We start from the raw sequence: 57671 nt of genomic DNA on the forward strand, positions 1-57671 counted from the left end.
GATGGCGGAGGGGACCCACGCGTTCCCATCTCGAACACGACCGTTAAGCCCTCCAGCGTCGATGGTACTTGAACCGCAGGGTTCTGGGAGAGTAGAACGTTGCCAAGCACATATAAAGAGTATTTTTGGAAGAAATTCCAGAAATACTCTTTTTTTTACATCAGTACAAAACGACATATTAAACCATACTAGCCCTATGAGGAGGGATTGGTATGGGTGCATCGATATACAGGAGATGTTTGCGTGTTTTGTTTCTTGGTTTCTTTGTGATACAAATGGTAAGTGGCTGCTCCGTGAGGATGGACTCGATCAAGGATGGTACAGATCCGCTAGACGCTTTAAACAATTTAGGAAAGACATTGCCTATTTCAATCAAAGAAACGAAGCTAATGTCTTCTGATGAGGTCAAGCACACGCCTCAAAAACCCGCTAAGCAGATTGTAAAAGGTATTTATGTATCTGCTTGGTCAGCGGTAGGTAATAAATTTGAGCAGTTGATTGACCTAGTGGATCAAACTGATCTGAATGCGATGGTTATCGATGTTAAGAACGATTCAGGACAAGTTACATATCCGTCGCCGGTCCCTTTGGTGAATGAGATAGGGGCTAATAGCCATGTTATTATTCGTGATCTGAAAGCCATGCTTCTAAGGTTAAAGGAGAAGCACATATATTCGATTGCACGAGTCGTTGTTTTTAAAGATCCCTATTTAAGCATGAAAAAAAGTAATTATGCGATGATGACTCAAACGGGTAACGTGTGGAAGGATAGTAAAGGAACGGCTTGGGTGGACCCCTATAAGGAAAAAGTATGGGATTATAACATTCAAGTTGCTAAGGAAGCAGCTTTATTAGGTTTTGATGAAATCCAGTTTGATTATGTGAGATTTCCTGAGAATGGTAAGAAAGTGGATCAGGAGGTCAAATTCGATAACCCTAATAATTGGACGAAAGCGCAGGTAATCGAGAATTTCCTCAAAAAAGCCAAAGAACAAATTGGTGGACAAGCCTATTTATCTGCCGATGTCTTTGGATTAACAACTTCGTCTGATAATGATATGGGCATTGGACAAGATTGGTCGATGATCAGTAAGCAAGTTCATTATATTTCACCTATGCTGTATCCCTCTCATTATTCTAGTGGGGTATATGGGATTAAGAATCCCGATCTACAGCCCTATGCGGTTATTCGTAAAGCGATCAGCGATGCAAATGGGAAGAACCAGCTTTTAGCAAAGTCGGATAACCATATTGCAGAAATTAGACCGTGGTATCAAGATTTTACAGCTACTTGGGTGAAACCCCATAAGAAATATGGGACTATTGATGTTAAAGAGCAAATTAAAGCGGCTAAGGAGCAGGGTGTGGAACAATTTTTGTTGTGGAACTCGAGCAGCACGTATTCGTATCGTTAACGGAATTGACTTATTCAGGCCGAAGGTTATCCGGTAGACTTGTCCTTTTCCTTGACACGAAAAATAGGCTTTTGTTAAGATTGCAATCATATAACAAAACGAATGAGAAGATTCATTCGAACAAAGCTTTCTTTTATAGAGAACTCTAAGGAGGAATACGTGTTGTGAGGGAAGACAAGTTTGGTAAGGAAGGCTTAACGTTTGATGATGTATTGTTGGTGCCGAGAAAGTCTGAAGTGTTCGGTAAGGAGATCGACGTTTCAACCGTGCTCGCGCCTCATGTGAAATTAAATATCCCGTTTATTAGCTCTGCTATGGATACTGTTACGGAATCTGCGCTTGCGATTGCAATGGCACGAGAAGGCGGTATCGGGATTATCCATAAGAATATGACCATTGAGCTTCAAGCTGAGCATGTTGACCGTGTTAAGAGATCAGAGAGTGGTGTTATCACGAATCCTTTCTCACTAACTCCTGAGCATCATGTTTATGACGCGGAAGAATTAATGGCAAAATACCGCATATCTGGTGTACCGATTGTGAATGAAGCCAACAAGCTGGTGGGGATTTTAACGAACCGCGACTTGCGCTTTGTACATGATTATTCCATCAAAATCAAAGAAGTAATGACCCAAGAAGATCTGGTTACAGCTCCTGTGGGAACTACGCTTCAGCAAGCGGAAGGCATTCTTCAAAAGCATAAAATTGAGAAACTACCTTTGGTCGATGAAAATTTTGAGCTTAAAGGTTTAATCACTATTAAGGATATTGAGAAGGCCATTCAGTTCCCTAACTCCGCTAAGGATGCACAGGGGCGTTTACTCGTAGGCGCAGCTGTAGGTGTTGCTAAGGACGTTATGGAGAGAGCTGCAGCTCTTGTAAAAACCGGCATCGACGTGATTGTCGTAGATTCTGCGCATGGTCATCACATTAATATTGCAGAAACTGTGAAAAAACTTAGAGCACAATATCCAGAGCTGCCTATCATCGCAGGAAATGTAGCCACAGGTGATGGTACACGTGACCTCATTAAGGCTGGAGCATCCATGGTGAAGGTAGGAATTGGGCCTGGATCCATTTGTACAACAAGGGTTATTGCAGGGATTGGTGTTCCTCAAATTACAGCTATTTATGATTGTGCGCAAGCTGCAGCTGAGTTTGGAGTTCCTATTATCGCAGATGGCGGTATCAAGTACTCCGGTGATGTTGTCAAAGCGATCGCGGCCGGAGCTAGTGCGGTTATGATCGGTAGTCTTTTTGCTGGAACGGATGAGAGTCCTGGTGAATCGGAAATTTTCCAAGGGCGTAAATTCAAGGTGTATCGGGGTATGGGCTCTTTAGGGGCGATGAAGGAAGGCAGCAAAGACCGTTATTTCCAAGAGAACGAGAGCAAACTTGTTCCTGAGGGTATCGAGGGTCGTGTAGCTTATAAAGGGCCAATGGCGGATACGGTGTATCAACTCGTGGGTGGTCTTCGCTCAGGTATGGGGTACTGTGGTGCCCGCAATATTCAAGAACTTATTAATGATACCCAGTTTATTCGAATTACGGGTGCAGGTTTAAAAGAAAGTCATCCGCATGATATTCAAATTACCAAAGAAGCACCTAATTACTCGTTGTAATTGTCACAATATGGATGAATTTGGAGGCGTGGGAAATGAACCTACGTCTTCTTTTTTTTGTCTAATGGGGTGTGGTACAATATAACGTGTTATTACATCATTAGGGAGAGTGAAATTGTGAGATTTTTAAGTTTTACAAAGAAAAAGGTTGCTTTGGTGTTAGGTGTTAGTTTAATTGCTCAATCCTTACTTTTACATATACAGCCAACATATGCCGCGGATACCAAAGCACCAGCAGCCACGACTGCACCAGTAGCCCCAGCGGCCTCAACGGCACCTACACCAGCACTCAATGAACCTAAACCAGCAGCTAAATCTGCGATTATTATGGAAGCAAGCACAGGAGCTGTGCTCTATGAATTAAATGCGGATGAAGCTTTCCCGCCAGCCAGTATGGCCAAAATGATGACCGAGTATCTGGCTATGGAGAGTATTAAAGAAGGTAAATTCAAATGGGATTCGCCAGTGACTGCAAGCAAAAATGCTGCGGACGTGATCGGTTCTGGTCAACTGATTGCTGAAAATGAAACACTTACTTTCAAAGATATGTTTAATGCGATGTCCATCTACTCCGCGAATGATGCTTCCGTGGCTTTTGCTGAATTAATTGGTGGTACGGAAGAAAATTTTGCGAAAATGATGAATGAAAAAGCAAAGCAACTTGGTATGTCGGACAAAGCTCATTTCATTAGCGCTACTGGACTTTCACGTGCCGATCTCAAGAATCCGCCAGCATCTATTGACGGCGAGACCAAAATGACTGCGCGAGATGCCGGCATTCTTGCCTATAATATCCTTAAGGATCATAAAGAAATACTTGAATTCACGAAAATCCCATCTTTAAAATTAAGAGCTGCTGATAAAACGCCAATGATTAATTGGAACTGGATGCTAGAAGGAAATCAGAGCAACACCAATTTGAAAAAATATGCTTACACAGGACTGGACGGTTTGAAAACAGGTTCTACTGATGATGCAGGGTACTGTTTTACAGGTACTGCTGAACGAAACGGAATGCGTATTATCTCCGTTGTCATGGGTACTAAAACAGAACCGGAACGTTTCAACGAAACTAGAAAGCTGCTCGATTATGGATTCAATAATTTCGAAATTAAACCTTTCCTAAATGCAAAGCAAGAAATAGATTCTTTGAAAATCGTAAACATTAAGAAAGGCGTTCAAACACAAGTGCCTCTTGTGACAAAAACGGGTCTGACGTTCGTTACTCGAAAAGGTGCGAAAGATACGGACTTTAAAATTACGGCAGAGCCGCTTGAAGAGAGCAAGCTCGTAGCACCAATTACGAAGGGCGATACGCTCGGCAAAGTGAAAGTAAGCTACAATGGACAAGAAAAAACGGTTGATCTAATTGCCAATGATGATGTACAAAAAGGCAGCTGGATTCGTCTCTTGTTCCGCTCCTTCAAGAACTTCTTCAGCGACATGTTTAAAGGGATTAAAGGCGGCTCCTAGACCAGAAAATGGGTTGTATATTAACCCTCCTTCATGTAAAATAATTGTTTAGAAGATTTACTATCGAATCGTGTAGGAAACTGCATGAAATTGGCATAGAAGCTATAGGAGGAAATAAAGAATGGAAACAGGAACTTCCCGCGTTAAAACTGGTATGGCCGAAATGCAAAAAGGCGGCGTCATCATGGACGTTATGAACGCCGAGCAAGCTAAAATCGCTGAAGCAGCTGGCGCTTCTGCTATTATGGCGCTTGAGCGCGTCCCCGCTGACATTCGTGCAGCTGGCGGCGTATCCCGTATGGCTGACCCTTCAATTGTTGAAGATGTGATGAGAGTAGTATCCATTCCAGTCATGGCGAAAGCAAGAATTGGACACTTCGTTGAAGCGAAAATTCTTGAATCCCTAGGCGTTGACTATATCGATGAGAGTGAAGTACTTACCCCTGCGGATGAAGTATTCCACATCAACAAACGTGATTTCACGGTTCCTTTCGTATGTGGTTGCCGCGATCTTGGTGAAGCTTTGCGTCGAATCGGTGAAGGTGCTTCCATGCTTCGTACCAAAGGTGAGCCGGGAACTGGTAATATCGTAGAAGCTGTTCGTCATATGCGTACAATTCAAGGTCAAATTCGCAAAATCCAAGGGATGTCCAAAGATGAATTGATGTTTGAAGCGAAAACACTTGGCGCTCCTTATGAGTTGCTTCTACAAGTTCACGAAACAGGTAAATTGCCTGTTGTTAACTTCGCAGCTGGTGGTGTTTCCACACCTGCAGATGCAGCGCTTATGATGCACCTTGGTTCTGACGGTGTATTTGTTGGATCTGGTATTTTCAAATCCGACAACCCTGAGAAATTCGCGAAAGCGATTGTTGAAGCCGTAACTCACTACACAGACTATAAATTGATTGCAGAAATCTCCAAAAACCTGGGTGCCCCTATGAAGGGAATCGAAATTTCCAAGCTGCAAGCTTCCGAGCGTATGCAGGAGCGCGGCTGGTAATGACGAAGATCGGAGTTCTCGCGCTGCAAGGCGCGGTAGCAGAACATATTCGTGGAATCGAGAAGGCTGGCGCCGAAGGCGTCGTTGTCAAACGAACAGAGCAGCTAGCTGATCTTGATGGGATTATTTTACCTGGTGGAGAGAGTACGACAATCGGCAAGTTAATGCGCACCTATGGTTTCATTGATGCGCTTCAGGAATTTTCCGCCGCGGGCAAGCCGATTTTCGGCACCTGCGCGGGGTTGATTGTCATCGCGAAAGAGATCACCGGACAGCCAGAAGCTCACCTTGAGCTGATGGATATCACGGTGGCTCGCAACGCGTTCGGTCGTCAGCGCGAAAGCTTTGAGACGGACTTGCCGATCAAAGGCATCGACGAGAACGTTCGCGCGGTCTTTATACGGGCGCCACTCATCGAGAAGGTGGGACCGGGGGTAGATGTACTGGCTACGTATGACGGCCAGATCGTCGCAGCGCAGCAAGGGCATCTCCTTGCTGCGTCGTTCCACCCAGAGCTGACAGACGACTTCCGTCTGCACAGCTATTTCTTAGACATGGTAAAGCAAAGACAAGCATAATTGATGGTACAAGCACCTTGATATCACCGGATTATAGCCGGTAAAGGTGCTTGCTTCCATATTCTAACCATTTTGCGCTAACGGAGGAATCTCCTTGTTTGATGTAAAGTTACTTCGAAGTGATTTGGCAGCTGTGCAAGCTGCAATGCAAAACCGCGGGAAACAAATTGAAGAGTTGAACGGCTTTACGGAATTAGATTTGAAGCGTAGAGAGCTCTTACAAGAAACCGAGCAGCTCAAAAACCGCCGGAATACGGTATCCCAAGAGGTAGCTGGTCGCAAAAGATCCGGCGAAAATGCGGATGAGCTAATCCAAGAAATGAAAGTCGTCGGTGACCGCATTAAAGAGCTCGATGACGAGATCCGTGTACTGGATGAGTCCTTACAGCAGATCTTGCTCTCCATCCCGAATATGCCCCATCCAAGCGTTCCTGTGGGCCGCACAGAAGAAGAGAATGTGGAACTACGCCGGGTAGGCGAGATTCCACAATTCGATTACGAAGTGAAGCCGCATTGGGAAGTAGCGCAAGAGCTAGGCATTCTGGATTTTGAAGCTGCGGCGAAGGTGACGGGTTCGCGTTTCGTTTTCTACAAAGGGCTTGGCGCAAGGCTGGAGCGTGCATTGATTAACTTCATGATGGACCTGCACAGCGATGAGCATGGTTATGAAGAGATGCTGCCTCCATATATCGTTAACCGTGAGAGTTTGACGGGAACAGGTCAGCTTCCTAAGTTTGAGGAAGATGTGTTTAAACTGGAGAATTCGGATTATTTCCTTATTCCGACAGCTGAAGTACCGGTAACAAATTATCATCGGGAAGATATTCTCACGAACGATCAGCTTCCTGTTAATTTTGTTGCGTTCAGTGCATGTTTCCGTTCAGAGGCTGGATCTGCGGGTAGAGATACACGCGGCTTAATTAGACAGCACCAATTCAACAAAATTGAGCTCGTTAAGCTAGTTAAGCCCGAAGACTCCTATGATGAGCTGGAGAAGCTTACAGGGCATGCTGAGCGCGTTCTACAGCTATTGAAGCTGCCTTACCGAGTGTTGTCACTCTGTACAGGGGATATCGGCTTCACATCGGCTAAGACGTACGATCTGGAAGTATGGCTGCCTAATAGCGGCGCATATCGTGAGATTTCTAGCTGCAGTAACTTCGAAGACTTCCAAGCTCGCAGAGCGAACATTCGCTTCCGCAGAGATGCGAAGGCGAAGCCGGAATTTGTACATACGCTAAATGGATCAGGTCTTGCGCTTGGTCGTACAGTGGCTGCGATTCTCGAAAATTACCAGCAAGCTGACGGTTCGATTCAGGTTCCTGACGTTCTCATTCCTTACATGAACAATGTCAAAGTGATTACAAAAAAATAGCACTTGATTCTCCTATAAGATCTGTGCTACAATGCTTTTTGTCACTGCACAAGGTTGTCTCCCCACCAGGAGACACCTATCGTGGAGAGGTGGTCGAGTGGTTTAAGGCAGCGGTCTTGAAAACCGCCGAGGTGCAAGCCTCCGTGGGTTCGAATCCCACCCTCTCCGTAACCATGGTAATACCCCAACCAAGAAGTCATGCGATTCTTTCACGAATCGTGTGGCTTTTTTTGTTGTTTTTTTACATGGATAAAAGACGGGTAGCCTCCGCATTTTATACATGTGGAGGTGTTACCTATGAGCAAAGCTGATAAGCTATCGATTAATCAAGCTGAATTGGTAAATGAGTGGATGACGGTACTCCCGACAACGCTGCAGCCAACCGATCAGGCGCGTGTATGGGCCGATGAGGCCGATCCTCAGGCACTGAGGGTTCATATAATGGCGGCGGGGCATACGGGCTATACAATCGATTTTAAAGTCACCTACGTGGACGACAGAGAGGTAAAGGTTGAACTGACTGATGTGCAGCAGGGCACTACACACATTGATGAGACCAGCGAAATTGTGCAGACTCTGGTGGATGATTACGTTCGCCATATCCATGAATGCGCACAAGCCTTGCAGAGAGTAACACACGCCTAAAGGGCGAAGGAGGAGTTCACAGTGACAAGACAAAGAGCGGTTGATAAAAATTTACAGAATGTAGCTAAAGATTTTGAAGCTAGCCCTGTTAACAGCCATCAGGCTCAGCAAGTGCAGCAGCAAGTCAATGATAATAGACATCAAGATGCATTAAACCATGACAAGAATAGGGGTAACCACTAAATGGCTAAACAGAAATCTTATTCCGCAGGGGATAGTCTGGTAGAAAACGGTTCGGTAAAGAATAGTGATCGTAATAATAGTCCAAATCCACTATCAGGATCTAAGAAAGTAAAGAATCAGAATCACTCTAGAGGTACTCATGGGGAAGGTCAGGGACACGGGCATTAAATAAACCTTTAGAAAAAAATCTTTACAAAATGTTTAAAAACCGAAGAGCCGGACATACTATATCTTGTCGGTGAGCAGAGAGGTGTGGTTCCGTTGGAGCGTTTAGCGAAAGGGAAACAACCGTTGCATAGAGGACTTTTCTACCTGTTATAATCAGGCTGGAGGGGATGTGCCAAAGACACTTACCGTGTTTTATAAGCAGATTTTCCTAAGGTTTACGTGTAACACGTTTTAAAGAAATCAATCAACACCGACAAAAAAGAACCCTTAGGGGTTCTTTTTTTCGTCGATTTCTAGATAGTGTTGATGCATTGGATTCGATTGGTGCGACCCCGAATGAGTTTGAGCTTCATCAGTAAACGTTGAAAACGTTGAAACGTGTTGTTTACGGTTCATTAACAAACGTATGCCGCCACCGATTAGCAGCAGGGCTACGATGAGGGTTTGGCTGAAATTCGTAATTAAATACATGTAATTTCTTGCGCTAGGTAGAATTTGATACATAAATTGGACAACAACATCTTTTAAGACATAGTAGCTGCCAAGTAAGATCAAAACCATACCAATGGGTCGTTGATAAGCCGTCCAATTCTCGATGATTGGTTTATCAATTAGGGTACCATTCTCGTACTTCGTAATGCTCTGCAAAGCATCAAAAAAGCTAAAAAACCAGAGAATCGGGATCAAAAATAAAAACAGAGACAATCGGAGTACATCCAATATATAAATGGAGAAAAGGAAGATCGCCATTAGCTGGACGCCGCGTTTCGTCATAGAGAGGTACAAGTGAGCTGCACCTGGAAAAATGGCGATAATTGTTGCTAATGTCCGGTTTTTGCGCCCGTAGTCATCCCCAAAGTGGAAGTCTTCGAAAATACTGCGATCTACGAGCTCTAACCCTGCTTGTTTATTCCCCTGTTGTTTCAGTGCATCAAACATCGTGTAAAACCACAGAACTGGCAGGGCCAACAAAAAGGCAACAAAGCCTTCATTATGCGTCATGATGGTGACGAAGAATACTAATATCGCAACCCCAAAGAAGGAGACCATCGCCGTAAGACCTCTATGCATTAACCCAAGCTGATAATGTCCGAGTCCAGGGATGAAGGAGAGCAGCATAATTTTCGTTTTTTCTTGTTGACCAGCCATTCGAGTGGAATAAGGATTCGCGTCCCATGAAGGTTGCTCATGCTGCCCATGCTGCTCTGACCCGTAAGAGCCGGGCAGGCGATAGGGCTGTGAGCGCAGCAGGAAGATAATCATATCCAGCATATTCACAACCCATGTCAAGGCGGCCAGCAAGGCAAGAGGAATCAGGATTTGTTCGGGTGCGCGATAGACGGCGACTCCAACGAAGATTAAGAATAGTGAGCCAAAGAACCCACCACCGTATAGGAGCCCTCGGAATAAGCGGTTCATATATAGATGGCCTACTCCAGGTATGAAGGACAGCAGGAAAGCGACTAGGCTGCTTTTATTAGGCATTAAGGGTGTAACCTCCTTGTTTTTATTTATTTTGTAACGTGTCTAGCCACGTCAGTGTTTTATTTAACAATTGGTCCGATATCGGTTTATCTGTTTGTAGGGAGGAAGATGTATTAATAGAGTTTGTAGGTTTAAATGAACCTACAGAGTCCAATTCCTGCGAAATTCCGTGAAAGAAGCCAGTAGCCACCAGGATAAGTGTAGCCGCTGCCGCAATACCGTAATGCAGCATGGTTGAGTGATACCAAGAGCGCTTAGTTCCTGTCGTACGGGCAATGATGGCATCCACATACCCTTGCGTATCCTTTTCCATGATCGGAAGTACAGTTTCCATTTGTTCCAAACATGTCATATACATCGTCAAGCATTCATCACATTGATACAGATGAAGCTCCATCTCACTTAATTGATCGGGTGACAGACGCTCTTCCACATATTGCTTCCACGCTTGTTCATTATAATGGTTCACAAGAATTCCTCCTCCTTCCAATTGTTACGAAGCCACTGCTTGGCTCTATATAGCTTGGATTCTACCGTTTTGACCGTTACCCCATGAGCATTGGCAATATCTTGATATGACTGATGATGAATATAGTAGGCCGTTAATACTTCATGATAGTTGGCAGGGATTTGATGGAGCTTCTTACGCACGAGCTCAGTCGTCTCATTTAACATCACTTCATGTTCCACACCATGCTCAGAATAAGGATGAGAGCCTGAGGATTGGATGGGTTCCTCCATCTCAGCCGTCATTTCTTCCCTACGCCTGCTGGCCGATCGTTTGAAATCGATAGCCCGGTTCACCGCGATGCGAGTCATCCAGGTTTTCAGACCCTTCATTTGATACTGAGGGAGGGAGAAATATATCCGGGTCCAAACATCCTGTGATAAATCTTCGGCATCCTTAGTGTGGCGTACAATGGCATAGATCGTTTGGAACAAGTAGTGACGATATGTTGTTACAAGCTCACGGAATGCTGCCTCATCGCCATTCAATATGCGCTTTACGAGTGCTTGTTCCTGAATATGCTTCTCCTCCTCTCCGCATGAATAGACGAAGGCGACCACCGGTACCCCTGCACGATTTCTTCAAAAAGAAAAAGAACGAATCTTCAAGATCCGTTCCCCATGTTAAAGTGCTGCAGTAGAACTGCTAGGTTTGGCTTGATGCTTAGAAGAGGCACTTCGTACGAACCAATGAGACAGAAGTGCGCTCAAAACGCCAAGTACACCCAACACAATAAATCCCTGATTTAGAGAGAACCAATCGCCGATTATCCCCATAAGAACGGGTCCAATGAACATGCCCAGTCCATAAATAGCTTGGAAAAAACCCATTGCCGTCGCCCGCTTATCCGCAGGCATATGTTTAATACTCATCCCCATGAGTAAGGTAAAAGAAAGTCCTCGACCAAAGCCGGCAAAAGCCTGTGTAACCATCAGCACCCAAAGATGATGCGTAAATGGAATCGTGAATGTAAATATCCCCATAAGAATAAAGCCCCATACCACCATACGCTTCTCCCCGTACCGGACAGCCCATCGCCGCCCGCCAAATAAGGAAGCTAACGCTACCGGTACGTTGGCAAATAACGCAAGCATCGATAAGGAGAATTTATCAGCTCCAAGCTGGGTTGCATAAACGGGTGTAAATCCGAAAACAGTTGCGAATATGAGGACCTGCGACAAGATAGCGAGTAATGATACGAACAGCAGTGTACGGTCAGTTGCAACGTCACCGATACCGCGCATCGTGATTTTAGGCGCATCGAGCTCGACTTTTTCTACAAGGAAAAGGGATCCAATCATCCCCAGCAAGCCAAGCACAGCTCCCAAAATGAAGACGGCCTCCCAGCCGAAGGAATCTGCCGCCCATCCTGCACCGAGAATACCGAAAACCTGCCCAAGTGAATTGAAGAAGGAGATCGTTCCGATCGCTTTCGTTGAATCTTCATGCTTATAGTAACTCGTAAATAATACGGTAAAATCAACCCAGGTTGCCGCGGCTGCGCCTGCCAGTGCTCGGAGAATAAGGATCCATGTGAAATCATGAGTGATCCATAGTCCTAAGCCTGTTATAGCCGTGAATAGCAGGCCAAAGGTAATAAATAGCTTCCTCTTATGAAACCGGTCTGACATGATACCTACGGGAATTCGCAGCAGCATTTGGGAGATCCCGTACATGCCGACAATCCATCCGGCCAACTGGTGGTTCCCGCCAAGGAATTCCACGTAAGGCGCCATAATGGGAACGCTCGTATACATCGACATCCAGAACAGCAGTGTGACTATACAGAAGAGCGGAATGCGATAGGAGGATGAAGCTTTGATGCTTGTCATCGAAGAGGGAGCTCCTTTCGGATTAAGTTCTTGAATCGAAATGAGGACTAATAAATCTATCGTTTTATTATAGAACATCGATTGCAGCAAGGCTATGACTGGATGTTTGCAAAATAAGACAATGGGCGGAAATCGGCTGGCTATCCCTTTCCATGCCGCATGATTCCTATAACAAAAATGGATGATTGCCGGAAACGGGGGGGCCTTGTAAATTGAAAGCAGTTGTTAGCAGACCGCTAGCACCGTCTAGCATAAATCATCACTATAGAGGAGGGGGCATGGATTCAACATGGAAATCGATTACGAAACCAGTAACTTGAATAAAAAAACAGTGGGCGCGAGTCGATTGAAACAGGTCTGGTCAGGCATCGCTCGGGACAAGTTTTTATACGTTTTAGCACTTCCTGGGCTGCTCTACTTCCTTATTTTTAAATATGTGCCTATGTGGGGAATCATCATTTCATTCCAAAATTATTCACCTTACCAAGGCATGTCGGGAAGCCCGTGGGTGGGGCTGGAGCATTTCCAACGGTTTTTTTCAAATCCTGACTTTTTCATGCTCTTCCGTAATACGCTAGCGATCAACATCTTGTCCTTGGTTCTCTTCTTTCCTCTACCGATTATGTTGTCTTTAATGTTGAACGAAGTACGTAACATGGCTTATAAGAAAATCGTTCAATCGATCGTGTATTTACCTCACTTTTTATCATGGGTTATTATCGTGGGCATTACATTCCTGCTGTTTTCGACGGGGGATGGGGTGATCAACCAAATACTGGTCAGTCTTGGTTTTGAGAAAATCGATTTTTTAACAAATAAAAGCTTTTTTTGGGGTATGCTCACGGCCCAGTCCATTTGGAAGGATGCCGGTTGGGGAACGATCATTTTCCTAGCATCTATGGCGAGTATTGACCCTCAATTATACGAAGCAGCCAAAATGGATGGTGCCGGAAGGTTCCGTCAAATGTGGCACATTACATTGCCAGGCATTCGCTCCGTTATTATTATTTTATTAATTTTACGGATCGGTCATATTATGGACGTTGGCTTCGAACAAGTATTCTTGATGATGAACGGGGCTGTTTCCGAAGTGGCGGACGTTTTCGATACCTATGTGTATCGTTTAGGCGTGAAGCAGGGGCAATTCAGCTACAGTACGGCTGTTGGTTTGTTCAAATCGGTCGTTGGTTTATTGATGGTCATTGGAGCGAACAAGCTCGCCAAGAAATTTGGTGAAGACGGCGTTTATTAAGAGAAGGAAGGAGGAGTCCTCGATGTCTTCAAACATTTCAACCAAAAGTGATCGCGTGTTTAACGCAGTGAACGCCATTCTGCTTGGCATACTGGGTATCGTAACATTCTTTCCGCTTTACTATGTCTTTGTCGTTTCGTTCAGTGATCCGTCCAGCTATTTATCAAGTGAATTGACGCTGTTTCCATCCAAGTGGAGCTTGTCTTCCTACAAATACCTCATGTCTACGGATGCTTTCCTTCATGCGATAGGAAACAGTATATTTCTAGCCGTAGTCGGCACAGCAATTAGTTTATTGGTCACTTCCTGTCTATCCTATGCGATTTCCCGCAAAAGACTGCAGGGCCGCAAGCTAATCATGCTGCTAATCCTGCTTACGACCTTATTTAATCCAGGTATTATTCCTCCGTATTTGTTAGTGAGAGACCTTCACTTGATTAATAGCACGTGGTCGCTTATCTTGCCTGTCCTAACAAGTGGTTGGTATGTTTTGCTGATGAAGGGCTTTTTCGACAGTATTCCAGCCAGCCTGGAGGAGTCAGCTAGAATCGATGGTTGTAATGACATCAGTGTTTGGTATCGTATCATTTTACCGCTGTCGTTGCCTTCGCTTGCTGCATTCGGGTTGTTTTACGCGGTAGCTTACTGGAACACCTTCTTTACAGCACTCTTATACATCAATGATTTTACGAAACAGCCGCTCCAAGTGTTACTACAAAATATGTTGATTGATGCTTCAACGGCAGCAGGAGGCGGGGCCGCGGCTGAGATGATGTCGGAGCAGCGCATTCCGCCGGAAACATTGAAGATGGCTGCGGTGGTCATTGCGACCGTCCCGATTCTGCTGGTGTATCCTTTCCTGCAGAAGCATTTTGCTAAAGGAGCCATGGTTGGCTCTGTTAAAGAATAGTTCAATTGATGATAATTTGGGGAGGATATACAATAATGATTATGAAAAAGAAAACAATAGGCGCCGTCGCTTCTACCCTGCTGGTTTCCTCGATCCTTGCAGCTTGCGGAAGCAACGAGAATGCCCCTGCTAGCAGTACTGGAGCAGCAGCTTCAGCTAAGCCGACCGAGATCAGTATTATGACGATGTATTACACACCAGAACCTCCGGGACCGGACAACGTCATCGTGAAGGAAATCGAGAAGAAAACGAACACAAAGCTGAAAATTACATGGGTATCACCTAACAACTATGCGGATAAAATCAATGTAACATTGGCCTCAGGGGACATTCCTGATTTGATCTTGCTTGATGACCCGTTCAGTGCACAAGTACGCGGTATGGTAGCACAAGGTGCATTCTGGGAATTGACGCCGATGTTGAAGGATTACCCTAACTTGATGCAATATCCGAAAGCATCCTGGGAAAACACTAAACAGGCTGATGGCAAAACCTACGGTATTCCTCGTGCTCGTCCTACAGATGGCGGTGGCTTCCCTTACTTGCGTAAGGACTGGCTAGACACCTTGAAACTAGAAATTCCTAAGACAACGGATGAATTATATACGGTGTTGAAAGCATTCGTTGAGAAAGATCCTGATGGCAACGGGAAAAATGATACGATTGGCTATATAGGATTTGTCGATCAGAATGGTATGTCCTACATGGGCCAGCTTCAGAATAGCTTTACAAAAGTCAATGGCGATTGGAAATTGGTAGACGGCAAGCTGGTCAATGTGAATGTGCTGCCTGAAATAAAGGATGCACTTACATGGATGAACCGTGCCTACCAAGAGAAGTTGATTCCTGAGGATATCGCTGTACTTAAAAATACACAGGCTAAGGACTTACTGAAGGCGAACCGTGGCGGTGGCTTCCAGGATACAGCCGAGGCAGCTTGGGAACCTACAGAAGAATTACGTAAAACGAACCCGAAAGCGGACTTTATACCACTGGTATCGCTGAACGGATACTCGAATAAAGACAGCGGATTCTTCGGAATGTATGCCATACCGAAATCTGTGCCTGAGGCTAAAGTGAAACAACTGATGAAATTTATGGATTACGGTGCTACACAAGAAGGTTATGATTTGGCTAGCTTTGGCTTGAAGGATGTTCACTACACAGAGAAGGATGGTTTCAAGACACCAACCGAGCAAGCTAAGAAAGATATCGTAGCCCAACAGGCTTTGGGTCAGATTTTCTTGAAATACGATCAATATCTGCGTGCTTACCGTACAGGTATGCCGAATGACTACCTTGAGCGTAACAAGAAGATCATTGACGAGAAAGCCAAAATCAGCGTAGGCGATCCTTCTCTGGGTCTAAACTCCGATACGAACCAGAAGGTGGGTACGGAGCTTAGAAAGAAAATTCAAGACATGAAAACCAAGGTTATCATGGGTAAAGAACCGCTGAGCGCATGGGACGCTTATGTAACCAAATTGAAATCAGATCCAGACATGGTGAAGATCACGCAAGAATTGAATGACGCTTACCAGAAACGAAATAGTGCTAAATAAATAAATAAGTACCGTCCCCCCCGACGCCAAATTTTTTTGCGCAGTCGAGGGGGATTTCGGTATTTGATAGAGAGGGATTGGCTATGTGGTTTCGGTGGAGGCAACGTTGGTATTGGTGGATGCAGCGTTCGGGTAGGGGCAATTTTTATCGTAGAAGCTTGATCTTGGTGCTGTGTATTACCAGCTTGCCTACAGCGATCATCGGATACACCTCTTATATTACAGGACGTGCCCATATCGAGAAGGAAATTATGCGAAATCATGATGCCCTTCTAAAGAAAACGATGGACCGCATGAACGATAGTTTGGCCCAGTTAGAACTGGCTGCTACACAGTGGTCGCTGGATAGTAGAATGGATGCACGCCTTGGGAACATGAATTTAATCTATGATTACAACGCGACGCAAAATTTATACCGTTTTCTGGGTTTAATGAAGGGGGCCTACCCGTTAATTGATCAGGCACAGCTCTATTTGGATCGGCAAGAGCCAATTATTATTTCGGATAGCGAGGGTATTGTTCCCATTCAAAATGAGCAGGAGCGGACTACCTTTCACACATTAATGGATCAAAAGAGAGGCGTATTTTGGTGGGATTCACTGCCAAAAGTAAATGCGAAGCCGGATGCTAATTCGGTTGCCTTAATCCAAAAGCTTCCTATTGTCGGAGAGCCTTACGGTGCGCTAATTTTGTATTTAAATAAAGAACAACTGGTTCAGATGGTCGAGGAAATGACCACAGATAACAACGGCGCTTCCTTCCTGATGGCCAAGGATGGACATATTATAGTCTCCCAGAGGACCGTTAATGAGGAACACGCGCAACTAGAAGCAGCGATTCATGAAAGTGTCATGGGCAGGACGGAGGAATCCGGCTCATACATACTGGATCGCAAAGGACAGTCTTACTCTATCGCTTATGGTCAATTTTCCCGTTCAGGTACTCTGTGGAAGTATGTAACAGCGACCTCGTTATCGCAGCTGACGGCGCCTGTGGAGTTTATGTCGAGGAGCATGCTCAGTATTGGAGGACTAGGGCTTCTTATGGCCGTGCTGCTGTCTTGGGTGGCCTCTAAGCGAATTTATCAACCGATTATGCGGCTGGTGAATGTCATCAAAGATTACAAAACAACACAAGAAGGCCAAGAGGATGAACTAGCGTTTATCGAGAGAGAGTGGAAGCATTTAAGTCAAGAGAGCAGGGCGCTGGAATCGAAGCTGGATCAGGCGTACCCTGCGCTTAGAACGGCGTTCCTTTTACAGTTGGTTCAAGGTCACTTCTACTCTTTAAGCGAGTCTGAGTTGAGAGGGCGAATGGAAGGCTTCGGTTGGCAGACGGAATCACAGTGGTTCGCTCTGCTGCTGGTGCAGATTACCGGTTTTGCGAAAGAGGATGGCAGATTTCTAGAGAGTGAGGAGCAGTTAGTCACCTTTGCAGCAGCGAATATTGCTCAAGAGATGGTTCGGACGCGAAATCAATCTGCTGAGATTATCAACTTTCAGGATATGACAGTGGGTATTCTTCTCTCCTATCCCATGGATAGAACGAAACAGCAGGCCAAAGATGAGCTCTATTTGCTGGCCGACGATTTGGGGCATACGATTAGCGCACTGCTTAAGATGCAAACAGCCGTTGGCATGGGGCGATTAACTTCTCAAGTGCATGACCTGCCGCAGCTATTGTCGTTTTTACGGAGTGCTATCCGATATCGCGATCTAAAAGCAGATCATCAAGTGCTTGATTTGGAGGAAATGCTACCAAATCCCAATGAGGATTTGCACTATCCGTTTGCTTTGGAAAAGGAGCTCATGCAGGCGATCCGTATGGGACAAAGCGAGCAGTCGCTAAGTCTGATCGAGAGCTTTGTTCAGGAACTGGTTCGCCAGTCGAACAAGGAAAAGTCGCTGCAGGAGGGTGTGATGCAGGTACTGGGTAGTATGCTGCATACGATGCTCGAAACGGGCTTTAATCCGCATCATTTATTCGAAGGATACAACTTATATGAGCAGTTGACTCAGCTTCGGGAACCGGAACAGATGGTACGTTTCTTCCAACAGAAGGTGATTTCACCTTATATCGACAGGCTTAATGAATATCAAGACATTAATATGAAGCGACTGGTTGAACGCGTAACGGATCGGATACATGAGCGGTTTATGAGCAGCGATATCTCCTTGGAGGAATGTGCGGATGCATTCAATACAACATCCTATGCGCTGAGTAAAGCTTTCAAGCAAATCAATGGCATGAACTTTATCGATTACTTGATTTCGCTGCGCATGGACAAGGCAAAGAAGCTGCTTGTCGGTACGGATTTGAAGGTAAACGAGATTGCAGAGCAAATCGGTTATCAACCTTCGTATTTTATTCGACTGTTCCGAAAGTATGAGGATATGACACCGGGTCAGTATAGAGATAAAGTAAAATAGCATAAAAAAAGAGTCACCTGTTTGAGGTGGCTCTTTTTGGTGTTTCGTATACGCGCCCGAGATGATTCGAACATCCGGCCTACAGTTTAGGAAACTGTTGCTCTATCCTGCTGAGCTACGGGCGCATGGCAAGAATTATGATAGCACGAAGGCTTTCGTGGCGCAACCTTTTGAGTAGGGTGGTTTTTCTTCGGGACAAGGAATGTTCATTTGAAATGAAGAATAGGTTAGGGATTAACCTTAATTTCCTTTAATTTGAATAGAGAGGAAGTGTCATTTTGGAAAAACGACCTGTATTCATAATTTCAAAAACAATAACAGAAAAAATTCTAGATGGAGTATCCATCCTAATCATTTTGTGTACTTTCGCATATTTAGCCTATGTCTGGACCCTGATACCAGAAAGAATACCGATACATTTTAACGGTCAAGGAAAAGAGGACGGTTGGGGAAGCAAATTCAGTCTTTTTCTACTGCCAGTGATAACCTTGATCCTATATATAGGTTTAACTGTCTTAAGCAAATATCCCCATACTTTTAATTATCCTTACAAAATTACGAATGAAAATGCCACCTGGCAATATGGTAATGCACGCTTATTCATGAACTGTTTAAAGATGCTGATCGTTGTGTTGTTTGGGTATGTCGAATGGACTCTTATCCAAATTGCAAGGGGAAATAGTGTTGCTTTAAATATGTGGATATTTAGCATTGTATTGCTTTTAATTCTGGGTACGGTTATTTTCTTTTTCATTCGATCCATCAAACTGAAGTAAATCTAATTCAAAGAATACCTCATAATTTGATCAAAGGAAGAGGATGCTGAAATGAAAGTTTACATTGGTTTTCTGCGTGGTATTAACGTAGGAGGAAAGAACAAAATCAAGATGGAGGATTTGAAAAAGACACTAGAAGCGGCGGGACTTGCTAAGGCGCAAACGTATTTGCAAAGCGGCAATGTCTTGTTCATGTCGGAGGAGGCGGTGGAACCGCTGCGCCAGCGTATCGAGCAGGAGATCAGCAAAGCTGTAGGCGTTTCACCTTCCGTCATTTTGCGTACGATAGAGGAGCTGGCACAGATTCTTGCGACTTGTCCATATGAAGTGGATGCGTTATTAGAAGGCGAAACGATACAAATTTCTGTGCTATCGGAATATCCTCCACAGCAAACCTCTGACGTCTTGTCCAAAGGAATAAGCGATGTGGATGAATTCCAGATCAATGGGCGCGAGATTTATTTCCTTTTTCGTCAAAGCGTTCTGGATTCGAAACTTGCGAGCAATATCCAGAAGCTTGGAGATACGGCGACAACACGCAATTGGAATACGATGAACAAACTGGCTGAGTTGGCAGCGGCGATGCAGAATTAGATGCAGGAACTTCTAAGCTTTACCGCGTAATTTACGGAAAAATTGGGTCAACATCGTCGAACACTCTTCTTGCAAGACGCCGCTAACGACATCGACACGGTGATTGAACCGGTCCTCCTGCAGCAAATTCATGAGCGTTCCGGCACAGCCGGCCTTCGGATCAATGGTGCCGTAGATGACCTGCGGAATCCGTGATTGGACAATCGCGCCCGCACACATCGGGCAAGGCTCTAGGGTGACGTAGAGCTGGCAATCCAAAAGTCGCCAGGCTTGCAGATGCTCGCTCGCTTGTTTGATGGCGATCATTTCGGCATGAGCGAGAGGATCTAGGGTTGTTTCACGCAAATTGTAGCCGCGGCCGATGATTTGACCTTGATGGACAACGACCGCTCCAATCGGTACTTCTCGGATGGATTCGGCTTTGAGAGCCTCTTGAATCGCTTCTTTCATCCAGGGGATATGTTCATCCACAGGGGGACACCTCGCTAATATATTTTTATCCACATGTGCATAACAATCGAACATTCATTCCGTTGTTAACAACCTGTGGATAGGTTTGTGGATAACTTAAAAAGCTGTGGATATTTAATCTTTCTACATTACATACAACAAAATGACCAGCTATGCAAGGAATTTTGTTGATAATAGCAACTGTGCTAGGTATAATGATAGATATTAGTAGGTCTTTTAGACCATATAGAACGTGATAGGTAGAAATAAATAGCAAGGTTCGAAAATGGCAAACTTGTTGAAAAGCAAGGACGCAAAGCTAAGGGTCTACGGTTCCTTTGGAACTATGGCAGCCTGGTTACCGAAAATCGAAGCTTTATTGATTAAGGTAATAGGCTGCTCCTACATAAGGGGCAGTTTATTTTTATATAGGGAATAACTTGGGTAAAGGGAGAGGTGTTAATTATAATGGCCAACGGGTATAACGTCATGAAATATTACGGAAGCAAGGAGGGATATGACGCTGATGTACTAATCGATAGTAAGGCTGTGTTGGGAAAGGACGATTTCGTAGCCACTGGCGTACTAACCTATGCACTCGGAGACATTATTGAGGTGGAATTACCGGAATACGATGTCTTTCAACTTGGTGATAAAGCGAAAATGACGGTTTATACCAAATCCGGCTTGTTTGTGATGAATACAACCGTTGTTGCCAAAGAATTCGGCTCCGTCATTGTCATTAATCCACCTGAAAATCGTAAGAAATTCGCAGAAAAACGGGAATTCCCACGTGTGGATGTGAAACAAACAGGTCTCTTATTCGGACTTCAGGATATGAATAAAAGGAATAAACATCACTTTGAAAACCCACTTGGTATTTCAATCAAAAATATATCCATCAACGGCTTAGGATTTACCATTAATGATAATTCTATGATTGATAAGATCGTTCAAAAGCATTCACAGCTCGAAATTGAGCTGGATTTGGGCTTTACGATGACTTGTTCGATGGAAATTGTAAGAAAAGAAAAGGTTGAAAATGGTTTCTATTATGGGGCTAGTTATATCGACATTCCGCAGGAAAAAACCAATGCGCTAAGGGGTTTTATCCTTACGAATCAGATCGAAACTTACTTCGTACAGAAGCGGGAAGCACAATTTAAAAAAGCAACGGAAAAAAAGTCTGCGGCGAATCAATAGCCTTCAGGCTTTTTTTTGAGTTCCAAGTGCTATATAATAAGAAGGATGATTTTCGAAAATTAAGGAGTTGTAACTACAATGGCTTTGAAAGCAGGTATCGTCGGTCTACCGAACGTAGGAAAATCGACATTGTTTAATGCAATTACACAGGCGGGGGCAGAATCTGCGAATTATCCGTTTTGTACGATCGATCCGAATGTTGGGGTAGTTGAAGTACCAGACGAGAGATTGCAGAAGCTGGTAGAGATCGTTGTGCCTAAGAGCATTGTCCCGACAGCCTTTGAATTCGTTGATATTGCGGGTTTGGTAAAGGGCGCGAGCAAAGGCGAAGGGCTTGGAAATAAATTTTTGGCACACATTCGTGAAGTGGATGCCATTGTGCATGTTGTTCGTTGTTTTGAAGATGATAATATTACTCACGTTTCCGGTAAAGTGGATCCGATCGGCGATATCGAAACGATTAATCTTGAATTAATTTTGGCAGATATAGAGTCGGTAGAGAAGAAGATTGAGCGTTCGCGCAAAAACCTCAAGGGCGGCGACAAAAAAGTTGTTGCTGAAGTGGAGTGTTTAGAGCGTATTAAAGAAGCGCTTTATGCAGATAAACCGGCACGCAGTCTGGATCTCAGCGAAGATGAGAAACTTCTCGTGCGCGACCTTCATTTATTAACCATGAAACCCGTGCTTTATGCGGCAAACGTGAGTGAAGATGAAGTAGCAACAGCAGATGAAAATTCTTTTGTGAAAATTGTGAAAGAATTTGCTGAGAGCGAAAACAACGAAGTGGTGTCGATCAGTGCAAAGGTTGAATCCGAAATCGCCGAGTTGGAAGATGAAGAAAAAGCGATGTTCCTCGAAGAGTTGGGACTTCAAGAGTCCGGCTTGAATAGATTGATTAAAGCAGCTTATAGAAAGCTTGGCTTGTACACGTATTTCACAGCTGGGGTGCAGGAAGTAAGAGCATGGACAATCCGCAAGGGAACGAAAGCTCCTCAAGCGGCTGGTGTTATTCATACCGATTTCGAACGTGGTTTTATTCGTGCTGAAGTCGTCTCTTATAATGATTTGGCAGCTGCAGGGTCGATGAATGGTGCGAAAGAAAAAGGCCAAGTGCGTCTAGAAGGTAAAGAGTATGTGGTGAATGACGGGGACGTCATGCATTTCAGATTTAATGTGTAATTCATAAAAAAAGTAAAGAAAGGAGTGATCCTATATGTTGGATCGACTTCAGTCCATTGTGGACCGCTATGATAAATTAAGCGAACTGTTGTGTGACCCGGATGTAACGAGTGACACGAAGAAGCTTAGAGAATACTCTAAAGAGCAATCTGATCTTCAAGAAGCATATGATGCTTATAACGAATATAAGAGTGTGAGCGAACAGCTGGCCGATGCCAAAGTGATGCAAAACGAAAAGCTGGACGATGAAATGCGTGAAATGGTCAAAATGGAGATCGATGAGCTTAGCGAGCAATCTGCCAAGTTGGAAGAACAACTTAGAATGCTCATGATGCCTAAAGACCCTAATGATGATAAGAACGTAATCGTCGAAATTCGCGGTGCGGCAGGCGGCGACGAAGCTGCTTTGTTCGCGGGCGATTTGTATCGCATGTATACGCGCTATGCGGACGCGCAAGGATGGAGAACGGAGATTCTCGATGCTTCTGTGAACGATTTGGGCGGGTTTAAAGAGATTATTTTCATGATCACCGGTAAAGGCGCTTATAGTAAGTTGAAGTATGAGAGTGGGGCGCACCGTGTACAACGAATTCCTGTAACGGAATCAGGTGGACGTATCCATACCTCAACGTCGACGGTAGTGGTTATGCCGGAAGCGGAAGATGTTGAGATTGTCATCCATGATGCGGATATTCGCGTTGATACATTCTGTTCCAGTGGAGCGGGCGGTCAGTCGGTTAATACGACGAAATCCGCTGTGCGTGTGACGCACGTACCTACGGGAATCGTAGCGACATGTCAGGATGGTAAATCGCAGAACTCGAATAAAGAGTCAGCGCTACGCGTGCTTCGTACACGTATTTCCGATAAGATGCGTGAGGAAGAGGAAGCAAAATACGCGGGCGAGCGTAAAAGCAAAGTTGGTACGGGTGACCGTTCCGAACGTATTCGTACGTATAACTTCCCGCAAAGCCGGATAACCGATCATCGTATTGGTTTGACTTTGCATCGTTTAGAAACTGTGCTTAATGGTGACATGGCAGAGATCGTTTCAGCGCTAACGATTGCAGCGCAGTCCGATGCTTTGGATAACGGGGAGCAGGCAATGTGATGTCGACTACTGCTAAGAGTTTAAGAGAAGCCTTTGTTGAGGCTTCTTCTTTTTTAGGGAAGCTCGGTGTGGCCGAGGCTTCTTCTTGTGTGGAATTGCTGCTGCAGCACTTGCTGGGCTGCAGTCGGACGGAGCTGCTGTTCCGTTTTCCGGAACAGTTTCCTATGGAGCTGGCGGAAACTTGGCGTCAGCTAGTAGAGCGGAAGGCCGCTGGTGAGCCGGTGCAGTATATTATCGGCGAGCAGGATTTCTTCGGCCTTCCTTTTGCGGTTAGCCCGGCCGTGCTGATTCCGCGGCCGGAGACGGAGCTGCTCGTGGAAGCTTTGCTCCACGATGGCTCGCGTCTGTTCCCGCAAGGCGCTCCGCTGCTTGCGGATGTGGGCACCGGTAGCGGAGCGATCCCGGTGACTGTGGCACACGCGCGCCCTGCGTGGCGCGTAGCGGCCAGCGACATCTCCGCGGCAGCGCTGGAGATGGCTCGCGTGAATGCGCAGCGCCACGGCGTGGCTGCGCGGGTGGAGTGGCTCGAGGGTGATCTTCTCGAGCCCTATATTCAGCGCCGGATCGCGCCCGATATACTGGTGTCTAACCCACCGTATATCCCTGATGGCGACTTGGCGGCGCTAATGCCGGAGGTGCGGCTGTTTGAGCCGCACACGGCTTTGTTTGGCGGCGCCCTTGGACTCGACCTGTACCGCCGGATGATCTCGCAGCTGCCGCAGCTGCCGCGAATCCCGACCGTGGTCGGATTCGAGGTGGGCATTCGGCAGGCGGAGGCTGTGGCGGCGATGCTGCGCGCCGCCGCTGACTGGGACGAGATCCGATTCGTACCGGATCTCCAGGGCATTGATCGCCATGTGATCGCGATCCGATCGCGAGATTAGAGGGCGTTCGTAGCGTTGGGAACGAACCCGATATTTTTGGAAGGCACCGAAGGTTGTTTCGGAGGAATTTGGGTCTGCTAAGAGTGTTTTTCATCGCTAAAGCTGCTTATATGAGCATAGGAGTCACTTAGCGATATTTTTCATTCTTACAGCCAAGCTCAATGGTTGTTTCGAGGGTGTTTGGGTCACCAGGCTATTTCCGAGGTAATCGGTTCTAGTAAAGTGTTTTTCACCGCTAAACCCATCCTCTTCAGCCTGAATGCCACCACTTCCGCCACCAACGATCCATCCCACCCAACTCTATCATTTTTCACAAATTTAAATAGATTACTAGGTTTAGCTCCTCCTCTTATTGCCCATACTGGCTAGTAGAAGCGAAGGGAAAGGGGCTTTTCCTCATGGTGAAGAGATCTAATCGTCATTCTTATAAATCTTTATTATTAGTAGCTTTTGCACTTATTGTTATGATAACTTGTTGGGAATCGAATCGTTCAAATGCGGCGGTTATTTCGCCTACGATACCGGAAGAATCTATTCGCTTACGTATTCTAGCAAACTCGGATTCGGCGCAGGACCAAGCGTTGAAACGCGAGATTCGTGATGCTATTATTGCTCGTATGCAGGAATGGGTTGTTGGGCCGCAAACGCTGGAAGATGCTAGAGCCGTGGTAATAGCCCATTTGCCCGAGTTTGATATCCTTGTAGGACAAATGATTGAAGCACGTGGCTATAGCTATTCACATACAGTTGAGCTCGGTAAAGTTCCTTTTCCAACAAAAATGTACGGAAATGAAGTGTACCCAGCGGGAGAATATGAAGCGCTGCGCGTGACGATTGGAACGGGGGAAGGTCAGAACTGGTGGTGTGTGTTGTTTCCGCCATTATGTTTCGTGGATTCTTTGTCCGGTGAAGCAGTAGCATCGGCTGCTGTTGTAGCGAAAACAGAGGGTGATGGTAAGGTGCAATCCTCTCCTTCACCTGGAACGAAAAACAGTAAAGCTGCTCCAACGGTTAAACCCGACAAGTCTAAGCCTGTCGCTAAAGACGTTAAGGATGCACAAGTTGAAGAAAAAACGGAATCCGTTGATGCAAAGCAGCCACAAGTTAAGTTTTTTATCTGGGAAATGGTGAAGAAGATCGTATCGTGGTTCAGCTAAGAAAAGTCACCATTACCATTTAGGATCAGAATTTTATTTTGAAGTTAGGATGATAGATGATCGTGACAAAATACTGGAAAGTGGATCAGGGTAATGGGAACGAGATAGGTGGGTTTTTAGCTGAAGCTGCCCTGCTTCTCCGAAGTGGTGAAACAGTAGCCTTTCCTACAGAGACTGTATATGGTCTAGGGGCAGACGCTACGAATACGGCAGCTGTCGAAAGGATTTTCTCTGCGAAAGGTCGGCCTTCAGATAACCCGCTGATTGTTCACATTGCTGATGTCGAACAGCTCTCAAGTTTAATTCAATCTGATCGTGTAACAGCGGATCATCGCCAGCTTATGGAGGTTTTCTGGCCGGGTCCTCTTACCATTGTGCTGCCTGTGAAAACAGGTGGCATTTCGCCGTTAGTAACCGCTGGTCTTAAGACTGTAGGTGTGCGAATTCCGGATCATCCCGTGGCTTTGCAGCTTCTTCGTGAAGCGGGACTACCCATAGCCGCGCCGAGTGCCAATAGCTCAGGCAGACCTAGTCCAACACTCGCATCTCATGTCAGAGATGATTTAGATGGTCGGATTGGCGGGATTGTGGATGGTGGTGCAACTGGGGTTGGTGTCGAGTCGACTGTGATCGAGCTTGTAGGCGGTGAGCTATACATTTTGCGTCCTGGCGGTGTTACGGCGGAGCAGCTGCAATCGGCACTGCCTGCTATTCGGATTCATGAGCCAGAGCGGGAAGAGGTACAAGATTCCGAAACACCGCGTGCTCCTGGGATGAAGTATACACATTACGCACCAAAAGGATTTATGCATATCGTTCAGGGTGAAGATACAGAATCTGTTGCTGAATGGATCCAAAACGATATTGATGCAGCCAAAGCACGTGGCGAGTCAACGGGTATTCTTACTTTTGAGGAGAGAGCTTCTCGTTACGAAGCTGATGTGGTTATAGCCTGCGGATCATTATCGCAACCGGAAACAATCGCTCAGGATCTTTATGCTGCGTTAAGGCAATTTGATCAAGAAGGCATTCAATATATTGCTGCAGAGGGCTGTCCAGAAAAGGGGATTGGCCTTGCGATTATGAATCGACTTCGTAAGGCAGCCGGTCATCGGCTTGTACGTGTTTAGCTAGCATGATTCCCTGTTTGTCCGCATATCTTGAGAGAGAAACGTGGACAAGGGGGATAGCACTATGCTCGCATCTGGGGTAGAATTTGGGCAGCTGATAACAATTATTATTATGGCGATTGCTTTGGGCCTGGATGCTTTTTCCTTAGGGATTGGCATAGGGATGAAGGGAATTCGTTTAATTGATATTATGAAAATAAGCGTCGTAATTGCTGTTTTCCACGTCCTCATGCCTTTAATGGGTATGTTTATGGGGCAATATGTTTCTTCGCTGCTTGGTAATGTCGCTACAGCCGCTGGGGGATGTTTGCTCATTCTGCTGGGTTCGCATATGGTGTATAGTTCGATTCGTGGAGAAGAAGCGACTTCTTTTGATCATAGGTCAATTTTGGGCCTGACGATCTTCTCACTTAGTGTCAGTATTGATTCATTCTCTGTGGGTGTATCCCTTGGTATGTTCGCTACGGATATATTGTTGACGGTGTTAATATTTGGTCTGTTTGGAGGCTTGCTATCCATCGCCGGTTTATTGGTTGGTAGACAGGTAAGCGGCTGGGTAGGCGAGTACGGCGAGGCGTTTGGGGGGCTTATTTTGCTCACGTTTGGGATCAAGTTTTTACTATGATACAATAGGGGTATAGAAAGTTTTCGTCTTAGCTTAGCTTACGATTAGGAGGGAATCATGTTGCGAATTCTATTTGTCTGTACAGGAAATACGTGCCGCAGTCCATTAGCAGAAGGTTTGCTGCGTATCAGGGTGCACCAAGAAGGGCTTGCGGCGGAGGTTCGTTCAGCAGGGGTATCCGCGGTGACGGGCGGTCCAATTTCCCGAAATAGTGCATCGCTTTTACAGGAAGCGGGGTTCAAGGATTCCATTAGTTCTTTGGCGATCCAAGAGTCTGAAGTGAATTGGGCTGATCTCATTTTGACGATGACGATGGGTCATAAGCGTACGGTCATCCAGCGGTTTCCGGGTGCGATTGAGAAGATTTTTACGCTCAAAGAGTACGTCGAGGATGACGCTCATATTTTACAGGCGATTGAGGAAAGGGAGCAGCTCGTTACGGAGCTTCAGCTCAAACAGGCTCTTTCGCAAGCAGTATCTGTAGAAGAAAGAAGCCGCATTTATAAACTTGAACATGCGATTCCTGACTTTGACATTTCGGACCCGTTCGGAGGCTCCATAGAGATTTACCGACAAACGGCTGAGGAAATCAGCGGGAGTTTAGATAAATTGGTTCAGAAAATACGTACAAGAAACGAAGGCTCCAAATAACTCAGGTTCTAGATATACGAATTACGGATACGTCTTTACACATGGGGTAGAATGCGATAAAATAGATCTATCAATCAAGACTCAATGTAACTGGCGACGAGTGGGAGTAACCACAATGGAGCATTGAGCTATACGGCCGGTCGCCTGGGCAAAAGAGCAACGCGCGTTTTCTAGCGTGTCCGCTCTTTTTTTCGTTTTCTGGTGAGCTTTGGGATATAATAGGATGGTCGAATTCGAACATGCAAAGGAGCGTTCTATTCATGAAAATTGCTTTAGGTGCGGATCATGCAGGCTATCGTTTGAAAGATGTTATCATTCCTTTTATTGAGTCATTAGGTCACCAAGTCGTCGATTACGGCTGCAGCTGTGCAGATTCGGTCGATTATCCCGACTATGCGCTTAAAGTTTGTGAGCAAGTAGTTTCAGGTGAAGCTGACAAAGGTATTCTAATTTGTGGAACGGGTATCGGGATGTCAATTGCCGCGAATAAGGTTCCGGGCATCCGTTGTGCACTCGTGCATGATCTTTTTTCAGCGAAAGCGACGCGTGAGCACAATGATACGAACGTACTTGCCTTAGGGGAACGTGTTATTGGACCGGGTGTAGCTGAGGAAATCGTGAAAATCTGGCTTGAAACCGAGTTTTCCCAAGGTGTTCGTCACCAGAATCGCATTAACAAAGTACAAAGTATCGAAGACCGTTTCACATTGCATCCATAGAATATTTCCTAACGGGAAATTCCAGAAACGAGGGCTCACGATGACAGATTCCATTCTTTCTAATATTTCCGAGGCTTTGGAAACGAATCTTCGGGAATTGGTCAAAGTCGGCAATCTAAGATCAAGTCACATTCTGATTATTGGAACGAGCACAAGTGAAATTCTCGGGCATAGGATCGGTACATCGGGTACGCTGGATGCAGCCAAGCCGATTTTTGAAACGGCGCAGCGCATAAGCCGCGAGTTCGGGCTGCACTTAGCCTTTCAATGCTGCGAGCATTTGAACCGTGCAATCGTTATCGAGGAAGAGCTGTTATCGCATGCGCCTCAGCTTGAGCCTGTCTCTGTCATTCCGGTGCCAAGGGCCGGAGGTTCGATGGCCTCCTATGCGTATCGCCATTTCGCGAAGCCGGTTGTTGTCGAGACGATTCAGGTTCATGCCGGAATCGATATTGGCAGTACGCTCATCGGGATGCATCTGCGCCCAGTTGCTGTGCCAGCAAGGCCGCCAGTGCGTAACATTGGCCATGCCTATGTCACGATGGCTTTTACCCGGCCTAAGCTGATTGGCGGTACAAGAGCTGTATACCTATCTGATGAAGCGGAACAACTCTATCAAACAGCCGCACCCGATGCGGATTGTTAAACTTTTTAACATATCAAATGGAATTAAGACTTAACAGATAAAACTACCCTGTAGGAGGAATTTAATATGACAAACTTTTTGAGCAAACAAGATCCTAAAATTGTAGCAGCCATGAACCTTGAGCTTGCCCGTCAACGTGACAAAATCGAGCTTATTGCATCCGAAAACATCGTTAGCCAAGCTGTTCTTGAAGCTATGGGCACGGTGCTAACGAACAAATATGCAGAAGGCTACCCAGGCAAAAGATACTATGGCGGCTGCGAGCACGTAGACATCGTAGAAGATATCGCTCGCGATCGTGCAAAAGAGCTTTTCGGTGCTGAGCACGCGAACGTTCAACCACATTCCGGCGCACAAGCCAACATGGCTGTTTACCTGGCAGCTCTAAACCCTGGTGATACGGTTCTGGGTATGAACCTGGCACACGGTGGTCACTTAACGCACGGTAGCCCAGTGAATGCATCCGGTATTCTCTACAACTTCGTAGCTTACGGTGTAAGCGAGAAAGATTTCCGCATTGATTACGACGATGTTCGTAAAGCTGCATTCAAACATAAGCCTCGCATGCTCGTAGCTGGCGCAAGTGCTTACCCGCGCACGATTGATTTCGAAGCTTTGGCTTCCATTGCTAATGATGTAGGCGCGTTGTTCTTCGTCGATATGGCTCATATCGCGGGTCTTGTTGCTGCTGGTTTGCACCCGAACCCAGTGCCGCACGCACATTTCGTAACGACAACAACGCACAAAACGCTTCGCGGTCCTCGCGGCGGTATGATTCTTACGCGCAAAGCTTGGGCAGCAGCAATCGATAAAGCCGTTTTCCCTGGTACCCAAGGTGGTCCTTTGATGCACACAATTGCAGCAAAAGCTGTTTCCTTCGGTGAAGCTCTGCAACCAGATTTTAAAACATACGGACAAAACGTGATCAACAATGCACAAGCATTGGCGACTGCTTTAACAGCTGAAGGCATTAATCTTGTTTCCGGCGGTACGGATAACCACTTGATGCTGATCGATTTGCGCAACTTGAACATTTCGGGTAAAGACGCTGAACACGTTCTAGACGAAATTGGTATTACAGCAAACAAAAACGCGATTCCTTTTGACCCAACAAGTCCGTTCATCACTAGCGGTATCCGTCTAGGTACACCGGCTGTAACATCCCGTGGTATGAATGAAGAAGCGATGAAAACAATCGCGAAAGTGATTGGACTTACCCTGAAAAACCCGAAAGACGAAGCTGTTTTGGAGAAAGCACGCGGTTTAGTGAAAGACCTGACAGCACAGTATCCGCTTTACCCAGGTTTAACTTATTAATTCTAGTTTTAAAAAATGTTCAAGCCGGCTCTCTGGAGTCGGCTTTTTTTTATCCATTTATCGGTCCAGGGACTGTTGACGAAAGTAGGGCGCAGACCTATACTTCTTGGTAATTCGTGTAAAAGGAGGTTGCATCCATGCAGCTTGTTTTACAGTACGTGCAGTTGAAAACAACATTAATGCGGGTTCACAATTTTCAACAAACAGATATGGATGTGCCCGTCTCCGTTGAAGAAATAGCCGGTTACCTGTATTGTACGGAACGAAATGTGAAAATATTGATTCGCAAGATGATTGAGATGGCATGGATTTCCTGGACACCTGGTCGCGGGCGCGGCAACCGTTCTATGATCCGGTTTCTGGCTTCCGTCGAAGATCTTTTGTTTACTGAAGCAAAATTGCATGTTGAACAGGGGAATTTGAACAGCGCGATGAGTTTGTTTCAAATAGAAGGATTGGATCCAGGAGTCATGGATCGATTCTTAGCTTGGTTAGGAAGTTACTTTGGGTATAGAGGGACCCTTGAGTCTGGCGATCCTAAAACCCTTCGATTGCCGATGCAGATGAGAGTTTTGACCCTAGACCCTGTGGATGTGCTCTTCTCTGGCGATCTCCATCTCGTGAAGCAGGCTTTCGATACGCTGCTCTATTTTGATCCTGCTTACGGCAGCTTAGAGCCAGGTTTGGCCCATGAGTGGGAATGTAATGAGAATGCAACGATCTGGACGTTTTATTTACGTAAACGGGTGCGATTCCATCATGGTCGTGAGATGACATCGGCAGATGCAGTCTTTTCGCTTAATCGGGTACGTACGCTAGGCACGGAAGATTCTCCAAACCGATGGCTGCTGGAATCCGTTAGAGACATCCGCGCAGTGGATCGGCTGACCGTAAGAGTCGAGTTGAATGCGCCGAATTATATGTTTCCTCACTACGTAAGCTCCTATCAGGCCGCGATCGTACCGGCTGATGTGTACAGCGCTCAGAAAGTGAGTGATCCAGGCATGCTCCCCGTTGGGACGGGGCCGTTCCGAATTACGAGGTATGATGAAGGAGGCGTAACATTCGAAGCATTCGAGGATTATTACCGGGAGTCTGCCCACCTGGATCGGATCGAACTGCTTTGCGTGCCGGAAATGGTAAGTGAGCGCAGGTGGCAGCAGCTGAACTTCCAAATGGGCAAGCTCAGTCATTCTAAACAACCGGCACCGGCGCATTGGTGCAAAAAAGAAATCATGATGCTGGGTTCTAGCATGTTAGTCTTTAATTTACGAAAGGATGGGCCTCAGCAGGATATCCATTTTCGTCAAGCGCTTCAGCTAGTACTTAATCGTAGCGGCATGATTAAGGAACTGGGGCTATATAATGCGATACCTGCCGCGGATTTCTTGCCGACCGATTCGCCAGTCGAACTGCCGGAAGATGACCAGCCTGAACGAGCTAGAGAATTACTAAGTCAATGCGGATATGAAGGCCAGCCGATAACGATGATTTTCACCCCAAAAAACCGTGCCCTAGCTGAATGGGTTCATGCTCGATGCCTCGAAATCGGAATTCAGGTAGCCCTACAGGAATATTCTTTTGAGGAAATGTCCAAGGTGCATAGGATGCAATGTGCAGATATCATTGTCGGCGGGGTTGTCGCAGATGACGATGAGGCCCGTTGTCTGATTGAGATGTATAAGATAGGCAACTTGGCGCTGCGCGTATACGCGACCGATGAGCAGCGCAGAACGTTCGATGAAACAATTGCCTCAATCGAAGCTGAACCTGACAGTCAGGTACGTTTACAACGAATCCGCTCGATGCAAGGATTATTATCGCAAAACCAATCGGTCTTATTTCTTCTTCATACGACCCAACAATTAGTGTATAGCCCGCACCTTCAAGGTATTTCTTTCAATACGCTCGGTTGGTTCGATTTCAAGAGCATCTGGTTCAGCCCCGAAATCATAGATTGAGCTGATCATCTTATACCAAAACCGCTCGGATGAAAAATCCTAGTGGTTTTTTCTTGTAGAAAGGATATTCACGGAAGCTTTGGTTTTACAGAGGATAAGTTGGATAACATATGATATAATGGACGAGGTTTGTCGTACCATGACGATATTTTTTTGTGAAATACATATAAAACGTAGTTTTTTAGGAGGAAATTATGGGGAAGTTATTTATTTGTGATCATCCGTTAATTCAACATAAGCTAACTTATATTCGGGATGAGAATACGAAAACGAAGGATTTTCGAGATCTCGTAGACGAGGTTGCGACTTTAATGGCCTATGAGATTACGAGAGATATTCCGCTTGAGCATGTACAGGTGAAAACGCCTGTGACTACAGCAGATTGCCGTATTATTTCTGGCAGAATGCTGGGACTCATTCCGATCCTGCGTGCAGGTCTGGGTATGGTAGATGGGATACTTAAGCTGATTCCGGCTGCTAAAGTTGGACATGTTGGCTTGTACCGTGATCCTGACACGCTTCAGCCTGTCGAATATTATGTGAAGCTGCCGACAGATGTCCTGGAGCGGGAGTTAATTGTTATTGACCCGATGCTGGCTACAGGCGGATCCGCGAATATGGCGATTGAAGTGCTGAAACGCAGAGGCTGTACGCAAATGAAGCTGATGTGCTTAATTGCAGCACCAGAAGGGATCAAAGCGGTTCAACAAGAGCATCCTGATGTTGATATTTACGTAGCTGCCGTTGACGACTACCTGAACGATCATGGCTATATCGTACCGGGACTCGGTGACGCAGGAGATCGTCTGTTCGGCACTAAATAATTTGCTTACGAAGTCAGCTTTCCTATGGAAAGCTCTAAGGTTAATGCTTACGAAGATAGCTTTGCTACGCAAAGTTCTAAGGGGAGAAGAAACCGATGAAACGTTTAAAAGTCATTACCATCTTCGGAACAAGACCCGAAGCGATTAAGATGGCTCCGCTTATTTTGGAGCTGGAGAAGCATCCTGAACATATTGAGTCCCTTGTTTGTGTGACAGCTCAGCATCGACAAATGCTCGACCAAGTGCTGGATATTTTCAAAATCAAACCTGATTTCGACTTGAACGTCATGAAAGACCGTCAAACGCTGAATGAAATTACGATGCGTGTACTGCAAGGTTTGGAGCCTGTCTTCCAAGAAGCTAAGCCTGACCTGATTCTCGTGCACGGCGATACGTTGACAACATTCCTTGCAAGCTATGCGGCATTCATGCAGCAAATCCAAGTGGGACATGTCGAGGCAGGTCTTCGTACGTGGAACAAAATGTCCCCTTACCCAGAGGAAATGAATCGTCAATTAACAGGTGTGCTAGCGGATCTACACTTTGCTCCAACGCAGCAATCGGCTGACAATCTGCGGAAAGAAAATAAATCTGAATCCCAGATTTATGTGACGGGGAATACGGTTACGGATGTGTTTAAATATACGGTACAAGAGAAATTTGAACACCCTGTATTGGAATGGGCAGCGGGCCGTAAGCTGATCTTGATGACGGCGCATCGCCGTGAAGCTCAAGGGGAACCTCACCGTCAAATTTTCCGTGCTGTGAAACGTATTGCTGATGAGTTCGAAGATATTGCGATCGTTTATCCCGTGCATCCAAGTCCTGCAGTCAAGGAACCTGCACATGAGATCCTGGGCAATCATCCACGCATCAAGCTGGTAGACCCATTTGACGTATTCGAGTTCCACAACTTCTATCCGCACGCCCATATGATCCTGACAGACTCTGGTGGTCTTCAAGAGGAAGCGCCGTCTTTTGGTGTGCCAGTTCTAGTTCTGCGCGATACGACAGAACGTCCGGAGGGTATTCAGGCAGGTACGCTTGAACTCGTTGGAACGGATGAGGAAGTGGTCTATGAGCGTGCTCGCGCGCTTCTAACGGATGCAGATTTATACAACAAAATGAGTCAAGCCGCTAACCCTTATGGGGATGGAAAATCGTCTGAACGCATCGTGCAAGCGATACTTTATCACTTCGGCAAGACCTCTGAGCGTCCGGAAGCATTCTAACCGTGACAAAATCATGACAAACGATACAGCGTACAGTTGCACTGTTCGGTTTGGAAACTCGCAAACCTTAGAGCCGCAAGGCTCTGAGGAGTTTTGCGCGAAGGGGCATGTGTTGTTCAGTCAATTGACAAACCTTGCATGGCTTCGATACAATGAATGAGGATTCGTAGCACTATGCTACGAGACGGGTTTTCCCATGTGGAAAACTCTCAGGAGGATGCGATGAAACGGCCAAATCCCAATGATAATCCGTGGCGGGCAGTAGCGCTAACTAGTGCAATTGGTATTGACCTCGTAATTTGTTTAGGAGCCGGTTATTTCTTCGGCGACTGGTTGAGTCACACACTAGGAGGACAATTCTGGTTGTTAGGTGGGTTCTTGCTTGGGCTTGTAACCGGAATCATTAGCATTTACTTCATGATAAAGCAGTACGGAGGGCTCTGATGGATGACTTTTCAGCCACTCTGAAAACGGTTCAAAATGTGTTTCTTTTTTTCTTATCCTTTTGTTTGGCTGCATGGGCGCTTCTTGTCGATTACCGAGTTTACATTGCCGGGATCATGCTTGGTTCTTTAGCGAGTATGGTGAACGCAAGGTTTCTAGCTTGGAAGATTAACAAGTTGGCAGCAGCTGCGATAGAGCAGAAGGGCCGCAAAGTGACCCTTGGTTTTCTGACAAGAGCAGCAATTGCTGGTTTCGCAGGATTGGTTGCCGTCCGGTATCCAGAACACATCGCGCTACCCACGACGATTGTTGGATACTTTTTTGCTCAATTGGCAACACTCGTACTGGGTATTCTTTCTATTAGGAAGTCTAAGAAGTAATTCCATTCGATGAAAGGGGTGAAAATGGAAAATATGGAACATAAGGTACCAGAGTTTGAGTGGTTGGGTATTCATTTCGATGCATCAGCACTTATGATGATTGGAATTACAACCATTATCGTGCTTATCCTCGCACTTGCAGGGGCTCGTAAAGCATCGGTAACGAATCCATCGAAATTGCAAAATTTCATGGAATGGACCATTGAATTTGTTGAAGGTATTATCGGAAGCACAATTGGGTCTAAGCATGGCAAAGGATTCATTGCGCTTGGTCTCACGCTCATTATGTACATCTTTATCGGTAATATGCTCGGCCTTCCTTTCTCGATTGTAACGGAAGATCATGTCTCTTGGTGGAAATCGCCAACTGCTGATATTGCTGTTACAGGGGCGCTTACGGTTATCGTAATCGTGCTTAGTCACTATCTAGGGATTACTCGTAACACGAAGCACTACTTCGCGCATTACTTTGAGTTCAAGGGGGCAATGTTGATCCTTCATTTGATTGAAGTCGTATCAAAGCCGCTTACGCTCGCTTTCCGTCTTTACGGTAACATTTATGCAGGTGAAATTATGATATCTGTCATTGTAGGAGCTGGTTGGTTTGGAATTGCGCCTCTCTTCGTCTGGCAGGGCTTCAGTGTGTTCGTAGGTGCAATTCAAGCCTTCGTATTCACAATGTTAACAATGGTTTACATCTCGCAAACGTTGATTCACGAAGAAAAGCATTAAGAGCAAGACTTACCTCGGGAAGTCTCGAGTCACTTATACAAAACAAACTTATGATTTAAGGGAGGATTTTATCAATGGGAGCAATAGCATTAGTAGCAGCAGGTATCGTATTCGGTTTAGGAGCACTAGGAGCAGGTATTGGTAACGGTTTGATCGTAGGTCGTGCTTTGGAAGGTATTTCCCGTCAACCAGAACTTCGTGGTACGCTTCAAACAACAATGTTTATCGGGGTAGGTCTAGTTGAGGCAATGCCGGTCGTTGCATTGGTTCTTGCGTTCATCTTTATGGGAAAAGCTTAAGAAACCGTTTGGCGTTGATGGCCTTAGTCGCCACCACGCCTTCGTTTTGCCCACGTTATCAGAAGGGAGTGACGTTTCTTGCATATTGAATGGTCCACATTTTTTATACAACTTATCGCGTTTTTGATTCTATATGTGTTGCTTTCCAAATTTGCGTTCGGTCCTCTGTTTGGCATGATGGAAAAACGCAGACAATTGGTTAAAGATCAAATACAAACAGCTGAAACAAGCCGCAAGCAGGCTGAACAACTGTTAGAGGAACAAAAGCAAGAACTGCAAAAAACACGTAAGGAAGCTTACGAAATCATTGAGCAAGCGAAGCAAACAGGTTCCAAGCAAGCGGATGAAATTATTCGTGCTGCTGGGGCAGAGTCTGCTCGTCTGAAAGACGAAGCACTCAAAGATATCGAAAATGAGAAGAACAAAGCGGTTGCCGCTCTTCGCAGCCAAGTTGGCGCGATGTCTGTTCTGATCGCATCCAAAATTATTGAAAAACAAATTGACGAAAAGTCACAAGAACAACTTGTTGAGCATTACCTCAAAGAGGTAGGAGGCAACGTATGAGTGACATCGTCGTAGCGAAGCGTTATGCCAAAGCTCTGTTCGAAGTAGCGAAGGATAAAGGTATCATTTCCCAAGTTGAAGAAGAGTTGAAATCTGTAGCTAGTGCGATTAGGGACAATGCAGACTTGCAGAAGTTCCTGAACCATCCGAACATCGGGACTACCGCTAAAACGGACCTGCTGAAGCAGATTTTCGAAGGCAAAGTTTCCGAGCCGGTGTGGAACACGCTGCTGGTCTTGATTGATAAAGGAAGACAATCGATTCTTGCAGCCTTGGTAAGCGATTATGTCAAGGTTGCTAATGAAGCTCTTGGACAGGCGAGTGCGATCGTTTACTCCGCATTCGAGCTAACAGATGCTCAACAATCAGAGATTGCTTCAAATTTCAGCAAAATAACAGGTAAAACGATTTGTGTTTCGAATGTAATTGAGCCGAAATTGCTCGGTGGCGTTCAAGTACGTATCGGTGATCGTTTATATGATGGAAGCTTGGCAGGCAAGTTAGATCGTTTGGCCAAAGCGTTAGTTTAACACAAGCACTGTAAGAATAGGGGTGAAGTTCGTTGAGTATCAAACCTGAAGAAATCAGCTCATTGATTAAACAACAGATCGAAAACTATAATTCCGATATCCAAGTGGTTGATGTAGGTACAGTCATTCAAGTTGGTGATGGTATCGCTCGTGCTCACGGCTTGGAAAGCGTAATGGCAGGCGAGCTGCTTGAGTTTCCAAGTGGCGTTCTGGGCTACGCGTTTAACCTGGAAGAAAGCAACGTAGGTATCGTTATTCTCGGACCTTACAAAGATATTCGTGAAGGCGACCAAGTTAAACGTACTGGTCGTATCATGGAAATCCCTGTAGGTGATGCACTACTAGGCCGTGTTGTTAACCCATTGGGTCAACCAGTCGATGGTAGAGGTCCTATCGAAACAACTGGATTCCGTCCAATCGAATCCCCAGCTCCAGGCGTTATGGCCCGTAAATCGGTACATGAGCCAATGCAAACAGGGATCAAAGCGATTGACGCGATGGTACCAGTTGGCCGTGGACAACGTGAGTTGATCATCGGTGACCGTCAAACAGGTAAAACAGCGATTGCAATCGATGCGATCATCAACCAAAAAGGCAACGGCGTTAAATGTATCTACGTTGCTATTGGTCAAAAACAATCCACAGTTGTAGGCGTTGTTGAAACACTTCGTCACGCTGGCGCTTTGGATTACACAATCGTAGTAACAGCTTCTGCTTCTGAGCCTTCACCAATGCTTTGGTTGGCTCCGTACGCAGGTTGCGCAATGGGTGAGTACTTCATGTACAAAGGCGAGCACGTGTTGATCGTCTATGATGACTTGTCCAAACAAGCAGCTGCTTACCGTGAGTTGTCACTCTTGCTTCGTCGTCCACCGGGTCGTGAAGCTTATCCAGGGGATGTTTTCTACTTGCACTCCCGTCTTCTAGAGCGTGCTGCGAAACTGAATGATGAACTAGGTGGCGGTTCCATGACGGCACTTCCTTTCATTGAGACACAAGCAGGCGATATCTCGGCCTACATTCCTACGAACGTAATTTCGATTACGGACGGACAAATCTTCTTAGAATCCGACTTGTTCTACTCAGGTCAGCGTCCAGCGGTTAACGTTGGTAACTCTGTATCCCGTGTAGGGGGCTCTGCACAAACGAAAGCGATGAAAAAAGTTGCCGGTACACTTCGTGTTGACTTGGCACAATATCGTGAGCTTGCAGCGTTCGCAGCATTCGGTTCTGATCTAGACAAAGCTACTCAATCGCGTTTGGACCGTGGTGTTCGTACGCTTGAAATTTTGAAACAAGGTGTTCACCAACCGATGTCTTTGGAAAAGCAAGTTGCTTCCCTTTACACGGTTGTTAAAGGGCATGTGGATGATCTTCCTGTTCAAGACGTAACGCGTTTTGAAGGTCAATTCTTGGCTTACTTGGAATCGAACCGTCCAGAAATTCTACAAAGCATTCGTGACACGAAGGACATCACTCCGGATAACGATAAAGCGCTAGTAGAAGCAATTGTTCAATTCAAAAAGAGCTTCGCAGCTTCTGTATAAATCATGATGGCAGAGCTTCATGTTGAAGTGAAGCTCTGCCTACCGTGTTAATCCTGGGCAGGCTGATCGCCTGAATTCAGGTCTTCGAATGAAGGCTTTTCTAAGCCTCAAAAGAGAGGTGAGCAGGTATGGCAAAAGGAATGCGCGAGATTAAGCGCCAAATCAAGTCCACACAAAACACGAAACAAATTACGAGAGCGATGGAAATGGTCTCTGCAGCGAATTTGAGACGAGCACAACGTTCTGCAGAAGCAGCGCGTCCTTACTCAGACAAGTTGAAAGAAGTCGTTCAAAGCATTGCAGCTGGAAGCAAAGGGATCAAACACCCGATGTTACAGACACGCGAAGTGAAGAAGACAGGCTATTTAGTAATCACCTCGGATCGTGGATTGGCTGGAGGCTACAACGCTAACGTGTTGCGGAAGGTCATGACCGAGATTCGTGAAAACCATAAATCAACAGCTGAATATTCGATTTTCGTAATCGGACGTAAAGGTAGTAATTTCTTCCGCAAACGCAACATGCCAGTTGTGGAAGAAGTGACAGGGGTTCCGGATTCACCGAAATTCGCGGATATTAAACCTGTAGCTACTGCAGCAGTGAAGAACTTCGAGAACGGTACGTATGACCAGTTGTTCTTGGTATACAACCAATTCAAAAATGCGATTACCCAAATTCCAACCATGATTCGCCTGCTTCCTATGGAAGAAGTCACTGGCGTGGCTGCTGCTAGCTATGAGTATGAGCCATCACCAGAAGGAGTACTGGAAGTATTGTTGCCTAAATATGCTGAAACGCTTATTTACAGCGCTGTATTGGAAGGTAAAGCAAGTGAGTTTGGTGCTAGAATGACAGCGATGAACTCCGCAACGAAGAATGCAACGAAAATGATCAGCGGCTACACATTAGCCTATAACCGTGCGCGTCAAGCCTCGATTACCCAGGAAATATCGGAAATCGTTGCCGGAGCGAACGCGAACGCTTAATAATAAAGCCTCTACGGAGGCACAGCTTTTTTTAGGAGGGAAACCATGAGCAAAGGGCGCGTTGTAACAATTACAGGGCCTGTCGTCGACATTGAGTTCGAACGCGGACAACTCCCTGAAATTTTGAATGCAATCAAGATCGAAAGAAATGATAACGGCGTAGTATCCACTATGACAGTTGAAGCAGCTGTTCACCTTGGTGACAACCTGGTTCGTTGTATCGCAATGTCCTCCACAGACGGACTTGTACGTGGAGCATCAGCTGAAGATACAGGAGCTTCCATTACTGTACCGGTTGGAGCAGCAACACTGGGTCGCGTGTTTAACGTATTGGGAGAGCCAATCGATGGTATCGAGACGGTTGACCGTACGTTTACTAGCGGCATTCACAAAGAAGCTCCAGCTTTCGACAACTTGTCGACAAAAGCAGAGATTCTTGAAACAGGAATTAAAGTTATTGACCTTATGGCTCCTTATGTTAAGGGTGGTAAAATCGGTCTCTTCGGCGGCGCGGGTGTAGGTAAAACCGTAACGATGCAAGAGTTGATCCACAACATTGCACAAGAGCATGGCGGTATCTCCGTTTTCGCAGGCGTTGGTGAGCGTACTCGTGAAGGTAATGACCTTTACCACGAGATGAAAGACTCCGGCGTTATCGCAAAAACAGCGATGGTATTCGGTCAAATGAACGAGCCTCCAGGCGCGCGTCTTCGCGTAGCTTTGTCCGGTTTGACAATGGCTGAGTATTTCCGTGATGAAGAAGGTAAAGACGTTCTTCTTTTCATCGATAACATCTTCCGCTTTACACAAGCAGGTTCTGAGGTTTCTGCATTGCTGGGTCGTATGCCATCAGCAGTAGGTTACCAACCGACTCTGGCAACAGAGATGGGTCAACTGCAAGAGCGTATTACGTCCACGAAAAAAGGTTCCGTTACTTCCATTCAAGCGATTTACGTTCCTGCCGATGACTATACGGATCCGGCTCCAGCAACGGCTTTCGCTCACTTGGACGCAACAACGAACTTGGAGCGTAGTATCGCTGCAGCAGGTATTTTCCCTGCGGTAGATCCACTTGCTTCATCTTCCCGTATCTTGACGCCAGAAACACTTGGCGAAGATCACTATAGAACAGCACAAGGCGTTAAACAAATTCTTCAACGTTACAAAGAGCTTCTGGATATTATCGCGATCTTGGGTATGGATGAGTTGTCCGATGAGGACAAATTGACTGTACACCGTGCGCGTCGTCTCCGCTTGTTCTTGTCTCAGCCGCTTCACGTAGCTGAGCCGTTCAACGGTTTCCCAGGTCTTTATGTACCATTGAAAGAAACTGTGCGTAGCTTCAAAGAAATCCTTGAAGGTAAGCACGACAACCTTCCTGAAGTAGCTTTCCACAACGTGGGAACGATCGAGGACGCTATCGAGAAAGCAAAAACACTGTAAGCTTGGCATCGCCAACGACAGTTTTTGCTAAACTCTAAGGAAGGAGAATCCAAGTGAGTACATTCCTACTGGAAATTGTTACACCGGAGCGCAAAGTGTACGCTGAACAAGTGAACATGGTTAGCGTGAAGGGTTCTGAAGGGGAGCTTGGAATTCTGCCGAATCACATTCCATTGGTCACTCCATTGCGAATTGCACCGATTACTGTGAAGAAAACGGGCTCCAAAGACGAAGTCATCGCAGTGAACGGCGGTTTCATGGAAGTGCGCAAGGATAAGGTGGTTATTTTGGCGGAAAGCGCCGAGCTACCAGAACATATTGATATCGATCGTGCGAAAGCAGCGAAAGAACGTGCGGAGAAACGTCTTGCTGAAACGAAGCAAGATAACGTTGACTTCAAACGTGCGGAAGCCGCTCTTCAAAGAGCATTAAATCGTATCAGTGTGTCCGGGAAATAATAGATGTTTGATGAAAAGCGGGGGAACTTTGGTTCCTCCGTTTTTTTTTCGAATAGGGAGATTAATAAAAGATAATTATGGAAAATCTACTCACTAGGAATAAAAAGTGTGGTTTGGAATTAGTCATCGACGCCCAAAAGGCTTTTTGTTATAATATTGTAGGTGAATATTACCAAAACTAGTAGCACGCATAAGAAAAGCAAATACGAATGGAGGCGGTTACATTCACATGATGTATACAAATAACTATGTAATCGTAGCGATCTTTCTAGGGTTAGGTATTCTTCTCCCCATGGTAGCGCTAACGGTAGGCAAATGGTTAAGACCGAGTAAACCCGTCGATGAGAAGTATACGACGTATGAGAGTGGTAATGAGCCTGTAGGTGAGGGACAAATCCGGTTTAACATTCGTTATTATTTATTTGCTTTGATGTTTGTCATCTTTGATGTGGAAACCGTGTTCCTGTATCCGTGGGCTGTTGCTTTTAATCAGCTCGGACTTTTTGCCTTAGTGGAAATGTGTATTTTTGTAGCCTTGCTTGCCATTGGATTAATATACGCTTGGAAGAAGAAGGTGCTGCAATGGACTTCAGTCTAGAGTCAATATCTCCCGAAGAACGGGAAGAATTAAACCGTAATGTCTTTATGACGACACTGGAGCAAGTGAAAGCTTGGGCTCGCAGTAATTCACTTTGGCCATTAACTTTTGGTCTGGCCTGTTGTGCCATCGAAATGATGGGTACCGGCGGATCTCACTATGATTTAGACCGTTTCGGAGTCATCTTCCGTACGTCTCCTAGACAATCTGATGTCATGATTGTGGCGGGGACTGTAACGAAGAAAATGGCTCCTTTGCTGCGCCGTCTTTACGAACAAATGCCGGAACCGAAGTGGGTCATTGCGATGGGGTCCTGCGCTACGGCAGGTGGACCTTATGTGAAGTCGTACTCCGTTGTTAAGGGAGTTGACCAAATTGTCCCGGTTGATGTTTATATTCCGGGTTGTCCACCGAATCCGGCCGCACTCATTTATGGGATAAACAAGCTTCAGGAGAAGATTCGCTATGAAGCGAAGACTGGGAAGCAGGTGACCAATCGATGAGTGATGAGAAGAAGCCGGAGGAGAAGGTAGTCCCGTCTCCAACTGCTGATGGTAAGAAAGTGAATGAATCGCCGTTGGAGGAAGCCATCGCTGAAGTGGGTGATCTTACGGCAGAGGCGCGCGCTAGTAAGACACCGCTTAGTGCGGACGTGCAAGCTGCGGTTGATCGCGCTGCGGAGATACAGGCGGCTGACCCGGCTGTGCAGACGACGAGCGAGCCGAGCGACGCGCCTGCGGCTGAGCTTGCGGAGCGAGCTGCTGGCAGCGGCGACGCGGGCGCAGCGAAGGGCAGTGACGCAGCCGTGGGCGGCAACGCGCCAGCAGCAAGTGACGCGGCAGCGGAGCGCGCCGCGGCGAGAGCCGCCCGCCAAGCTGCGCGGGCGGCCGCTGAGCCGACGGGCGAGCCCGCGTCGGCAGCAGCCCCAGCCCCAGTGTCTGCGGACGCTGGGGACGATGAGAAGGCGGCCAAAGCCCAGGCCGCCGCAGAAGCACGTGCCGCGCGAGCAAGCGCGCGCGCGGCGAAGACCGAGTCGGCGGAGCCTGAAGCGCCGAAGGAGCCTTCACCGAACCAGCCGCTGCTTGATCGGCTGGTTGCGATCTTGAAAGCCGACGTAGGCGAAGACGCCGTCGTCGACGCATTCATCAACGAAAGGGACGCGCATCGTCCTTACGTGGTCATTCACAGCTCACGCTGGCTGCAGGCCGCGCTGACGCTCAGGGATCATGAAGAGCTGCGTTGCAATTACTTGCGCAATCTCTCGGGCGTGGACCAAGAGACGCACCTAGAGGTGGCGTATCATTTGCTATCCCTCACACACAAGCATGAGTATTGTGTGAAAGTGAAAACAGATCGAGAGCAGCCAAGCATTCCTTCTGTGGCTCCAGTGTGGGCTACCGCGGATTGGAATGAGCGAGAAGTTTATGATCTATTGGGTATCGATTTCCCAGGTCACCCTAACTTAGTAAGAATCATGATGCCTGACGATTGGGTCGGCCATCCACTGCGCAAAGATTACGAACCGCTTGACCCGGAGGTGTAGCTCGTGTTACGGACAGAAGAACTCCTGTTAAACGTTGGTCCTCAGCATCCTAGTACGCACGGGGTTTTCCGCGTGATCGTGAAGCTGGATGGAGAAGTTATTAAAGAAGCAATACCCGTGATGGGCTATCTACATAGAGGAACAGAGAAATTAGCTGAGAACCTTAGCTATACACAAATTATTCCTTACACAGACCGTATGGATTACGTATCGGCGATGACAACCAACTACGTACTTGTGAATGCCGTAGAGAAAATGATGCAGCTCGAAGTGCCAGAACGAGCGGAGTTCCTTCGCTTAATCGTGATGGAGCTTCAACGTATCGCCTCTCACATGGTGTGGTGGGGAACCTATCTGCTGGACATTGGTGCCATGAGCCCGTTCTTATATGCGTTCCGTGACCGAGAAATTATCATTGATCTGTTCAATGAATTATGCGGCGCTCGCCTAACTTACAACTACATGCGTGTAGGCGGGGTGAAGTGGGATGCTCCGGAAGGCTGGATCGATAAGGTTAAGAAATTTATTCCTTATATGTACGGTAAATTGGAAGAGTATCACACATTAGTAACGGGGAATGAAATCTTTCTATCCCGTATCAAGGGTGTAGGCAAGTATGATGCAGAGACAGCCATTGCGTATGGCCTTAGCGGCGCTAACTTAAGATGTACGGGTGTAGACTGGGATATCCGCAAAACGCAGCCATACAGCCTGTACAGCCGCTTTCAGTTCGACGTACCTGTTCGCAGCGGCGGTGACTGCTATGATCGTTACTTGCTTCGTATGGAGGAAGTTAAACAGTCGCTTCGTATCCTAGAGCAAGCCGTGGAACAGTTTCCTGAGCAAGGCGAAACGATGGGCAAGGTGCCTAGAGTCATTCGTCCTCCAGAAGGGGAAGTGTATTCGGCTATTGAGTCTCCGCGCGGGGAAATTGGCTGCTATATTATATCGAGGGGCAAAGCAGAGCCTTTCCGTCTGAAATTCCGCAGACCATCCTTCGTGAATCTGCAAATTTTGCCCAAGCTGCTGGTCGGTGAGTCGATGACCAACTTGATTACGATTCTAGGCGGCATCGATATTGTCGTTGGGGAGGTGGATGCCTAATGGTGAATTTACTGGAGGAGAGTCTAACTTGGACGAACTTCTTCGTTTTCTTTTTCTGGGGTGTCGTCATGCTGATGCTCGTTCTGGGCTTCGTAACCTATGCGATCTACTTCGAGCGTAAGGTTATCGGCTGGATGCAGATGCGGATCGGACCGAACCGAACGGGGCCTTTTGGACTTCTGCAAAGTGTTGCGGACGTCTTCAAGCTTCTAATCAAAGAGGATACGATTCCTAAAAAAGCAGAGCGCGAGCTTTTCATTCTGGCGCCTATCATTACGTTTATCCCTTCGTTCACGATTATTGCAACGATTCCATTTTCGGATCGAATGTTTAATGCGAATTTGAATGTCGGTCTGCTCTTTTATGTAGCCCTAACGGGGATTTCTACAATTGGTATCATCCTCGGCGGTTGGGCATCGAATAACAAATATGCGCTGCTAGGCGGTATGCGTTCCGCGGCTCAAATGATTAGTTATGAGGTACCGCTCGTCATCTCCGTTATCGGTGTCATCATGATGACAGGTAGTTTAAATCTACATACGATCGTTGATCATCAAACAGGCGGTTTCTGGCATTGGAATTTCATTCCCCAGATTCTAGGCTTTATCATTTTCGTTATAGCCGGGGTCTCGGAGCTCAATCGAACACCGTTTGACTTGCCGGAAGCGGAGTCTGAGCTAGTTGCTGGTTATCATGTAGAATACAGTGGTTTCCGCTTCGCTTTCTTCATGTTATCGGAGTATGTTTACGTGTTCGTCATTGCTTCCCTTACGAGCTTGATTTTCCTGGGTGGATGGCATTCGCCGTTCCCATTCCTTGATTTCATTCCGGGTGTTATCTGGTTCCTTCTGAAATTCTCTTCTGTTGTGTTCTTCCTATTCTGGCTGCGCGCGACGCTGCCTCGTGTACGGGTAGACCAACTCATGGGATTCGGCTGGAAAGTGCTGCTTCCACTGGCACTGGCTAATATGCTGATTACGGCGATCATAATGACCATCACATAGCTTACGAATTCAGTTTTGCTAAAGCAAAACTCTAAGATCACGCTTACGATGCAAGTTTCCTACGGAAACTCTAAGGAGGGAAACGAATGAAGGGCATAATGAAAGGTTTAGGCGTAACGTTTAAAAGTATGACACAGAAAAAAATAACGTACGCATACCCTGACGTCCCGATTAAAATGCCGGACCGCTTCCGCGGTATTCAATATTTTGATCCAGAGAAATGCATTGTGTGTAATCAATGTGCACGCGTTTGTCCGACGGAGTGTATCACGCTAACAGGTAAAGCGAATCCCGACCCCGAGAAGAAGGGAAAGGTTATCGATACGTACGATATTAACTTCGAGATTTGTATTCTGTGCGATCTCTGCACCGAGGTTTGTCCGACAGAAGCAATCGTCATGACGAACAATTTTGAGCTCAGTACCTATAGTCGTGATGATCTGTTCAAAAATATGCAATGGTTAAGCGAGAACACGCAAAATATCCGTCAAGAGAACAACTCAGCCTTGCCAAAAGGGGGGGCCAAGAAAGATGTTTAGCGGAATTGGTGATTTCCTATCCAACGGTTCAAGCTGGGCTTTCTTCGTTTTCGCTCTACTTGCAATTGGCGGAGCCATCTTCATGATTTCATTTACTAAAGTCGTTCACATGGTCATTGCCGTTGCCCTTACGTTTATAAGTTTGGCAGGGCTATATGTCATTTTGGAGGCTGAGTTTGTAGCTTTCGTGCAGGTCTTGATCTACGCAGGTGCAATCTCGATTCTGATGATTTTCGGCATTATGATGACGAGGCACAGACAAGAGGAAGAAGAGGAGCCTAAGCGTCCTTGGCATGAAGGCCTAGCGATTATTGGTGCTTTGGGATTGTTCGGGGTATTATTTTATGCCATTCAAAAAACGACCTTCGTCGCTTCGGGTACCCTGGATGCTGGCAAGGATAACACACTAGAAATCGGAAAACTGCTCTATAACGAGCACGTTATTCCTTTCGAAATCATGTCGGTGCTGCTGACGGTAGCCTTTATCGGTGCTATCGTGGTCGCGAAGAGAGAGGAGGATTAGCTGTGGGCAATATTATTACTCCCTATCTCACGCTGGCGGCAATCCTGTTCTGCATCGGCTTATACGGTGCGTTAACGAAGAAGAACGGGGTTATCGTCCTGCTTTCAATTGAGCTTATGCTGAATGCGGTGAACTTGAATTTGATTGCCTTTTCAAAGCTTGGTGACCATCCGGCTCTTACCGGACAGATTTTCTCGCTTTTCAACATCACCATAGCAGCTGCTGAGGCGGCTGTCGGGATCGCGATTCTAATTACCATTTACAGAAATAAAGGGACAGTAGAAGTTACGGATTTGGATTCTATGAAGCGCTAGGAGGCTAACAAGGATATGGTATCGGACTATTCACAGTACGCCTGGCTCATTCCGTTGTTTCCGCTGCTTGCTTTTCTAGCGCTTACGGCTATGGGACGTCAATTAAAAGATCTAGGTATTTACATCAGTATTTTCGCGATGCTGGCATCATTTATCGTGGCTTTGCTGATTTTCGTTGAACGAATTGGCGGTAAAGTGGAAGATTATACGTGGAATAAGTTGCATTGGCTGCAAGTTGGCGATTTCACGCTGAATATGGGCTTTGAGGTTAACAATCTGAACGCCTTGATGCTCGTGATTGTAACACTAGTGTCTTTGCTGGTGAACATTTATTCCAAAGGTTATATGAAAGGTGACGAGCGAATTCATGTATTTTTTGGCTATATCGCTTTGTTCTCCTTCTCCATGCTTGGCCTTGTTATCTCAGAAAATATGCTGGAGCTGTACATCTTCTGGGAGCTAGTAGGGGTATGTTCCTTCCTGCTCGTCGGATTCTGGTACTTCAAGCCAGAGGCCAAGGCTGCTGCAAAAAAGGCATTCATCGTTACCCGCATAGGGGACGTGGGCCTGTTTATTGCCATTCTGCTGCTGTTCTGGTATATGCCAGGGCATGCACTTGATTTCACATCTATTCATAATGCTTTTACTACGGGCAAAATCGACCCAACGATCATCACATGGATTGCTATTCTGATATTCATCGGGGCGATGGGTAAGTCTGGTCAATTTCCGCTGCATACGTGGCTGCCAGATGCCATGGAAGGTCCAACGCCGATCAGTGCGCTAATCCACGCTGCAACGATGGTTGCTGCTGGGGTGTATCTCGTTGCGCGAACCTTTGATATTTTCCACGCATCACCGGATGCTTTGCTTGTTGTAGCTTATGTGGGTGGTTTCACAGCGATCTTTGCGGCCACAATTGGTATTGCTCAGAACGATATCAAACGCATTCTCGCCTACTCGACCGTGAGCCAACTCGGTTATATGATGATGGCGCTCGGGATTGGTGTTTCCTATACGTCTGGTATGTTTCATTTGTTCACGCACGCCTTCTTCAAAGCGCTGCTCTTCTTGGGCGCAGGCAGTGTGATTCACGCCGTTCATACGCAAGACATTAACGAAATGGGCGGTTTATCCCGCAAAATGAAAATCACGACCTGGACATTCGCGATAGGCACGCTGGCACTTTCAGGTATTTTCCCTTTCGCAGGGTTCTGGTCGAAGGATATGATCTTGACGGAAGCATACGAGCATAACCAGCTCTTGTTCTGGGTCGGTGTCATTGCTGCCTTCTTCACAGCGTTCTATATGTCTCGTTTGTTCTTCCTCGTGTTTATGGGATCGCCTAGAGGTAAAGCAAAAACTGCAGATGATCACGATGATCATGGTCATGCTGCACATACCGCTCATGAACCCCATGAGTCTCCGGCAACAATGACCACACCATTGATTATTCTTGCTGTGCTTGCGGTTGTTGCGGGCTTTGTGAATACGCCGTTTAACGAATGGCTCAGTCAATGGTTGACAGGACATGATCATGATGAGAAAGCCAATTGGACCGTCATTATTTTGTCCACACTGGCTGGTGTGCTTGGAATTGGGCTCGGTTACTTGATCTACCTCAAACGTACGATTCCGCGCGATGTGGTTTCCAGTAAAATGCCGTGGCTGTATACGCTGCTGAATCGTAAATATTTCATTGATGAAATTTATGATGGTGTCATTGTAAAACCGCTTCGCGGTTTAGGCTGGATACTCGAACTGTTTGATGTGTATATCGTTGACGGTATTGTGCGTTTGGTCGCCTTTACAGTGGTTGGATTAGGGCGTCTAGGCTCGCGTCTCCAAAATGGTCAACTACAAACCTATGGTGTCATCATGATTTTGGGGATGCTGATTCTGGTACTCGCCATCGCAGGAAGGAGGTTCATCCATGCTGGCTAGTATACCCATCCTAAGTATGATTGCCTTCTCGCCGCTGCTTGGCGTTCTGGTCTTGCTCTTCATCCGTGGTGATCAAGGCCGTTTGATTAAAACAATTGGTATTGTCACGACACTGATCCCGCTTATTTTGGCGGCGTGGTTGTATAGTGATTACAATTATCAGGGTGATCCGATTCAGTATAAAGAACAGCTGGACTGGATCAAAGTTCCGCTTAACCATGAGGGAATTCAGCAAATCACTTCGTATTTCTTCGAGTTTAAGTATTCATTGGCGGTTGACGGCATTTCCTTGCCGCTCGTGTTTCTAACTGCACTTGTATCATCAATGGCTGCTTTAGCTTCGGTGTATATTAAGAAACGCTGGAAAACGTACTTCATTCTGTTTTTGCTGCTAGAAACCGGTATGTTCGGAGTTTTCTTATCACAGGATCTATTCTTGTTCTTCTTGTTCTTTGAAATTACGCTCGTCCCGATGTTCTTCTTGATCGGAATTTGGGGGTATATGAATCGGGAGCAAGCTGCCAATCGCTTCCTGCTTTACAATGGACTTGGATCTGCGATCATGTTGATCGCGTTCTTAATTCTCGTCAGCACGGCTGGATTCAACCAGGTTCCTTCGCAGACAGAAGCTGTCATTTACTACAGCGGTGACATTCATACGATTGCACATAATTTGCTGCAAGATCCCGCCGCTTATGTAAATCAAGAAGGATCGCCGTTCTTTCTTAGTCCGACCATGAAGTGGACCGTATTCATTATGCTGCTGGTCGCCTTCGGTATTAAGCTGCCGATCTTCCCGTTCCATACATGGATGCTCAAAGTACATACAGAGGCTCCGCCTGCCGTTGTTATGATTCACTCCGGGATTTTGCTGAAAATGGGGGCCTACGGCCTCATCCGGTTCGGCATCCTGTTCTTCCCGGGGGAAGCCAAGCAGTGGGCCTGGATGCTGGCGCTCCTCGGCGTCATCAACATCGTGTACGGCGCGATTCTCGCGATGGTACAAAAGGACTTCAAGCTCGTGCTGGCCTACTCGAGTATTAGCCACATGGGCATCGTCCTGCTCGGTCTCGCCGCGTTCAACGTGTCGGGCCTGCAGGGCGCCGTGTTCCAACTGATCTCACACGGCCTCATCTCGGCCCTGATGTTCTTGCTCGTAGGCAGCATCTACGAGAGGACCCAAACGACGCAGCTCGACCAATTAGGCGGTCTCGCGTCGTCCATACCTTTCATCAGCGGCATTCTGCTGGTCGCTGGTATGGCATCGCTCGGATTGCCGGGGTTATCCGGCTTCATAAGTGAGTTCCTCGCGTTTCTCGGACTCTTCGAAACGCACCGAGTGTACGCGATAGTCGGTACACTTGGGATCATTTTTACCGCGGTTTACGTGCTGCGCGGGGTTCTGAACATCACGTTCGGCCCTAAACAGCCGAACCTACAGCTGCAAGGCATGCGCGACGCCAGATTAATCGAGGCGGTGCCGATGATTACATTGGTGGCGTTCATTCTCTTGCTCGGTGTATACCCAAGCGTGCTGAGTCAGCCGCTACAGCAAACGATAGGCAGCTTGGATCAATTGATCCACAGCGTAGCCGGGAAGATAGGAGGTTAGACCGGTGGAACAGATAAGACTCCATGTCGCTGATTTAGTGCATCTGCTCCCTGAGCTTTCGCTGGTTGCCACCGCGATCATCCTATCTCTCTTGGATTTGGTCCTCCCGGGCAGGCTTAGTCGCTCGATAATTGGATGGCTGACGTTGGTTGGCATTGCTATTTCTGCGATATTCGTTGTTCTGCAGTTGAATCCAGAAGAGGCTATTGGGCTGCTCAATAATAGCTACAGAGTGGATGATTTCTCGAATCTACTCAAATTGTTCACATTACTAGGTACGGGCTTCATTGTCTTGATGAGCTTAGGCTTCATCAAAGAAGATGCCATTCCACACGTCGGAGAATATTACTACTTCTATCTGCCCGCCGCGCTCGGTGCCATGATTATGTCATCCTCGGGTGACCTTATCACGCTGTACGTTGGGTTGGAGCTGTTGAGTATTACTTCGTACTTGCTCGTAGCTATGAAGAAAAAAGATAGCAAATCTAACGAGGGTGCCTTCAAGTATTTGGTCATGGGCGGTATTTCATCTGCGATCATCTTGTATGGCATGTCATTCCTATACGGGATGGTCGGGTCCAGCAATTTGTCGCAAATTGGTGCTGCTCTTCCATCACTCGTAACTGCTTACGAGCCGCTGCTTTATGTAGCATTCTTCATGCTGTTAGCTGGCTTCGGCTTCAAAATCGCCGCTGCTCCTTTCCACAGCTGGGCACCGGATGTGTACCAAGGCGCACCGACGCCTGTGACGGCATTTTTGGCTGTCGTGTCCAAGGGCGCTGGCTTCGCCATCCTATTCCGCGTATTCTACGTGCTGTTTGGATTTAGCAGCTTTGAAGACAGCAGTTTTCAATCGGACGTGTTCCTGGCCATATCGGTGATGGCTGCCATCGCGATGGTAACCGGTAATTTCATTGCGCTGAAGCAAACGAATATGAAAAGGCTTTTGGCCTACTCAGGAATTGCCAATGCAGGTTACTTACTCGTTCCGATCGGAACTTACTTTTCCGGTACCCACTACGCGAACTTCTCTGAATTTATTTTCTATCTGATCGCGTACTTGTTTATGAATATCGGAGCTTTCGCAGTGCTGATGATTATTGAGCAGGCAGAAGGCCATACCGAGGCGAAAGGTTTCGCTGGTCTCTATTACAGGGCCCCAATAACAGCCGTAGCCATGGTACTCATCGTGCTTTCATTGGCCGGTATTCCTTTATCTGGCGGGTTTTTCGGGAAGCTCTACATCATCCTAGGAACGATGCAGACTCAGCACTATTGGCTAGGGTCACTGATGATCGCTACTAGCGTCGTATCCTTCTACTACTATTTCGGCATCGTACGTCAAATGTTTATGCGCAGCGATTACGAGCCTGCCGAGATTAAGGTGTCGATTCCGTTAGGGATAACGGTTTGGTCATGTGCCCTCATAAGCGTGGCGTTGGGCGTTGTTCCACACCTTGTGCTGAAAGGCATCGAAGCCATATTCACCTTGACGAAGGATTTTCTAATTATGTAAATTTATGAATAAGCCTTTCCCTACTTAAAGAAGTGGGGGAAGGCTTTTTTGTGTTGGTTTACGCGTTCGGCCGATTCCAGAAGAATGAGTCATTTATCGCTTTTGCAGCAAATTATTCCAAGGGCTTCACGACCTGTCATTTCGATGTACAATATACAGGAGAATGATTGACTGCCATCCCGTACATACATGCAAAAATATTTGCTCAAGTTCTGAACTTTTTGCGACGAAAAACCGTTATATATATCGAGAAGTCGGGTAATGTGGTATAGATAGAGAAGGAAAAAAGATCATACAACAAAAAGGACTTGTGATTTCATGAAATGTACTCGACACCTTTGGCTCATTGTATTAATGATGCTTGTTGTGGGACTTACAGGGATGATGACGAAAGTAGAAGCAGCCTACCCGGTGTCAACGGATCCTATGAGGGTGAAACAAACCTATTTGGACATGATCCACATCGATCAAGCTTGGGCTGCGGCAGGAGATTCCCGGACACCCATTGTCGTAGCGGTCGTCGATACGGGCGTTGATCTTGTACATCCTGATTTAGTAGGTAATTTAGTAGATGGTGTGAATCTGCTTCAGCCTTCGAAAAAGCCTCAAGATGATAATGGACATGGAACGAACGTAGCAGGTATCATTGCGGCCACGTTCAATAACGATAAAGGGATTGCAGGCATAGCTCCTAATGCCAAAATTATGCCAATCAAAGCATTGGAGGCCGACGGTACAGGCGGCGAAGCAAAGCTTGGCGAAGGCATTAAGTACGCAGTGGATCACGGCGCGAAAATCGTAGTGCTTTCCCTAGGGCTGAACAAATATTCCGATTATATGGAAGGCATTGTGCAGTATGCAGAGGAGCGTAATGTACTGCTCGTTGCCGCTGTTGGTAATGAAAGTACAAGTGTGAAATACCCTGCGGCATATCCAACTGTTCTAGCTGTAGGGGGCGTTAACTCGGAAAGGCTTGCTGACCCTCGTTCGAACTTTGGGCCGGAGTTGGATCTTGTGGCGCCCTGGGATGTATATACAACAGCACTGGGTGGCGGCTATCAGTATCAAGATGGAAGCTCCATGTCTGCACCCCAGGTTGCTGCAGCTGCAGCTTTGGTATGGGGCAAATACCCGAGTTTGAACGTGTATCAAGTTCGTGCACAGCTCGAGCAGACGGCAGAAGACTTGGCGTCAGCGGGATGGGATTCCAGAACGGGCAATGGGTTGTTAAGAGTGGATTTGGCACTGACGAAGCCGTACAGTGAGGATTACTTTGAGCCTAACGAAAATATGAATCAGGCTGCTATATTGCCGGTTCATACGGCTGTTAAAGCTGTACTTAGCTCAGCGCAAGACCAAGATTGGTACGCCATTGATGCGGCCTATGATGGGTTTATTAAATTATGGCTGAATAGCGCAGAAAGCTCGGGTATCCGAGTACGTTTCGACTCTGGAGAAACGTTTATCGCGAATAGTACATCGGACGGAAGTCAGCCTTTCACGGTTTCTGTGACCAAAGGGCGCACGTATGTACAGCTGCAGACGGTTGATCGTTCCCGCAAGACGGCGTTAAATTACTCGATGCGGACGGATTTTGTTATTTATAAGGATCCATTTGAGGATAATGATAAGCAGTATAAAGCATTCGTTTTACCTGATCGGAGTCAAACTATCCGAGGTACTTTTCATCAAAAAGGAGATCTGGATTGGTTTGCAATATCCCTAAAAGACTCAGGTACAATGCGAATCAGGGTATCCGTAGACACAGGGCGCATAGATCCGATGATCCTTTTTCAGAAGGAAGGGGAGAAGTCGATTACGATCGACCAAGCCGGAGATGGAGGCATTGAGGTCAGCTCCCAAATGGATCTGCTCCCAGGTCAGTATTATATTCGTGTCAGTAATATGAAGGATTACTCAGAACCGATTACGGGTGAGTATACGCTAGAAGTAGAATACACGCCGAAGCTGATCGATCCGAATGAGCCGAATGATAAATCGTACCAAGCTACTTTTGCTGCGATGAATTCCGTGTATGAGGGTGTATTTAACAAAAGTGATGACGTTGATTGGTTCGAATTCCGCATGAGCAAGGACGGTCTCGCCCAAGTGCGTTTAACGAACATACCGACTTCACGCATTTTATATGCAACGCTATATGATAGTTCTTTGAAGGAACAAGGCATATATCGGAATGATTATGGTACGGATCAATTCTTTATCGAGAAAACCCTACCTGCAGGCACCTATTATATCAAGCTTCAAGCCAACCAATGGTTTATGAGCCAAATGTATCGGTTAAAAGTTGGCAGCTACGCGCTGGTGAGCGGATTTGCTGATATTGATGGACACTGGGCAAAGGATGCCATTAGCCAACTTACGGAGCAAGGTGTGATTAGTGGTTACGGAAACTACCGTTTTGCTCCAAATCAGCCCATTACGCGTGCGGAGGCAGCAACGGTATTGACGCGAGCTTTGAAGCTGTCTAAACGTCAGGGGCTGCGTTTTAGCGATATGGATGCTTCGCATTGGGCTTACGAATACGTAGCTAAAGCGGTTCAAGCAAATATTGTGGATGGTTACCCGGATGGAACATTCGGGCCGGATCGTACGCTTACACGTATGGAGATGACACAGATGCTTGCCCGCAGCATGAATATGACAGGGAAAAAACGGGGTAACTCACCTTTTAGCGATGTGAATGATACATATTGGGGTGTGGGGATTCTGAAACAAATGTCGGCGGATGGTTGGATAAGCGGCTATTCGGACGGTACCTTCCGGCCTGATGAGCAAGCAACACGAGCTGAATTCGTAACACTGCTCGCTAAAGTAATGAATCGGTAAAACCGAAGAGGAGTGACTTATGGCAGATACAGACAAATGGAATGAAGCGGCGAAATATGCTTCGATGATGAATATGGTGGATATTGCTGTCTACATCATGTGTATTGGCCTATCGTGGTGGGCGCTGCAAGCGTTCCGCTTCGATGTCCTGCTCAAACGGCCTAAAGCTGCTCAAGCGATTATGCTGCAAATTTTGCTTTCTATTGCCCTCGGACACTTGGTCGCAAGTTTTTTCATCCAGTATTTAGGCCTGTCCATGGGCTTTGGTAAGATGTTTTAATCATATTTTTCGAATAATGCGCAAGTTTGTTGTCAACAATGGATAATAGAACGGAATGAAAAACGAAACCTTATCCGAACTCTATGTAGGGTTGTTGGAATGCCAAAAGAACACAGTTGTAACTGTATGGGTTGAAATGATAAACTTAGGAAATGTGCAAAACCTTGTAATTTAAAATAAGTGCGCGGAGGGACCATGATGAGCAAAATTATCGTCCGCGGTGGCCGAAAGTTAGCTGGCAATGTGAAAATCAACGGAGCAAAGAATGCGGTTCTACCGATTATTGCAGCTTCCATTCTGGGTTCGGAAGGTGAAAGCGTCATCCATGATGCGCCTCCCCTTGACGATGTACTAGTCATTAATAAAGTATTGCAAAGCTTAGGTATTGAAGTGGAATATAACCGTCAGGTTATTCGAGTTCGTGCTCACAACATTAACACATGTGAAGCATCTTATGATCTAGTCCGTAAAATGAGAGCCTCTTTCCTCGTGATGGGTCCTTTGTTAGCAAGGCTTGGTCAAGCGAGAATTTCGCTCCCAGGCGGCTGTGCGATTGGCACAAGGCCAATTGATCAGCATCTCAAAGGCTTCGAAGCGATGGGTGCCGATATTGAACTGGGTCAAGGGTATATCGAAGCTAAAGTGAAAGGGCGCCTGAAGGGTGCCAAAATTTATCTCGATGTAGCCAGTGTAGGCGCAACCGAGAACATCATGATGGCAGCTACGCTCGCTGAGGGCACAACCATCATTGAGAATGCTGCTAAAGAGCCGGAAATTGTCGATTTGGCGAATTACTTGAATGCCATGGGCGCGACGATTCGCGGGGCAGGAACAGGTGTTATTCGCATAGAAGGCGTAGAGAAACTTCGTGGAGTTGTACATACGGTTATTCCGGATCGCGTTGAAGCGGGTACATATATGATTGCCGCAGCTATTACTGGTAGTGAACTGTATATGGAGGGCGCTATTGGCGACCATCTCCGACCTGTTATTTCTAAAATGCAAGAAATGGGCGTTATCATCGAAGAAGATGAGAACGGTATTCGTGTCAGCGCTTCGGGGCCGCTTCGCGCGGTTGATGTGAAGACGCTGCCGTATCCGGGCTTCCCAACCGATATGCAGTCGCAAATGATGGCGCTGCTGATGGTGGCGGACGGCACGAGCCTCGTGACCGAGACCGTGTTCGAGAATCGGTTCATGCATGTCGAGGAGTTCTCGAACATGAACGCTCATATCAAAGTCGATGGCCGTACAGCTATCGTGAGCGGTAATGCCAAGCTGCAGGGTGCGAAAGTATGCGCAACAGACCTGCGTGCAGGTGCGGCGCTTATTCTAGCGGCTCTAGCTGCAGAAGGTGAAACCGAGATTACAGGCGTTCACCATATTGATCGCGGTTATGTCGATATTACTGACGTACTGCGTGAGTTAGGTGCCGATATTTATAGATCGGTGCCGCAAGAAGTGGAGCAGGAAGCTGCGGAGTTGGGTTTTTTCAACATCCAGCCGACGCTTGCTTAGGATTGTGTTTGATGAACCATCGGGGGTTACTCCGATGGTTCTTTTTT

The 57671-nt window shown here is 46.5% G+C and carries 59 protein-coding genes, 2 tRNA genes, 1 rRNA gene and 2 riboswitches; of the genes, 55 read left to right on the plus strand and 7 right to left on the minus strand.

What is annotated here, in order from left to right; genetic code table 11:
- The 11 genes from rrf to AC58UU_RS34505 all read left to right on the plus strand — a co-directional run.
- A 5S ribosomal RNA gene (gene rrf / locus AC58UU_RS34455) occupies positions 1–108 on the plus strand; the annotation flags it as partial.
- A gap of 104 nt (positions 109–212) precedes the next feature.
- Positions 213–1415 (plus strand): putative glycoside hydrolase, encoded by a 1203-nt coding sequence (locus tag AC58UU_RS34460; protein ID WP_497322034.1) that lies wholly within the window; start codon positions 213–215, stop codon positions 1413–1415.
- Positions 1416–1579: 164 nt separating this feature from the next.
- Positions 1580–3037 carry an IMP dehydrogenase gene (guaB, locus tag AC58UU_RS34465; protein WP_497322035.1) on the plus strand — a complete coding sequence of 486 codons (1458 nt, stop codon included), beginning with the start codon at positions 1580–1582 and terminating at the stop codon, positions 3035–3037.
- 117 nt (positions 3038–3154) lie between these two features.
- Positions 3155–4510 carry a D-alanyl-D-alanine carboxypeptidase family protein gene (locus tag AC58UU_RS34470; RefSeq protein WP_497322036.1) on the plus strand — a complete coding sequence of 452 codons (1356 nt, stop codon included), beginning with the start codon at positions 3155–3157 and terminating at the stop codon, positions 4508–4510.
- A 121-nt stretch (positions 4511–4631) separates the two neighbouring features.
- Positions 4632–5513: a pyridoxal 5'-phosphate synthase lyase subunit PdxS gene (gene pdxS / locus AC58UU_RS34475; RefSeq protein ID WP_029195693.1), complete on the plus strand. Its 882-nt coding sequence runs from the start codon at positions 4632–4634 to the stop codon at positions 5511–5513.
- On the plus strand, positions 5513–6091 hold the full coding sequence (gene pdxT / locus AC58UU_RS34480; protein ID WP_261303411.1) for a pyridoxal 5'-phosphate synthase glutaminase subunit PdxT: 579 nt from the start codon (positions 5513–5515) through the stop codon (positions 6089–6091). The genes pdxS and pdxT overlap by 1 nt, the downstream gene beginning before the upstream one ends.
- Positions 6092–6185: 94 nt before the next feature.
- Positions 6186–7466, plus strand: coding sequence for a serine--tRNA ligase (serS, locus tag AC58UU_RS34485; RefSeq protein WP_497322037.1), 1281 nt, complete (start codon positions 6186–6188; stop codon positions 7464–7466).
- Positions 7467–7549: 83 nt separating this feature from the next.
- Positions 7550–7634 (plus strand) — tRNA-Ser (locus AC58UU_RS34490).
- 129 nt (positions 7635–7763) lie between these two features.
- The gene (locus AC58UU_RS34495) at positions 7764–8111 is read left to right on the plus strand and encodes a hypothetical protein (RefSeq protein WP_497322085.1); all 348 of its coding nucleotides are present in this window, start codon (positions 7764–7766) and stop codon (positions 8109–8111) included.
- Positions 8112–8132: 21 nt separating this feature from the next.
- A complete protein-coding gene (locus tag AC58UU_RS34500) occupies positions 8133–8294 on the plus strand; it encodes a hypothetical protein (RefSeq protein ID WP_464648890.1) in 162 nt (53 codons plus the stop codon).
- A complete protein-coding gene (locus AC58UU_RS34505) occupies positions 8295–8462 on the plus strand; it encodes a small acid-soluble spore protein P (RefSeq protein ID WP_127528150.1) in 168 nt (55 codons plus the stop codon).
- Positions 8463–8729: 267 nt separating this feature from the next.
- Here AC58UU_RS34505 and AC58UU_RS34510 read toward each other — a convergent pair whose 3' ends face one another.
- From AC58UU_RS34510 to AC58UU_RS34525, 4 genes are all read right to left on the minus strand, one after another.
- A complete protein-coding gene (locus AC58UU_RS34510; RefSeq protein ID WP_497322038.1) occupies positions 8730–9947 on the minus strand; it encodes a hypothetical protein in 1218 nt (405 codons plus the stop codon).
- 22 nt (positions 9948–9969) lie between these two features.
- A complete protein-coding gene (locus AC58UU_RS34515; RefSeq protein WP_497322039.1) occupies positions 9970–10416 on the minus strand; it encodes an anti-sigma factor in 447 nt (148 codons plus the stop codon).
- The gene (locus tag AC58UU_RS34520) at positions 10413–11015 is read right to left on the minus strand and encodes an RNA polymerase sigma factor (protein ID WP_497322040.1); all 603 of its coding nucleotides are present in this window, start codon (positions 11013–11015) and stop codon (positions 10413–10415) included. Before AC58UU_RS34520 ends, AC58UU_RS34515 begins: the two co-directional genes overlap by 4 nt.
- Positions 11016–11078: 63 nt before the next feature.
- Positions 11079–12287: an MFS transporter gene (locus AC58UU_RS34525; protein ID WP_497322041.1), complete on the minus strand. Its 1209-nt coding sequence runs from the start codon at positions 12285–12287 to the stop codon at positions 11079–11081.
- A gap of 289 nt (positions 12288–12576) precedes the next feature.
- On the opposite strand from AC58UU_RS34525, the gene AC58UU_RS34530 reads away from it, so the two are divergent.
- From AC58UU_RS34530 to AC58UU_RS34545, 4 genes are all read left to right on the plus strand, one after another.
- Positions 12577–13539 (plus strand): ABC transporter permease, encoded by a 963-nt coding sequence (locus AC58UU_RS34530; protein ID WP_497322042.1) that lies wholly within the window; start codon positions 12577–12579, stop codon positions 13537–13539.
- Positions 13540–13561: 22 nt separating this feature from the next.
- On the plus strand, positions 13562–14449 hold the full coding sequence (locus AC58UU_RS34535) for a carbohydrate ABC transporter permease (protein ID WP_497322043.1): 888 nt from the start codon (positions 13562–13564) through the stop codon (positions 14447–14449).
- Positions 14450–14484: 35 nt separating this feature from the next.
- Positions 14485–16011 (plus strand): extracellular solute-binding protein, encoded by a 1527-nt coding sequence (locus tag AC58UU_RS34540; RefSeq protein ID WP_497322044.1) that lies wholly within the window; start codon positions 14485–14487, stop codon positions 16009–16011.
- Positions 16012–16094: 83 nt separating this feature from the next.
- On the plus strand, positions 16095–18440 hold the full coding sequence (locus AC58UU_RS34545) for a helix-turn-helix domain-containing protein (RefSeq protein ID WP_497322045.1): 2346 nt from the start codon (positions 16095–16097) through the stop codon (positions 18438–18440).
- Positions 18441–18491: 51 nt separating this feature from the next.
- Here AC58UU_RS34545 and AC58UU_RS34550 read toward each other — a convergent pair.
- Positions 18492–18565 (minus strand) — tRNA-Arg (locus AC58UU_RS34550).
- 153 nt (positions 18566–18718) lie between these two features.
- Between AC58UU_RS34550 and AC58UU_RS34555 the strand changes: the two genes are divergently transcribed.
- Positions 18719–19216 (plus strand): DUF1648 domain-containing protein, encoded by a 498-nt coding sequence (locus tag AC58UU_RS34555; RefSeq protein ID WP_497322046.1) that lies wholly within the window; start codon positions 18719–18721, stop codon positions 19214–19216.
- Positions 19217–19267: 51 nt separating this feature from the next.
- Positions 19268–19810 (plus strand): DUF1697 domain-containing protein, encoded by a 543-nt coding sequence (locus tag AC58UU_RS34560; protein WP_497322047.1) that lies wholly within the window; start codon positions 19268–19270, stop codon positions 19808–19810.
- A gap of 12 nt (positions 19811–19822) precedes the next feature.
- Here the strand turns inward: AC58UU_RS34560 and tadA are convergent, their stop codons facing one another.
- Positions 19823–20260 (minus strand): tRNA adenosine(34) deaminase TadA, encoded by a 438-nt coding sequence (gene tadA, locus AC58UU_RS34565; RefSeq protein WP_497322086.1) that lies wholly within the window; start codon positions 20258–20260, stop codon positions 19823–19825.
- A gap of 278 nt (positions 20261–20538) precedes the next feature.
- Positions 20539–20626: riboswitch (cyclic di-GMP riboswitch) on the plus strand.
- Positions 20627–20728: 102 nt separating this feature from the next.
- On the opposite strand from tadA, the gene AC58UU_RS34570 reads away from it, so the two are divergent.
- The 26 genes from AC58UU_RS34570 to AC58UU_RS34695 all read left to right on the plus strand — a co-directional run bounded on the left by AC58UU_RS34570 (position 20729) and on the right by AC58UU_RS34695 (position 43383).
- Positions 20729–21463, plus strand: a complete 735-nt coding sequence (locus tag AC58UU_RS34570; protein WP_497322048.1) for a PilZ domain-containing protein — start codon at positions 20729–20731, stop codon at positions 21461–21463.
- A gap of 78 nt (positions 21464–21541) precedes the next feature.
- Entirely contained in the window at positions 21542–22642 is a 1101-nt protein-coding gene (gene ychF / locus AC58UU_RS34575) for a redox-regulated ATPase YchF (RefSeq protein WP_497322049.1), read from the plus strand.
- Between the two features lie 34 nt (positions 22643–22676).
- Positions 22677–23753, plus strand: a complete 1077-nt coding sequence (prfA, locus tag AC58UU_RS34580) for a peptide chain release factor 1 (protein WP_047682215.1) — start codon at positions 22677–22679, stop codon at positions 23751–23753.
- On the plus strand, positions 23753–24637 hold the full coding sequence (prmC, locus tag AC58UU_RS34585) for a peptide chain release factor N(5)-glutamine methyltransferase (protein WP_497322050.1): 885 nt from the start codon (positions 23753–23755) through the stop codon (positions 24635–24637). The genes prfA and prmC overlap by 1 nt, the downstream gene beginning before the upstream one ends.
- 398 nt (positions 24638–25035) lie before the next feature.
- Positions 25036–25794 carry a stage II sporulation protein R gene (spoIIR, locus tag AC58UU_RS34590; RefSeq protein ID WP_497322051.1) on the plus strand — a complete coding sequence of 253 codons (759 nt, stop codon included), beginning with the start codon at positions 25036–25038 and terminating at the stop codon, positions 25792–25794.
- A 56-nt stretch (positions 25795–25850) separates the two neighbouring features.
- Positions 25851–26924 (plus strand): L-threonylcarbamoyladenylate synthase, encoded by a 1074-nt coding sequence (locus AC58UU_RS34595; RefSeq protein ID WP_497322052.1) that lies wholly within the window; start codon positions 25851–25853, stop codon positions 26922–26924.
- A gap of 64 nt (positions 26925–26988) precedes the next feature.
- Positions 26989–27549 carry a manganese efflux pump MntP gene (locus AC58UU_RS34600; RefSeq protein ID WP_497322053.1) on the plus strand — a complete coding sequence of 187 codons (561 nt, stop codon included), beginning with the start codon at positions 26989–26991 and terminating at the stop codon, positions 27547–27549.
- Between the two features lie 57 nt (positions 27550–27606).
- Positions 27607–28200 (plus strand): low molecular weight protein arginine phosphatase, encoded by a 594-nt coding sequence (locus tag AC58UU_RS34605; RefSeq protein ID WP_497322054.1) that lies wholly within the window; start codon positions 27607–27609, stop codon positions 28198–28200.
- Positions 28201–28276: 76 nt separating this feature from the next.
- Positions 28277–28357: riboswitch (ZMP/ZTP riboswitch) on the plus strand.
- 103 nt (positions 28358–28460) lie between these two features.
- On the plus strand, positions 28461–28919 hold the full coding sequence (gene rpiB / locus AC58UU_RS34610; RefSeq protein ID WP_057303723.1) for a ribose 5-phosphate isomerase B: 459 nt from the start codon (positions 28461–28463) through the stop codon (positions 28917–28919).
- Positions 28920–28959: 40 nt separating this feature from the next.
- Positions 28960–29565, plus strand: coding sequence for a TIGR01440 family protein (locus AC58UU_RS34615; RefSeq protein ID WP_497322055.1), 606 nt, complete (start codon positions 28960–28962; stop codon positions 29563–29565).
- A 66-nt stretch (positions 29566–29631) separates the two neighbouring features.
- Positions 29632–30882: a serine hydroxymethyltransferase gene (gene glyA / locus AC58UU_RS34620; protein WP_171642839.1), complete on the plus strand. Its 1251-nt coding sequence runs from the start codon at positions 29632–29634 to the stop codon at positions 30880–30882.
- A 137-nt stretch (positions 30883–31019) separates the two neighbouring features.
- Positions 31020–32843, plus strand: a complete 1824-nt coding sequence (locus tag AC58UU_RS34625) for an ABC transporter substrate-binding protein (RefSeq protein WP_497322056.1) — start codon at positions 31020–31022, stop codon at positions 32841–32843.
- A 194-nt stretch (positions 32844–33037) separates the two neighbouring features.
- Positions 33038–33667 (plus strand): uracil phosphoribosyltransferase, encoded by a 630-nt coding sequence (gene upp / locus AC58UU_RS34630; RefSeq protein ID WP_029195667.1) that lies wholly within the window; start codon positions 33038–33040, stop codon positions 33665–33667.
- A 95-nt stretch (positions 33668–33762) separates the two neighbouring features.
- On the plus strand, positions 33763–34899 hold the full coding sequence (gene wecB / locus AC58UU_RS34635) for a non-hydrolyzing UDP-N-acetylglucosamine 2-epimerase (protein WP_497322057.1): 1137 nt from the start codon (positions 33763–33765) through the stop codon (positions 34897–34899).
- A 222-nt stretch (positions 34900–35121) separates the two neighbouring features.
- Positions 35122–35343 (plus strand): AtpZ/AtpI family protein, encoded by a 222-nt coding sequence (locus AC58UU_RS34640; RefSeq protein ID WP_029195665.1) that lies wholly within the window; start codon positions 35122–35124, stop codon positions 35341–35343.
- Entirely contained in the window at positions 35343–35723 is a 381-nt protein-coding gene (locus AC58UU_RS34645; RefSeq protein WP_029195664.1) for an ATP synthase subunit I, read from the plus strand. The genes AC58UU_RS34640 and AC58UU_RS34645 overlap by 1 nt, the downstream gene beginning before the upstream one ends.
- 24 nt (positions 35724–35747) lie before the next feature.
- A complete protein-coding gene (atpB, locus tag AC58UU_RS34650) occupies positions 35748–36455 on the plus strand; it encodes a F0F1 ATP synthase subunit A (protein WP_497322058.1) in 708 nt (235 codons plus the stop codon).
- A gap of 74 nt (positions 36456–36529) precedes the next feature.
- Positions 36530–36754 (plus strand): F0F1 ATP synthase subunit C, encoded by a 225-nt coding sequence (gene atpE, locus AC58UU_RS34655; RefSeq protein ID WP_028556930.1) that lies wholly within the window; start codon positions 36530–36532, stop codon positions 36752–36754.
- 78 nt (positions 36755–36832) lie between these two features.
- Positions 36833–37318, plus strand: coding sequence for a F0F1 ATP synthase subunit B (gene atpF, locus AC58UU_RS34660; protein ID WP_497322059.1), 486 nt, complete (start codon positions 36833–36835; stop codon positions 37316–37318).
- Positions 37315–37848, plus strand: coding sequence for a F0F1 ATP synthase subunit delta (locus AC58UU_RS34665; protein ID WP_497322060.1), 534 nt, complete (start codon positions 37315–37317; stop codon positions 37846–37848). The genes atpF and AC58UU_RS34665 overlap by 4 nt, the downstream gene beginning before the upstream one ends.
- 32 nt (positions 37849–37880) lie before the next feature.
- On the plus strand, positions 37881–39395 hold the full coding sequence (gene atpA, locus AC58UU_RS34670) for a F0F1 ATP synthase subunit alpha (protein WP_497322061.1): 1515 nt from the start codon (positions 37881–37883) through the stop codon (positions 39393–39395).
- A 128-nt stretch (positions 39396–39523) separates the two neighbouring features.
- Positions 39524–40381 (plus strand): ATP synthase F1 subunit gamma, encoded by an 858-nt coding sequence (gene atpG, locus AC58UU_RS34675; protein WP_497322062.1) that lies wholly within the window; start codon positions 39524–39526, stop codon positions 40379–40381.
- 45 nt (positions 40382–40426) lie between these two features.
- Positions 40427–41824: a F0F1 ATP synthase subunit beta gene (atpD, locus tag AC58UU_RS34680; protein WP_497322063.1), complete on the plus strand. Its 1398-nt coding sequence runs from the start codon at positions 40427–40429 to the stop codon at positions 41822–41824.
- A 53-nt stretch (positions 41825–41877) separates the two neighbouring features.
- Positions 41878–42282, plus strand: a complete 405-nt coding sequence (locus tag AC58UU_RS34685) for a F0F1 ATP synthase subunit epsilon (RefSeq protein WP_497322064.1) — start codon at positions 41878–41880, stop codon at positions 42280–42282.
- 232 nt (positions 42283–42514) lie between these two features.
- On the plus strand, positions 42515–42880 hold the full coding sequence (locus AC58UU_RS34690) for an NADH-quinone oxidoreductase subunit A (protein WP_171642858.1): 366 nt from the start codon (positions 42515–42517) through the stop codon (positions 42878–42880).
- Positions 42865–43383 (plus strand): NuoB/complex I 20 kDa subunit family protein, encoded by a 519-nt coding sequence (locus AC58UU_RS34695; RefSeq protein WP_029195655.1) that lies wholly within the window; start codon positions 42865–42867, stop codon positions 43381–43383. The genes AC58UU_RS34690 and AC58UU_RS34695 overlap by 16 nt, the downstream gene beginning before the upstream one ends.
- Here the strand turns inward: AC58UU_RS34695 and AC58UU_RS34700 are convergent.
- Positions 43307–43696 carry a hypothetical protein gene (locus AC58UU_RS34700; RefSeq protein ID WP_497322065.1) on the minus strand — a complete coding sequence of 130 codons (390 nt, stop codon included), beginning with the start codon at positions 43694–43696 and terminating at the stop codon, positions 43307–43309. The genes AC58UU_RS34695 and AC58UU_RS34700 overlap by 77 nt on opposite strands.
- Positions 43697–43982: 286 nt before the next feature.
- On the opposite strand from AC58UU_RS34700, the gene AC58UU_RS34705 reads away from it, so the two are divergent.
- The 12 genes from AC58UU_RS34705 (at position 43983) to murA (ending at position 57624) form a co-directional block, all read left to right on the plus strand.
- Complete coding sequence (locus tag AC58UU_RS34705) at positions 43983–44423, plus strand: NADH-quinone oxidoreductase subunit C (RefSeq protein WP_246358513.1); 441 nt, start codon at positions 43983–43985, stop codon at positions 44421–44423.
- 3 nt (positions 44424–44426) lie between these two features.
- Positions 44427–45527 (plus strand): NADH-quinone oxidoreductase subunit D, encoded by a 1101-nt coding sequence (locus tag AC58UU_RS34710; RefSeq protein WP_307436694.1) that lies wholly within the window; start codon positions 44427–44429, stop codon positions 45525–45527.
- Positions 45527–46531, plus strand: coding sequence for an NADH-quinone oxidoreductase subunit NuoH (gene nuoH / locus AC58UU_RS34715; protein WP_497322066.1), 1005 nt, complete (start codon positions 45527–45529; stop codon positions 46529–46531). The genes AC58UU_RS34710 and nuoH overlap by 1 nt, the downstream gene beginning before the upstream one ends.
- A gap of 86 nt (positions 46532–46617) precedes the next feature.
- Positions 46618–47070 carry an NADH-quinone oxidoreductase subunit NuoI gene (gene nuoI / locus AC58UU_RS34720; protein WP_029195651.1) on the plus strand — a complete coding sequence of 151 codons (453 nt, stop codon included), beginning with the start codon at positions 46618–46620 and terminating at the stop codon, positions 47068–47070.
- Positions 47063–47593 (plus strand): NADH-quinone oxidoreductase subunit J, encoded by a 531-nt coding sequence (locus tag AC58UU_RS34725; protein WP_497322067.1) that lies wholly within the window; start codon positions 47063–47065, stop codon positions 47591–47593. The genes nuoI and AC58UU_RS34725 overlap by 8 nt, the downstream gene beginning before the upstream one ends.
- A 2-nt stretch (positions 47594–47595) precedes the next feature.
- Entirely contained in the window at positions 47596–47907 is a 312-nt protein-coding gene (nuoK, locus tag AC58UU_RS34730; RefSeq protein WP_029195649.1) for an NADH-quinone oxidoreductase subunit NuoK, read from the plus strand.
- 15 nt (positions 47908–47922) lie between these two features.
- On the plus strand, positions 47923–49851 hold the full coding sequence (gene nuoL / locus AC58UU_RS34735; protein ID WP_497322068.1) for an NADH-quinone oxidoreductase subunit L: 1929 nt from the start codon (positions 47923–47925) through the stop codon (positions 49849–49851).
- A complete protein-coding gene (locus AC58UU_RS34740; RefSeq protein ID WP_497322069.1) occupies positions 49841–51463 on the plus strand; it encodes a complex I subunit 4 family protein in 1623 nt (540 codons plus the stop codon). Before nuoL ends, AC58UU_RS34740 begins: the two co-directional genes overlap by 11 nt.
- 4 nt (positions 51464–51467) lie before the next feature.
- A complete protein-coding gene (locus AC58UU_RS34745; protein ID WP_497322070.1) occupies positions 51468–52979 on the plus strand; it encodes an NADH-quinone oxidoreductase subunit N in 1512 nt (503 codons plus the stop codon).
- A gap of 318 nt (positions 52980–53297) precedes the next feature.
- Complete coding sequence (locus AC58UU_RS34750) at positions 53298–55826, plus strand: S8 family peptidase (RefSeq protein WP_497322071.1); 2529 nt, start codon at positions 53298–53300, stop codon at positions 55824–55826.
- Between the two features lie 19 nt (positions 55827–55845).
- Positions 55846–56106 carry a DUF1146 family protein gene (locus tag AC58UU_RS34755; protein ID WP_246321231.1) on the plus strand — a complete coding sequence of 87 codons (261 nt, stop codon included), beginning with the start codon at positions 55846–55848 and terminating at the stop codon, positions 56104–56106.
- Between the two features lie 198 nt (positions 56107–56304).
- Positions 56305–57624: a UDP-N-acetylglucosamine 1-carboxyvinyltransferase gene (gene murA, locus AC58UU_RS34760; RefSeq protein ID WP_307555856.1), complete on the plus strand. Its 1320-nt coding sequence runs from the start codon at positions 56305–56307 to the stop codon at positions 57622–57624.
- Positions 57625–57671 lie beyond the last annotated feature (47 nt).

The sequence above is a fragment of the Paenibacillus sp. JT22N1 genome, from assembly GCF_059692155.1.

Coding starts and splice junctions, on each gene's coding strand:
- AC58UU_RS34690 (WP_171642858.1), top strand. CDS start 42,515: ATGTATACAAATAACTATGTAATCGTAGCGATCTTTCTAGGGTTAGGT.
- AC58UU_RS34615 (WP_497322055.1), top strand. CDS start 28,960: ATGACAGATTCCATTCTTTCTAATATTTCCGAGGCTTTGGAAACGAAT.
- atpG (WP_497322062.1), top strand. CDS start 39,524: ATGGCAAAAGGAATGCGCGAGATTAAGCGCCAAATCAAGTCCACACAA.
- tadA (WP_497322086.1), bottom strand. CDS start 20,260: ATGAAAGAAGCGATTCAAGAGGCTCTCAAAGCCGAATCCATCCGAGAA.
- AC58UU_RS34750 (WP_497322071.1), top strand. CDS start 53,298: ATGAAATGTACTCGACACCTTTGGCTCATTGTATTAATGATGCTTGTT.
- atpD (WP_497322063.1), top strand. CDS start 40,427: ATGAGCAAAGGGCGCGTTGTAACAATTACAGGGCCTGTCGTCGACATT.
- AC58UU_RS34510 (WP_497322038.1), bottom strand. CDS start 9,947: ATGCCTAATAAAAGCAGCCTAGTCGCTTTCCTGCTGTCCTTCATACCT.
- AC58UU_RS34605 (WP_497322054.1), top strand. CDS start 27,607: ATGTTGCGAATTCTATTTGTCTGTACAGGAAATACGTGCCGCAGTCCA.
- nuoL (WP_497322068.1), top strand. CDS start 47,923: ATGGTATCGGACTATTCACAGTACGCCTGGCTCATTCCGTTGTTTCCG.
- AC58UU_RS34725 (WP_497322067.1), top strand. CDS start 47,063: ATGTTTAGCGGAATTGGTGATTTCCTATCCAACGGTTCAAGCTGGGCT.
- prmC (WP_497322050.1), top strand. CDS start 23,753: ATGTCGACTACTGCTAAGAGTTTAAGAGAAGCCTTTGTTGAGGCTTCT.
- AC58UU_RS34495 (WP_497322085.1), top strand. CDS start 7,764: ATGAGCAAAGCTGATAAGCTATCGATTAATCAAGCTGAATTGGTAAAT.
- pdxS (WP_029195693.1), top strand. CDS start 4,632: ATGGAAACAGGAACTTCCCGCGTTAAAACTGGTATGGCCGAAATGCAA.
- AC58UU_RS34530 (WP_497322042.1), top strand. CDS start 12,577: ATGGAAATCGATTACGAAACCAGTAACTTGAATAAAAAAACAGTGGGC.
- murA (WP_307555856.1), top strand. CDS start 56,305: ATGAGCAAAATTATCGTCCGCGGTGGCCGAAAGTTAGCTGGCAATGTG.
- AC58UU_RS34600 (WP_497322053.1), top strand. CDS start 26,989: ATGCTCGCATCTGGGGTAGAATTTGGGCAGCTGATAACAATTATTATT.
- AC58UU_RS34740 (WP_497322069.1), top strand. CDS start 49,841: ATGCTGGCTAGTATACCCATCCTAAGTATGATTGCCTTCTCGCCGCTG.
- AC58UU_RS34460 (WP_497322034.1), top strand. CDS start 213: ATGGGTGCATCGATATACAGGAGATGTTTGCGTGTTTTGTTTCTTGGT.
- AC58UU_RS34525 (WP_497322041.1), bottom strand. CDS start 12,287: ATGACAAGCATCAAAGCTTCATCCTCCTATCGCATTCCGCTCTTCTGT.
- rpiB (WP_057303723.1), top strand. CDS start 28,461: ATGAAAATTGCTTTAGGTGCGGATCATGCAGGCTATCGTTTGAAAGAT.
- wecB (WP_497322057.1), top strand. CDS start 33,763: ATGAAACGTTTAAAAGTCATTACCATCTTCGGAACAAGACCCGAAGCG.
- AC58UU_RS34665 (WP_497322060.1), top strand. CDS start 37,315: ATGAGTGACATCGTCGTAGCGAAGCGTTATGCCAAAGCTCTGTTCGAA.
- AC58UU_RS34560 (WP_497322047.1), top strand. CDS start 19,268: ATGAAAGTTTACATTGGTTTTCTGCGTGGTATTAACGTAGGAGGAAAG.
- AC58UU_RS34505 (WP_127528150.1), top strand. CDS start 8,295: ATGGCTAAACAGAAATCTTATTCCGCAGGGGATAGTCTGGTAGAAAAC.
- AC58UU_RS34645 (WP_029195664.1), top strand. CDS start 35,343: ATGGATGACTTTTCAGCCACTCTGAAAACGGTTCAAAATGTGTTTCTT.
- AC58UU_RS34545 (WP_497322045.1), top strand. CDS start 16,095: ATGTGGTTTCGGTGGAGGCAACGTTGGTATTGGTGGATGCAGCGTTCG.
- AC58UU_RS34755 (WP_246321231.1), top strand. CDS start 55,846: ATGGCAGATACAGACAAATGGAATGAAGCGGCGAAATATGCTTCGATG.
- atpE (WP_028556930.1), top strand. CDS start 36,530: ATGGGAGCAATAGCATTAGTAGCAGCAGGTATCGTATTCGGTTTAGGA.
- ychF (WP_497322049.1), top strand. CDS start 21,542: ATGGCTTTGAAAGCAGGTATCGTCGGTCTACCGAACGTAGGAAAATCG.
- AC58UU_RS34595 (WP_497322052.1), top strand. CDS start 25,851: ATGATCGTGACAAAATACTGGAAAGTGGATCAGGGTAATGGGAACGAG.
- atpB (WP_497322058.1), top strand. CDS start 35,748: ATGGAAAATATGGAACATAAGGTACCAGAGTTTGAGTGGTTGGGTATT.
- glyA (WP_171642839.1), top strand. CDS start 29,632: ATGACAAACTTTTTGAGCAAACAAGATCCTAAAATTGTAGCAGCCATG.
- pdxT (WP_261303411.1), top strand. CDS start 5,513: ATGACGAAGATCGGAGTTCTCGCGCTGCAAGGCGCGGTAGCAGAACAT.
- AC58UU_RS34625 (WP_497322056.1), top strand. CDS start 31,020: ATGCAGCTTGTTTTACAGTACGTGCAGTTGAAAACAACATTAATGCGG.
- nuoH (WP_497322066.1), top strand. CDS start 45,527: ATGGTGAATTTACTGGAGGAGAGTCTAACTTGGACGAACTTCTTCGTT.
- prfA (WP_047682215.1), top strand. CDS start 22,677: ATGTTGGATCGACTTCAGTCCATTGTGGACCGCTATGATAAATTAAGC.
- AC58UU_RS34540 (WP_497322044.1), top strand. CDS start 14,485: ATGATTATGAAAAAGAAAACAATAGGCGCCGTCGCTTCTACCCTGCTG.
- AC58UU_RS34570 (WP_497322048.1), top strand. CDS start 20,729: ATGGCCAACGGGTATAACGTCATGAAATATTACGGAAGCAAGGAGGGA.
- spoIIR (WP_497322051.1), top strand. CDS start 25,036: ATGGTGAAGAGATCTAATCGTCATTCTTATAAATCTTTATTATTAGTA.
- AC58UU_RS34695 (WP_029195655.1), top strand. CDS start 42,865: ATGGACTTCAGTCTAGAGTCAATATCTCCCGAAGAACGGGAAGAATTA.
- AC58UU_RS34535 (WP_497322043.1), top strand. CDS start 13,562: ATGTCTTCAAACATTTCAACCAAAAGTGATCGCGTGTTTAACGCAGTG.
- upp (WP_029195667.1), top strand. CDS start 33,038: ATGGGGAAGTTATTTATTTGTGATCATCCGTTAATTCAACATAAGCTA.
- nuoI (WP_029195651.1), top strand. CDS start 46,618: ATGAAGGGCATAATGAAAGGTTTAGGCGTAACGTTTAAAAGTATGACA.
- AC58UU_RS34640 (WP_029195665.1), top strand. CDS start 35,122: ATGAAACGGCCAAATCCCAATGATAATCCGTGGCGGGCAGTAGCGCTA.